Below are 54,823 nucleotides of genomic sequence, written 5' to 3'. Positions count from 1 at the left end.
TGGATGGCCAAGCGTCTCGCCGGCCGTGATCCCGGGGCGATCCGGAAATCGGTGGATCGCGCGGTGCAGAAGTTCGACCGTGCCGGCTATGAGGAACGGGCCGCGGCCAAACGCGCGTTACGGCATGTCTCGCTGGAACACGAGGACGAGACCATGTCGAAACTGTCGGGCTGGCTTCCCGCCGAGGTCGCCAGTTCGATCTACGCGTCGCTGAGCCGAGCGGCCACGGTGCGCCGTCAGAGCGACACATCCCGGACGCTGGATCAGCACCGGGCCGATATCTTCGCCGAGCGGCTCCTGGCCGAGGACGGTCACGGCACACCCCGCGCGCATGTCCACGTCTATGTCGATCTGTTGACCCTGACCGGGGCCCGGGAAGACCCCGCGACCCTCGCCGGTTACGGACCCATCCCGGGCTGGCTGACCCGGGAGATCGCCGCCGACCCCGGCTCGACCTGGTCCCGGCTGATCACCGACCCCACCACCGGGCAACTCCTCGAAGCCGGCCCCGGCACCTACCGGCCCCCGGCCTCCCTCGCCCGCCTCATCAAAGCTCGTGATCGGGAATGTACTCACCCCGGCTGCCACCGCCCCGCCGAATTCTCCGAAATCGACCACATCACCACCTGGGCCCGCCACGGCGACACCGACCACCACAACTGCCACGCCGCCTGCAAAACCCACAACATGCTCAAAGAAGAACCCGGCTGGACAGCGGAACCCACCGGCAACGGCGGCACCACCATCACCACCCCCACCGGACGCACCTACACCACCACCCCCGAACCACTCCACGACCCACGCCCCGAACCGGAACCGGAGGACGACACCCCACCCTTCTGAAAGGCACGGACCTGCCTGCGGCTACCCGGACGCGTGACGGGCGGTGGCACCCGCACGCCCTGGAGCGTGCGAGGCCCAGAAACCACGTGCGTGAAGCCCCCCTTCCCTCGCTGAGCCGAGGGGAGGAGTCCTTCACGCCGCGACAACGCTGTTCCGCTAAGACCCCGCGGCAGCAGCCCGAGCGGCATCGAAAGGAGCCCGGTCGAACACGATCCGCAACTCCACGATCTTCCCCTCCCGCACCGTCAGCAGCTCGGCCCCGGGCGCGCTCGCCACCGGAAGGGTGGCCGTGTCGTACATCAGCAACGCCGTCGTCTCGTCCCCGAACGCCGAAAGCAGGGTCGACCCGGTCAGAATCTCGGTGAACGGACCCATGAACCCTCGAAACTCCTCCGCGCCGGAAAGGCGTCCGGCGGGCGCGTGACACACGATGTCGTCGGCGACGTAGGTCATCGCTTTCTCGAAGTCCTTGCCCGTCCACGCGCGGTGATAGGAGAGCGCGACATCCAAGGCGGGACTGGTCATGATGGTTCCTTTCGTCGGTCTTCATCCAGTCAGACACCATCCCCGCCCCGAAAGGAACGGTCTGTGAGCACCAGGGCAACGGACGAGCAGACTTTTCGCGAGCTCGCCGAGGCGTACCGGCACGAGCTGCACCTGCACTGTTACCGGATCCTCGGCTCCCTCGCCGACGCCGAGGACGCGGTCCAGGAGACGCTCCTGGCCGCATGGCGGGGCCTCGACGGCTTCGAGGGGCGCTCATCGCTGCGCACCTGGCTGTATCGCATCGCCACCAACCGCTGCCTCAACGCCCTGAGGGACGCGGGCCGCCGTCGCCCGCCTGAACCGGTGCCGCCGTTCGACCCGCCCGAGCCGACTCGGCGCGGCGAGGTGACCTGGCTACAGCCGTACCCCGACGAACTCCTCGAGCGCGTCGCCGACAGTGAGCCCGGCCCCGAAGCGCGCTACAGCACGAGGGATGCGATCGAGCTAGCCTTCATCACGGGGCTCCAGCTCCTCCCGCCGAGGCAAGCCGCCGCGCTCGTCCTGCGCGACGTCCTGTGCTTCCCGGCCGGTGAGGTCGCGAGCATGCTCGGTACCACCGAGACGGCGGTCAAGGGCATCCTCCAGCGCGCCCGCGCCTCCCTCGACAAGCATCGCGCCAGCGCCGGGCATCGGCCATCACCTCAGGAACGCGAGCTGACCAGGCGATTCGCCGACGCCTTCACCGCGGGCGACCTCGATGGCGTCCTCGGCCTGCTCACCGACGACGCCTGGCTCGCCATGCCGCCGGCACCGCACGAGTACCACGGTCGCGAAGCGGTCGCGGGCTTCCTCCGCGTCACCATGGCCATTCCCGTGGAGGGTTTCACCATGACGACGGCGCGGGCGAACAACCAGCCCGCTTTCCGCTGCCGCCACGGCGAGACCCCGGCCGGACTGATGGTGCTCACCCTCGACGGTGACCGCGTTCGTGCCATCACCCGGTTCCTGGATCAGAAGTAGCCCGACAGGCGACGGCAGAGCGCGCCGACGTCCACGCTCGGCGCGCCCGCCCACGAAGGACCGTCCATCCAGCCGATCTCTTCGGGCGTTCCCCGATGCCGTACGAAAACGTGCTGGTGGAAGTGCGCGACACTTCGCCCGGCGATGGCGGAGAACACGTGCTCCGGAGCCAGTTCCGCGCGCAGGCCCCGGGCCGCGCACCAGGCCGCCCGCGAAACCGCCGAGACCTCGTCCGACGTCAGTTCGTCCAGCGCCGCCACATGCCGCCGCGTCTCCACGAACAGATACCCGGGGAACTCACCCGGGCGATGCGACACGACGACGGCGGCATCCGCCCAGACGACCGGCCCGGCCAATGACCCCTCGCCCCGGTGCTTGGCACAGATCGCACACTCCACCGGCTCACGACAAGGGCGGCCGCACCCTCCCGAGGTGATCGCCGGGCGCGCCGAAAAGCCGCGCCGCGCCGTGCGCCCGCTTGAAATAGCGATGCGCCGGATGCTCCCAGGTGATCGCGATCCCGCCGTGCAGCTGGATCATCTCGCCCGCCACCGCGGCCAGCGCCTCGGAGCAATGCACCTTCGCCACCGCGGCCAGCCTGCTCGATTCCGGAGCCGCGTAGGCCGCCGAACGCGCGGTCTCCACGAGGACGTGGAGGTCCGCCATCCGATGCTTCAGCGCCTGGAACCCGCCGATCGGCCTGCCGAACTGGTGCCGTTGCTTGCTGTACTCCACCGTCAGCTCGAACGCCCGCGCCGCGGCCCCGGCCTGTTCGGCGGCCAGGACGGCACACGCGACGTCCCGTAGCGCGCCGAGGTCGACCGGGCCGAGCAGCCGGGCGGGGACACCGTCGAAACGAACCCTGGCCAGACGCCGGGTTTCGTCCATCGCCGGAGTCCGCTCCCGCCGCGCATCGGCGACTTCGTACAGCGCGCCGTCTGCCACCGCCAGGAGGATCTCGGCCTCGTCCCCGTGAAGGACATAGTGCGCCTCACCCTCCACAGTGGAGCCGACGGCGCGGCAGGCGGGAACATCCCAGCGGCCGTCGGCGTCGGTCCAGGCCACCGCGCCGACGACACCTTCGGCGAGGCGGGGGAGCAGGCGTTCGCAAGCCTCGTCGTTGCCCGTGGCCAGGACCGCGTGCACGGCGAGCACGGCCGAGCCGAGGAACGGGACGTCGGCGAGGACCCTGCCCAGTTCTTCGGCGACCACCTGCAACTCCGCCGTTCCGGCGCCGAGCCCGCCGAACCGCTCGGGTACGGCGAGCGCCGCCACGCCGATCTGTTCGCACAGTTCCGGCCAGGGATCCGCTTCCCGGTCCAGCAGTTTCCGGACGCTGTCCCGCAGCGCGTCCTGCTCGTCGGTGAACGTCATGACAGCACCCGTTCCCGGTGGAACCGCGGCGTACCCCAGGCGCCGACCAGCGCGCGGACCCTGGTCAACCGCAGCCCGAGCGCGTGTTCCGCGGTGTAGCCGATCGCGCCGTGCACCTGCAGCCCCGTCCGGGCGGCGAGGTGCGCGGCGTCGCCGCACGCCACCTTGGCCGCGGAGACGTCGCGCCGGTCCAGGGTGACGGCCGCGCCGAACAGCAGCGGCTCGGCCAGGGTGAGCGCGGTCGCCACGTCGGCGAGCAGATGCTTGATCGCCTGGTATCCGCCGATCTCGCGGCCGTACTGCTTGCGTTGCGCGGCATAGGCGACCGACGTGTCGAGCAGCCAGCGTCCCGCGCCGAGGAGTTGCGCGGCGGTGGCGAGACAGCCCAGTTCGAACGCGCGGTCCGCGTCGAGCACCGTGCCGAGATCATCCCCGGTCACCGGAGTGAACAGCCGACGCGCACTGTCCACAGAGGACAAAAGTGAGCCGGGGGTGAAGGCGTGCAGCCTGCCGTCCTCGACGGCGAGACGAGCGTCCGCGACGTCGGAATCCAAGGCGTACGGCACATGTGGCGAGTAAGCGACCGACGCCAGCGTCTCGCCGGACGCGACCGACGTCAGCAGCTCGTCGTCCAGCAATGACGGCAGGACGGCCACGGTGTCGGTCCACGGCCCGGGAGCGCAGTGGTAGCCGAGCCGTTCGAAGCCGACGGCCAGATCGACCGGGCTGGCGCCGAGCCCGTCGTACTTCTCGGGGACCGCCAGCGCCGTCACGCCGAGTTCCGCCAGGCGCCGCCAGATCTTGAGACCGGGGCCCGGATCGCCCGCCGCCCAGGCGCGGTTGGCCGAGTCGGTGTCCACACCGGACAGAAGATCGTTCAGGCTGCGGGAGAACTGCTCCTGCTCACCGGAGAGTGCGAACCTCATCGTGCCCCCTTCGGCAGGCCGAGCAACCGTTCGGCGACGATGGACCGCTGGATCTGGTCGGTCCCGCCGTAGATCGGTCCCGCCAGTGAGAACAGCCAGCCGTCGCTCCAGCCGCCCCGCAGTTCGGCGTCCGGGCCGAGGATGTCGAGGGCGGTCTCGTGGAGGGCGACGTCGAGGTGTGACCAGAACAGCTTGTTGACACTCGATTCCGGGCCGAGCTCGGCACCGTCCGAGAGCCGGGTGACCGTGCCCAGGGTGTACAGCTGGTAGGCCCGCGCGCCGATCCACGCGTCGGCGACCCTGTCCGCGGTGTGTGCCGGCCGCCCGGCGTCCTCCCAGAGCGACACCAGCCGGTCGGCGGCGGCGAGGAACCGGCCGGGACTGCGCAAGGACAGGCCGCGTTCGTTGTTCGCCGTCGTCATCGCGACCCGCCAGCCCTCGCCCGGTGAGCCGATCACGTCCTCGTCGGGGACGAAGACGTCGTCGAAGAAGATCTCGGCGAACCCCGGTTCGCCGTCCAGCTGGGGGATCGGCCGGACGGTGACGCCTTCGGCCCGCAGATCCACCATCAGATAGGTGAGGCCCTTGTGCCGCACGGACTCCGGGTCGCTGCGGAAGAGGCCGAACGCCTTGTCGGCGAACGTCGCCCGCGAGCTCCACGTCTTCTGCCCGCTGACCCGCCAGCCGCCGTCGCAGCGGGACGCGGTGCTCCGGAGGGCGGCGATGTCGCTGCCCGCCTCGGGTTCCGACCAAGCCTGCGCCCAGACCTCCGCCGAGCGCGCCATCTTCGGCAGTACACGGCGCTGCTGCTCTTCCGTGCCATGGGAGAACAGCGTCGGCGCGAGCATGAAGATGCCGTTCTGATTCACCCGCAACGGCGCGCCCGCCGCGTAGTACTCCTCCTCGAACAGCACCCATTCCAAGAGGCTCGCGTCCCGTCCGCCGAACTCGCGCGGCCACGACACGACCGACCAGCGCGCGTCCGCCAGCCGGGATTCCCACTCGCGGTGCTGTGCGAATCCTTCGGCGGTGTCGAACGATTTCAGCGGCTCGGCGGGAACGTTCGCGGCGAGCCAGGCGCGGGCTTCGTCGCGGAAGGCGAGTGTCCGCTCGTCCAGGTCCAGGTTCATCACGAACTCGCGTCCCGCATCGAGCGCGCGTCCTGCCCGCCCAAGGAGTCGCCGCCGGAAACCTCGGCGTTGTGCGCGTGCGCGAAATGGTGCAGCCCGAACACGGAGTCCATTCCGGACCGGAGCCCCATCAGATCTTCGGCCTGGTTGACGGCCTTCTTGGCAAGCGCGAGCCCCATCCGCGGCATCACCGCGATCTTCTCCGCCAGCGCCATCGTCTCGGTTTCGAGGTCGGCGCGGGGGACGACGCGGTTCAGCATGCCCCACTCCTTGGCCTGCTGCGCCGTGAAGCGTTCACCGGTGAACAGCACCTCCTTGGCCGCGCGCGGACCGAGCACCCACGGGTGTGCGAAGTACTCGACACCGGGAATTCCCATCCGCACCACGGGATCGGCGAAGAACGCGTCGTCGGAGGCGACGATCATGTCGCATACCCACGCCAGCATCAGCGCCCCCGCGATGCACGCACCTTGCACGCTCGCGATCGTCGGCTTCGGGATCTCGCGCCACCGGCGGCACATGCCGAGGTAGACCTCCGACTCGCGGGCGAAGCGCTGATCACCGCCCTCGGCGCCGACGTGATCCCACCACAGCACCGCCTTGCGCTCGAACGAGACGTCCACGTCGCGTTCCGGCGTCCCGATGTCGTGCCCGGCGGAGAAATGCTTGCCCGCCCCGGCCAGCACGATCACCTTGACCTCGGGATCGTCGACGGCGCGGGTGAAAGCGGCGTCGAGCGCGTAGGTCATCGCCGAGTTCTGCGCGTTCCGGTACTCCGGCCGGTTCATCGTCACGACGGCCACCGGCCCGCGCCGCTCGTACTCGACGGTCATCCGTTCTCCTCCCGCAACACGCGTTTCAGTACCTTCCCCGACAGGTTTCGCGGAAGTTCCGCCACGAAATCGACAAATCGAGGAGTCTTGTAATTGGCCAACCGGCCTTCGCAGTACGTCAAAACGTCCTCTTTGGACAGTTCGGCTCCCGGTTCGAGCCGGACGAAGGCCTTGCCGACCTCGCCGAGCCGTCCGTCCGGCACGCCGACGACGGCGGCTTCCGCGACACCGTCCAGACGGCTCAGTACCTGCTCGACCTCGGCCGGGTAGACGTTGAACCCGCCGCAGACGTACATGTCCTTGATCCGGTCGACGATCTTCAGATAGCCGCGTTCGTTCAGCACGCCGACATCGCCGGTGTGCAACCAGCCGTCGGCGTCGACGGCCTTCGCGGTGGCGTCCGGATCGTCGAGGTAGCCGAGCATCACGTTCGGCCCGCGCAACAGGACTTCGTCGTGCTCGCCGAGTTTCACCTCGAAGCCCGCCGTCGCGCGGCCCGAGAAGTTCGCCACCAGTTCGGCGTCGTCCTCGGGGCGGGACATCGTGGCCACCACGGCTTCGGTGAGGCCGTACGCGGTGAGCACGGTGTCGATGCCCAGGTCCGTCCGCATACGCTCGACGAGTGTCACCGGCACGGTGGCGGCGCCGGTGACGGCGAGCCGGAGGCTGGACAGCTCGTGGTTCCCGCGTTCGGGCGCCTCCAGCAGGACCTGGTAGATCGTGGGCGCGCCGGGCAGCACGGTGATCCGCTCGGTTTCGATGAGCCGCAGGGTCTCCCGGACGTCGAAGGTGCGCTGGGGCAGCAGGGTCGCGCCGCGCAGCACAGCGGCGAGGATCCCCGCCTTGTAACCGAAGCTGTGGAAGAACGGGTTGATCACGAGGTAGCGGTCTTCCTCGGTCAGGCCGCCGCACTCGCCCCAGGCTTCGGCGACGCTCAGTGCCTGCCGGTGGCTGCTCATCGCGCCCTTGCTGCGGCCGGTGGTCCCGGAGGTGAACAGGATGTCGCTGACGTCGTCCGGTTTCGCGGGACTGGCGAAGTCGCTGTCGAGATCGGCCAGCGCGTCCCATTCCGTGACGCCGTCGACGGGTTCTTCGGCGCCTTCGACAGGGATGCGCAAGACGGTGCCGGGGCGGGAAGAACCGAGATCCGCCAGCCGGTCCGTGCCGAGGAACGTGCCGGTGATCGCCAGCGCGGAGACCTTCGCGCGCTCGAGGACGTCGATGGTTTCGCGGGCGGTGAAGCGGGTGTTGACCGGGATCAGCGTCGCGCCCGCGTACAGCGCGCCGAGGCCGGCGACGACCCAGTGCCAGGTATTGGGGGAACAGATCGCGACCCGTTCGTGGCCCTCGAAGAACCGCGCCGCCTGCCGCACCCGGCGCGCGAGTTCGGCATAGGTGAGCCGTACGTCGCCGTCGACCAGCGCTTCCCGTGCGGCGAAGCGCTCCGCGGCTCTGTCGAGCGCCGCCGGGATGGTTCCTTCAGTCATCGAAGTCTCCCTAGCAAGTGCTTGGTAGGGTAGCCTACGCAGCAGGCTCTGGTTTGGCTAGAGGAGGCAGGCGTGGCTCAGGACGGTTTCCGTGAGCGTGTGCGCACCTGGCTGGCGGACAACCTGCCGCCGGAACTGCGCGGTTTGGGCGGTCCGGGGCGGGAGCACGAGGCCTTCGACGAACGGGTGGAGTGGGAGCGGCGGCTCGCGGCGGCGGGCTGGACCTGCGTCGGCTGGCCGGTCGAGCACGGTGGCCAGGGCGCGACCCTCGAACAGCAGGTCGTCTTCCACGAGGAATACGCGCGAGCGAACGCGCCGGCGAGAGTGAGCCACCTGGCGCAGGAACTCCTCGGCCCGACCCTGATCGCGTTCGGCACGCCGGAACAACAGAAGCGGTTCCTGCCGCCGATCGTGGCCGTCGAAGAACTGTGGTGCCAGGGCTATTCCGAACCCGGCGCCGGATCCGACCTCGCCGCCGTGTCGACCACGGCGACCCTCGAAGGTGACGAGTGGGTGCTGCACGGCCAGAAGGTGTGGACGTCACTCGCGCATGTGGCCGACTGGTGTTTCGTGCTGGCCCGCACCGAGCCCGGCTCGAAACGCCACAAAGGACTGTCCTATTTGCTCGTCCCGATGCGGCAGCCCGGCGTCGAGGTCCGCCCGATCCGGCAGCTCACCGGGACGTCCGAGTTCAACGAAGTCTTCTTCGACGGCGCCCGCACGGCGAAAGACCTCGTGGTCGGCGAACCCGGCGACGGCTGGCGGGTGGCCATGGGCACCCTCGCGTTCGAGCGCGGCGTCGCGACGCTCGGGCAGCAGGTCGGCTTCCGCCGGGAACTCGAAGAACTCACCCGCATCGCGCCGGACGATCCGGTGATCGCCGAACGGATCGACCGCGCCTGGGTCGGCCTGGAGGTCATGCGGGCACAGGCGATCCGCACCCTCGGCGACTCGTCGCCGGGTGTGGCGGAAGTGTCCAAACTGGTCTGGGCGAACTGGCATCGGGACCTGGGGGAGCTGGCGATGCTCGTCCGCGGCGCGCGCGGCATGCTGGCCGAAGACGGCCTCGACCCCTGGCAACGGCTCTTCCTGTTCACCCGGGCCGACACGATCTACGGCGGCTCCAACGAAATCCAGCGCAACGTCATCGCCGAGCGAGTGCTCGGCCTGCCACGGGAGGTGCGACCGTGATTCCGGTACCGAAGTACCCCGAGGGGGCGAACCTCCTGCGGGACAAGGTGGTCGTGGTGACGGCGGCGGCCGGCACCGGGATCGGTTCCGCGGTGGCGCGGCGCGCGCTCGAGGAGGGCGCCCGGGTCGTGATCAGCGACTGGCACGAGCGGCGCCTCGGCGAGAAGGCGGCCGAGCTCGGGGACGTCCACGCGATTCCCTGTGACGTCACACAAGAAGAACAAGTCCAGGCGCTCATCGACGGAGCCGCCGAACACTACGGCCGGATCGACGTGCTCATCAACAATGCCGGGCTCGGTGGTACGAAGTCCATTGTGGACATGGCGGACGAAGAGTGGGCGCGGGTCATCGACGTGACCCTCAACGGCACGTTCCGTGCGACGAGGGCCGCGGTGAACCGGTTCATCGCCCAGGGCGACGGCGGGGTGATCGTCAACAACGCGTCCGTGATCGGCTGGCGCGCGCAAGCAGGACAAGCGCACTACGCGGCCGCGAAGGCGGGCGTCATGGCGCTCACCCGGTGTGCGGCCGTCGACGTCGCCGAACACGGCATCCGCGTCAACGCGGTCGCGCCCAGCCTGGCGATGCATCCGTTCCTGGCCAAGGTGACCAGCGAGGAACTGCTCACCGAGCTCACCGCGCGCGAGGTCTCGGGGAGGGCGGCGGAACCCTGGGAAGTGGCGAATGTGATGGTGTTCCTCGCCAGTGAGTACTCGTCGTACCTCACCGGCGAGGTCGTCTCTGTCAGCTCCCAGCACGCGTGAGGTATCGATGAAGTCCAGTCCAGGGTCCCGCCGCGCCGAACTGCTCGCCCTGGCGGCGAAGCTGTTCGCCGAGCGCGGTTACGTCTCCACCACCGTGCGGGACATCGCGGACGCGGCGGGCATCCTTTCGGGCAGCCTGTACCACCATTTCGACTCGAAGGAGTCGATGGCAGACGAGATCCTCACCGGATTCCTCGACGAACTCTTCGGCGCCTACGCCGAGATCGTCGCGGAAGGGAAAGGCCCGAGGGAAACGCTCGAAGCCGTCGTCGTGGCGTCGTTCGAATCCATTCACCGGCGGCCCGCCGAGGTGGCGATTTACCAGTCCGAGGCGAAGCATCTGATGCAGTTGCCGCGGTTCGGCTACCTCAACGACCGCAACACCGAATTCCGCAAGCTGTGGAACGGGATCCTCACCGACGGCATCGCGGCCGGCGTGTTCCGCGAGGACCTCGACGTCGAACTCACCTACCGGTTCATCCGCGACACCGTCTGGGTGGCGGTGCGCTGGTACAACCCCGGCGGCACGCTGAGCGCGGACGACGTCGCTCAGCAGTACCTCGGGATCCTGCTGGACGGTATCGCGACCAAGAGGAGGCGGCGTGGCTGAAGCTTATGTCCTGGACGCGGTCCGGACCCCCGTCGGCAAACGAGGGGGAGTGCTCAGCGGCGTCCACTCCGCCGACCTCGGCGCCCACGTGATCCAGGCGGTCGTCGAACGAGCCGGCGTCAAGGCCGATCTGGTCGACGACGTCATCCTCGGCTGTTGCGACACGCTCGGGCCGCAGTCCGGGAACATCGCGCGCACGGCGTGGCTCGCGGCGGGGTTCGGGCACCACGTGCCGGGTGTGACGATCGACCGGCAGTGCGGTTCGAGCCAGCAGGCCGTGCATTTCGCCGCGCAGGCGGTGCTGTCCGGGACGATGGATCTCGTCCTCGCCGGCGGCGTGCAGAACATGAGCGCCATCCCGATCAGCGCCGCGATGCTGGCCGGGCGCGAGTACGGCTTCGAAGACCCGTTTTCCGGTTCGAAGGGCTGGCAGGAGCGGTACGGGAGCGTCGAGGTTTCGCAGTTCCGCAGTGCCGACATGATCGCCGAGCACTGGGATCTGACCCGTGAGGCGATGGAGGAGTTCGCCTTCCGCAGCCATCAGCGGGCGATCGCGGCCATCGACGAAGGCCGGTTCGCCGCCGAGATCGCACCGTTCGCCGGTGCCGCCCTGGACGAGGGGCCCAGGCGCGACACCAGTCTGGAACGGATGGCCGGGCTGAAGCCGCTGAGCGAGGGTTCGCGGATCACCGCGGCCGTGGCCAGCCAGATCTCGGACGGTGCCAGCGCGACACTCATCGCGTCGGAGAAGTTCGTGGAGGAGCACGGTCTCACCCCGCGCGCCAGGATCCATCATCTTTCCGTGCGGGCGGCCGATCCCGTGTGGATGCTGACCGGGCCCATCCCGGCGACCGCGCACGCGTTGCGGAAGACCGGGCTGAGCATCGACGACATCGACCTGTTCGAGGTCAACGAGGCGTTCGCGAGTGTCGTCCTGGCGTGGATCGAGGAGACGGGCGCCGATCCGGAGCGCGTCAACGTCAACGGCGGCGGGATCGCGCTCGGCCATCCCATCGGGGCGACCGGCACGAAACTGTTCGCGACCCTGCTGCACGAACTCGAGCGGCGCGGCGGCCGCTACGGGCTGCAGACGATGTGCGAGGGCGGCGGGACGGCGAACGTCACGATCATCGAGCGGCTTTGATGCCCCACACCCCGAGCGCCGACGCGCTGAATGTCGCGCCCAGCAGGCAAACACCGGTCCAGCCCGCGACGGCGTAAACCGCGGTCGAGCCGATGGCGCCCAGGCCGCTGCCGACGGAGTAGAAGATCATGTACCCGCCGATCAACCTGCTTCCGGCGTCCGGCCGGAGCGGGTAGATCAGGGTCTGGCTCGTGACGTGGACGGCCTGGACGGCGAGGTCGAGCAGGATCGCGCCCGCCACCAGTGCCCACAGTGACGCGCGGGTGAAACCCAAGGGCAGCCAGGAAAGCAGCAGCAACCCGAGCGCGAACCCGGTCGTCCACCGCGCCCGGCCGCGATCGGCGAGCCGTCCCGCGGGTGCCGCCGCCAGCGCGCCCGCGGCGCCGGCCAGCCCGAACGCGCCGATGGCGGTATGCGACAGGCCGTCCTCGCTGAGCGGCAAGGCGACCGAGCTCCACAACGTGCCGAACGCGGCGAAAATCAGCAGCGCGAGTATCCCGCGCGTCCGGAAGACGGGCTCCTCGGTGAAGAGGGACAACGTGGACCGCAGCAACCGCCGGTAGCTCATGGCCTTTCCCGGAGCTGTCGCGGGAAGCACGCGATACAGCACGAGCGCGATCAGCACGGTCACGGCCGCGGACGCGACGTACACCGCGCGCCAGCCGGCGAGGTCGGCCAGCGTGCCGGACACCGTGCGCGCGAGCAGGATCCCGAGGACGACACCGGTCGTCACGAGACCGACCACGCGACCGCGTTCGGCGGTGGCGGCCAGCGACGCGGCGAACGCGACCAGGAGCTGGGTGACCACCGCGAGCACGCCGATCGCCGCCATCCCGGCGAGCAGCACCACGCCGTTCGTGGCGGTCGCGGCGACCAGTTCGGCGATCGCCAGCAGGACCAGCAGACCGGCGACGAGCCGCCGCCGTTCGAGCAGGTCGCCGAGCGGGACCAGGAGGAACAGGCCGAGGCCGTAGCCGAACTGGGTGAGCGTGACGATGCCGCCCACGGTCGAGGAGGCGATGCCGAGATCGGCGCCCATGGTGACGAGCAACGGCTGGGCGAAGTAGATCGTGGCGACGGCCGTCCCGGCGGCCACGGCGAACAACAGGACGACCCCGCGGTGCACGAACCCTCCAGATGGTTTCAAGTTGCTACCACTCGGACGGTAGAGCATCGTGGTTGTAAGATGCAACCATGGTGAAGCGGACGACGTTCGACGAAGCCTCCTGCCCGGTGGCGCGCTCGGTCGACACGATCGGCGACTGGTGGTCACTCTTGATCGTGCGCGACGCCTTCGACGGCGTTCGCCGCTTCGGGGAGTTCCAGCGCAGCCTGGGCGTCGCGAAGAACATCCTGTCCGCCCGGCTGCGGGCGCTCGTCGGGCACGGTGTGCTCGACGTGGTCCCGGCTTCGGATGGGAGCACGTACAGCGAGTACGTCTTGACGTCGAAGGGGCGAGACCTGTTCCCGGTGATCGTCGCGTTGCGGCAATGGGGAGAGGCGCATTTCTTCGCCGACGGGGAACCTCGGTCGGAACTGGTGGACCGCGACGGCGGGCTTCCGTTGCGGGAGCTGGAAGTCCGGGCTTCGGACGGGCGTGTGGTCGGGCCGGAGGACACCGTGGTGGTGAAGCCACCGTCCTCGTGAACCATGTCGCCTTCGGGCGGGATCGGCGATCTCGCGTGATCAGCGACGTATCTCGCGTGCTTGGAGACGTATCTCGCGTGATTAGAAGCCGCACACCCGAGTTACGTCTCCAAGCACGCGAGTCACGCCTTCGAGCACGCGAGTTACGCCTTCGAGCACGCGGAAGGGGGGCGGTGGTCATCGCATGGATCGGGGCCCTCCCAGGTGAGTCAAGCCTGGAAGGGCCCCGACCGGAGGTGGGGAGCCCGGAGGGCGGTATCCGACGGAGCCCGAATCACCGTCGGTCCGGTACCTCCCGGCGTCCCCAGGGGGTGGCGGTGGGTGCGGAGGCCCGGCAGCCCACCGCCACCTGAGGGGACCGCGGCCGCCGCGCGCGGCCCCGGTCCGATCGCGATCCCGGGTCACCCGGCGGGAACGCGAGCCCAGGGCATCCTTTCCGGTGCGGGGACGGCCTCGGTCGGCGTCTCGGACAGGAAGTCCCGCTCGAACGGCGCGAGGATGTCCTCGCCGATCGGCGCCGCCGCGAACGAGGGTTCGGCGGGGGCGGTGGGGAACACCGGTTCGGGCACCGGCAGCCGCCGGTCGAGTTCGGCGGTCCAGTGGATCATCGCCTTCGGCCGGTCCCAGCCCGCCGCGCCGATCAGCCTGCCGTCGCGGACGAAACCGGTGACCCCGTCGGAAAGTTCGATCGTGTCCTTGCCCAGCGAGGGCATCCCGACGGTCTGCAGCCGCGCGTCGTAGAGGGACGACCAGGCGCGGGGGAGCGGCGTGTACGGCCGCGCGTTGCCCCGGCCCAGCATCAGGCTTTCCGCCGCGGCGCGCCCGGATTCGACGCCGTTCATCCAATGCTCGACCCGCCGCGGGGTCTCGTCGATCCGCAGGTTCGGCCATTTCGCGACGTCGCCGGCGACCACGACGTCCTCCGCCCCGGTGGCGAACAGGGTCGCTTCGCACAGCACGCCGTCGTCGATGGTCAGCTCCGACCCGCGCAGCCAGTCCACGGCCGGCACGCTGCCGATCGAGAGCACCACGCAGCTGGCCACCAGGAACTGGTTGTTGGTCAGGTGCAGGCCGACCGTCTCCTTGGTGCTGATCCAGTTCCGCACCTCGGTGTTCATCGCCAGCTTGGCGCGATGATGCTGATGCTCCTTGGTGAGCGCCGACGCGATCCGCTCCCCGAAGCGGTGCAAAGGCGCCTTCGCGTGGCCGATGAGCGTGACGTCGCGGCCCATGTACCGCATCGACGCGGCGAACTCGTTCCCGATCAGGCCGCTGCCGATCACCACGACGGACTTGTTGCTGTTGCCCAAGGCCCGCCGGACGGCCAGTGAATCCTCCACGGTGCGCAGCACCCGGACCCGGGGGTCGTGGCGTGGCGAGCCGGGCAGATGCCGGGGGTAGACGCCGGTCGCGATGATCAATCCGTCGTACCAAAGGGATTCCCCGCCCGGCAGGTGCACCGTGCGTTCCTTGCTGTCGAGCCAGGTCGCGCGGGTGCCGAGCCGCCAGTGGACGTCCAGGTCGAGGTACGGCTCCAGGCTCGCGGCCACCGGTTTCACCCCGCCGGTGATGAGTTCCTTCGACACCATCGGCCGGTGGTACGGCTTCCTCGGCTCGTCGCCGACCAGCACGATCTCGCCGTCGAAACCGAGTTCCCGCAACCGTTCGGCGGAGCGGAGCCCGGCGACGCCCGCGCCGACGATGACGATCCGATCTCCGTCACTCATCGTCGTACGCTCCTTCTCCCTTGACTCTGATGGCTTGTTTCGGACAGAGCCGGGCGGCCGAGATGGCCTGGTCCAGCCCGTCCCGGTCGACCATCCGGCGGATGCGGAGCTTGCCGTCCGGCCCGATCTTGAAGGTGGACGGCGCCTCCATCTCGCAGAAGCCGAAGATCTCGCACCGCTCGTTGTCGACGCTGACGCGGGTGCCGCGCCGAATGCTTCCGAAGATCATTTTTCGTCTCTCCAAGTCTTCAGACCAGTTCTTCGACCAGGCCCAGCCGTTCCAGGTACCGGGTCGGCGTGAACCGCAGCGCGGTCAGCAGCACAACGGGGACCATCAGCGTGATCCCGCCGAACCACAGCAGGCCTAGATGCCCGTTCGCCATGGCGCCGAAGAACGAATGCAGCGCGGTGATCGCGACCGCCGGATAGGCGAGCCGGTGGATCCACAGAAAGCGCCGATAGGAACTGAACCGGCTGATACCGCCGGTCAGCGCGACGGCGATCATGACCTCGAGCCCGAGGACGCCGAGTTCGTGCCGCGCCAGTGTGCCGGGCAGGAGCGGGATCGAGATCTGCGCCAGGGTGAAGCCGTCGGGCAGGAACAGGAACGACATGGCGTGCACGACGCCGAACGACAGCGTCAGGACGCCGAGCACCATATGCGAGTTCCGCAGCGCCTTCCGCCCGGTCAGCGACTTGATCCAGCCGGTCGCGGTGAGCACGCCCCAGCACAGGGTGAGGCACATGAAGCCGTACGAGATCCGGGCGGAGGTCTGCGCCATGCCCTTGATGCCGGGGTCGGTGTCGGCTTTCTGGGTCAGCACGATCACCACCTCGGACCACTGGTCATACATTGATCTCTCCTGGGGCGCTGGGAACCGGATCCGGTTCGGCGGCGGCCGCGCGTTCGCGGGTCCGGGTGTTCTTGCCGCGCAGGGCGCGTACGGCGATGAACAGTCCGCCGCCGAGCCCCACCGCGAGCAGCAGGCCGAGCGCGAAGTCGCCGAAGCCGACGTCCATCGCCGCGTTGGCCGAATTCGACTGCGGCACCGGGGCTTCCGGCATCAGCGACTGGTCGACGAGACCGGTGCTCTCCAGCAGCGCCATATGCCGCAGCACCGCCTGGTTGGCCGTGGTGGCGTAGTCGCGGACGACGTCGTTGCGGGTACCGGCCCTGACCTGCGCGATGATGGGGAACAGCACGCCGTGCGCGTACCGGAGCCGGTTGGCGAAGATCCGGTCGAACTCGGTGTCGTCGCGGGCGGCCTTCATCTCGCCGAGCCACGCGGACTGCTGATCGGACGGCTCCGACGGGAGGGCGACGCCGAACCGGTCGGCGATGGCGTGCGTCGCGGTGTCGAGCCTGCCGTGGTCGATCATCAACGTCCGGCCGACTTCGCGGGTCCGCTTGCTCTTCCCGCGTTCCTGCGCCCACATCCCGGCCGGCATTTCCCACAGCCCGGCCAGTTTGACGTTGACGATCAGGTTCTTGTCCGCGGCCGAGAGTTCTTGGGCGTGCGCGTCGCCTACCGGGCCGAAAAGGCTCACCACGGCCGCCGTCAGCAGGACGAACAGCGGGCGAACGAGTCTGGGGATGTCAGATGCCGAGGTCATCGGCCTGCCAGGTGTCGGCGGTGAGCAGCACTTTCGTCCCGTCCGGCTTGGCGGGGAACCACGCGTCGTCGGCGCCTTGCCCGCCGGTGTTGCCGGGCATCGCGTCCTTGGCGTTGCGGTAGAGCGGCCAGCCCGCGAGCGTGATCTGCTCGGTGCCGTCGTCCCTGGTCACGGTGCCGACCAGAGCGCGATCGATCCCGGTCACCACGAGGTCGGCGCCCGCCTTGGCGGGAATCCAGGTCCGCGAACAGGTTTCGGTGCAATTCGACTTGGGCGGATTCACCGTGTCCTTGTCGTAGCGGTACAGCGTGAAGCCTCCTGTGTCGGTGACGATCGGCCCGAGGTCGAACAGGATCGCCGCCGTGACACCGGGGGCGGGCTCGGCCGCGGGGTCGGGCAGGCCGGGCATGCGCGCCGCGCCGGCGGTGGAAGCGGCTCCCGGAGAGCCGTTCGGTCCCGCGGTACCGGTGGTGCAGGCGGCGGTCAGCGCGACAGCGGCCAGGATGAGGGGCAGAGGTATGACCGAGCGTGACTTGGGGTTCACGGAAATCCTCCTGTCGGGGCCAGAGGAGAACGCCATCACCGCGGGGAGATGGTGTGCAGGCAGGTTCAATTCCACTGTGGACAGTCATGATCCACAGTGGAGCCGGCGGTGCGGGGGGACAGCGCCGGGTCGGGGTCTTCGGTAGGGGATACGGTCACGAGCGGGGAACGGTTCAAAAAACTTTCACTCGCTCGGAGAACCGGGCGGGAATGGTTTTGGTACTGGACTTATCGCCCCTGATCCCACAAGGATGTGCCGCGTGGGACGCCACTCTCGGATACTGCAGCCAATTGTCGATCATGAACCCGCGTCGAACGGGCATGACGACCTCATCAGGGCGTTGTACCAGGAGTTCGGATCGAGCCTGATGGCGTTCGTGCTGAAGCTGACCGGCCACGATCGTCAGTGGGCCGAGGACGTGGTCCAGGAGACGCTCATCAAGGCGTGGCGCAACGCCGGCAAACTCGACCGGCAGCCGGAAATGCTGCGCGCGTGGCTGTTCACCGTGGCCAGGCGCATCGTCATCGACGGCTGGCGGAGCCGGAGCGCCCGCCCTCAAGAGGTGGAGGAACTGGAGTCGGATTCGATCGGAGTACCGGACGAATCGGAGAAGACGCTCGCGGCCATGATCGTTTACGAGGCCCTGCGCAATCTTTCCCCGGAACAACGTGAAGCCGTCCAGCAGACCTACCTGCGTGACCGCACCGTGAACGAGGTCGCGGCGACGCTCGGGGTTCCGCCGGGTACGGTGAAATCGCGGATCCACCACGCTGTGCGCGCGCTGCGCAGGGCGCTGCAGGAGCGGGGGTGAGCGAGGTGTCCGGAGCCGTCCACACGGATATCGCCGCCTACGTGCTGGGCGTCCTCGGCGAGGAGGATCACGCCAGGTTCGAGGCGCATCTGCTGGAGTGTCCCGACTGTCAGGTCGAGCTGGTGGAGATGTACCACCTGCCCGACATCCTGGACATGGTCAAGAAGAGCTGGCCGGACCCGCCCGTGAAGGGCCCGGGCCCGCGGGTGCTGCGGATGCTGCTCGCGGACGCCGCCAAGGCGGGCCGACGGCGCAAGGTCATCCGGCTGGCGACGGCGGCCGCCGTGCTCGTGCTCGTCGTCGGCGGACCGCTCACCGTTCTTTCGCTCACCGATCGTGAGCCGGTCGTCACGCAGGCCGCGCCCTCCGTCGTGACGTCGGTGGCGCCGTCTCCGTTGTCGTCCCGGGAACGCGAGTCGGGCCCGGACGGCGGCGCGGCCCCGTTCGGCTGGTCCGAGGCGGGCAACGCCGTCGCGGCCGAGGTCACCGTGCAGGAAAAGGAGTGGGGCAGCGCCGTCGAGCTCGAACTGCGCGGCCTCACTGGTCCGATGACCTGCCAGCTTTTCGCCTACTCCCACGGCGGAGAGGCCTACGTCGTCAACAACTGGAGCGTGCCGTCCAAGGGGTATGGCGTCCCCGGCTCCCCGGACCCCCTCGTCGTCACCGGTTCGACGGCGTTGCAGAAGGCCGACATCGAACGTTTCGAGGTCCACAAGCAGGACGGCACCGTGCTGGCCGTCGTACGCCGCTAGTCTTATAACGGAAAGATAACGGCCGGATCGCGTTTTGAACCGCTGCCTCATGGGAGCCGTATCTCCTGTTAGCCGGATCTGAATCGGACGGCGAACAGAAGGGTTCGCCGCGAATTCGGTTATCCCCGTATTCGACAAATGCGTGGCTCATGCCCCGGGTGCGAGTGATCGGCGCGCCCGGAAACGAATGAGGTGAGCAGCCAATGGCACGAAATCAAGGGCGCCATCGTATCGCCCGCAGGACCAAGATCGCGACCGCGTTGCTGGGCCTGTCGATCGCGGTCGGCGGGTTGGTGGTGTCCACCACGACCGGCGACCCCGAGCGCGCCTCCGCGGACGAGGTGGACAAGTCGCAGTTCGTGGACATCACGAAGGTGCGGCCGAACGTCGACAAGCCGAGGCCGGGCCGGAACGCGTCCACCGGTTCGTTCACCGTCGACTGCGGCAAGAACGAGAACGGGCATTTCAATCCCGACAACTTCATCGCGCAGCCGGGTATCCGCAATGGCGCCCAGCATCTGCACGACTACGTCGGAAACCTTTCCACGAACGCGGATTCGGACAACGACAGCCTGCTGGGCGCCGGTACCACCTGTGCGAACGGCGACGAGTCGGCGTACTTCTGGCCGGTGGTGCGGATCGACACCGAAGACGAAGGCGGACAGCAGCAGAACCGTGACGGCGATCGGAATCGACGGCAGGACGGCGACCGGCAGGGCCGGGACCAGAACAACCAGGATCAGGACAACCAGAACGACCAGGCTCAGCTGGAAGAACCGAACGCGGACAACGAACTCGCCGGCAACGACGGTGAGATCCAGCGCCCCGCGTCCGTCGACATCACCTTCAAGGGCAACGCCCGCGAGAAGGTGAAGGAGATGCCGAAGTTCCTCCGGATCCTTTACGGTGACGCGAAAGTCACCACGAACGGCCCTGCCAACGCGCGGGAGAGCTGGACGTGCACCGGCTTCGAGGACAGGGTCATCAAGCAGTACCCGATCTGTCCCGAGGGCAGTGACGTCAAACGGGTGCACACGTTCCCGAGCTGTCTCGACGGGAACGACATCGACAGCGAAAACCACCGGGACCACATCAAGTACCCCGACGAGAACGGCGAGTGCGCGAACGGCCTGACCGCCGTTCCGGAGCTGACCATCTCCTTGACCTACCGGATCCCACGCCAGATCCAGGTCGACGGACAGTACAAAGTGGACTCGTTCCCCGAGGAAGACCACAACCCCTTCTCCGATCACGACGATTTCGCGAACGTGATGCCGGACCGGGTCATGGATCGCCTCGTCGGCTGCGTCAACGAAGGCCGCAAGTGCCGCGAATGACGCCCTGAAACGGAAGCAGGAACCTGCGAAGAGAAAGGAAGAAGCTCCGGCCCGGCGGGTCCCCCCTACACCTCACCCACCCGCCGGGCCGGCCCTACCCGGAAACCGATCGACACAACTGAAAACGGTCCGCAAGCATTCACCCAGCCCTGCCGGTGGGCTTCCCGAGGAAGCCCACCGGCAGGGTCTTTCGGTAGGTTGGCGACATGGGTGAGCAGAAGGACCGCATGCTGCGCGGCGAGTTGTACCGGGACAACGACCCCGAACTGGTCGCGGACCGCAGGCGCGCGCAGGCGCTCGTCGACCGGTTCAACGGCACGGGCGCCGAGGAGACCGGTGAGCGGGACACGATTTTGCGCGAGCTGCTGGGAAAGCTCGGCGAAGGTTCCTGGATCATGCCGCGGTTCCAGTGCGACTACGGCTACCTGATCGAGATCGGCGCCAACAGTTTCCTCAACTACGACGCCATCCTGCTCGACTGCGCGCCGATCAAGATCGGCTCGGACTGCTCGATCGGGCCGCGCTGCCAGCTGCTGACCGCGTTGCACCCCATGGAGGACCACGAGCTGCGGCGGCAGCGCTGGGAGTCGGCGGCGCCGATCACCATCGGCGACAACGTCTGGTTCGGCGGCGGGGTCATCGTGTGCGCCGGGGTCACCATCGGGGACGACACGGTCGTGGGCGCGGGCAGTGTCGTCACGCGTGACCTGCCGTCGAAGGTGTTCGCCGCGGGTAACCCGGCCCGCGTCATCCGGGAGCTCTAGCGGTCCACCGGCGTGATCTTGGTGCGCCTGCTGTGCTCGAAGACCATGGACGTGCGCACGTCGGCCACCTCGGGACGTTCGGTCAGCTTGTCGATCACGAAGGCGTAGAGGGCGTCGTTGTCGGGGACCGCGACATGCAGGATGAAGTCCTCGGTCCCGGTGGTCACGTAGAGCCCGACGAGGTCGGGCAGCGCGTTGACCCAGTTCCGGAAGCCTTCGATGTTCCGCCGCGAGGGCGGGCGCACCCGCACCGCGATGAGCGCCTGCACCCCACGGCCGATCGACGGCAGGTCCACGTCCAGTAGTGCGCCGCGGATCACGCCGCGTTCCCGCAGCGCGCGGGTGCGGTCCAGCGCGGTCGTCGGCGAAACGCCCACCGCGGCGGCCACTTCGCGGTTGGTCTTCCGTGCGTCCGACTGCAATTGCGCCAAGATCGCCTTATCAAGTTCGTCCAGTCGCGCCATCCAAGGCCTCCCGCCGTATTAAGTACGAACGAGGTGGACTGTACTCGTATGTCCTCTTAGCTTGGCCCTGTTCATCCGTTGAAGTGAGCAGGAGATCAGCTGAATGTCCGAGTACGGTACGGCCATCGGATTCGCCCCGGACGAAATCGACCTCACCACGTCCACCCGGTCCGCCCGGTTGAAATGGGTCATCGTGGTCAACAGCGAACTGCCGCCCGGCCGCGCGGTCAACGCGGCGGTCTGCACCGCCGTCGCCACCGCGCGGGGCGTCACCGGTCTCCTCGGTGACGAAGCGGTCGACGCCGGCGGCGAGCACTACACGGGTTTGCCCTGGATCGGCTGCTCGATCCTGTCTGCCGACGCCGACAAGCTGCGCGCCATCCGTGCCAAGGCGGCGGCTTCGCCGGGCTGCCACGTCGCCGACATGCCCGCCGTCGCCCAGCAGATCCGGGTGTACACCGATTTCCTCGCGACTATGAAGGAGATCCCGACCGAGGAGATGGACTACTGCGCGATCGGCATCGTCGGCCCGCGCAACCGGATCGACAAGCTGGTCGGGAAGCTGCCGCTGATGCCGTGACTCAGCCTTCGAGCAGGCCGCGCAGCGCTTCGGTGAACTGGGCGGGGTTCCGTTGCGGTGCCAGATGCGCGCCGGGTACCTCCGTGAACGGCAACCCCAGTTCCAGCGCGAGGACCTTCGCGGGCTGGTAGTGGTAGTGCCCGCGGCTGCCGACCCCCGCGACGGGGACGATCTCGGTCCTGCTCCGCCGCAGGGCCCGCAGATCGGGAAGGTAGTCGAGGATCTCGGCCAGCTCGCGGCCGAACAGCCGCTTCCAGTCCTCCTCGTTCGGCAGCCGGATCGCGCGCAGTTCGGGCAGCGCGGCGCCGGCGATCCCGTCGGTGAACCGCTTGAACGCCCCCATCAGGTCGCCCGCCTGCGCGAGCCGGACCTGCGCGTTGGCCTCGTCGAGCCAGCCGAGCGCGTCGGGCAGCAGCTGGATGGCGGGCGGCTCGTGCGCGATGAGCATCGTCGCCGCGTCGGGGTAGCGGGCGACGAGGTCGAGGCCGATCATGGCGCCCGCGCTGGTCCCGAACACACTCGCGGGCCCGCCGCCGACGTGCTGGAGCACCGCGTGGGCGTCGTCGGCCTGTTTCGGCACGCTGACCGGGCCGGTGCTGGAGTCCGTGCTGCGGAAGTGGCCGCGCCGGTCGTAGGTGACGACGGTGTAGTCGTCCGCGAGCAGCTTCGTCATCGCCCGGAAGGTGTCCGCCGAGCCCAGCCCGCCCGCGATCAGGAGCAGAAGCGGCCCTTCGCCGGTGCTGCGGACGTACAGCTCACCGTCCTCGACCGGACAACGACTCTCCGAGATCATGGCCGAAGTCAAGCACAGCGCGCCCGGCCCCTCACTCCGAGGCCAGCCGCCGCAGGATGCCGGTGGCGTCGGCGACGATCGTCTCGATCAGGTCGCCGACCGCGGGCAGATCGTCGAGCAGGCCGACGACCTGCCCGGACGCCAGCACGCCGGCGCTCCGGTCGCCCTCGACCAGGCCGGCGCGCAGCAACATCGGCGTGTTGGCGGCCATCAGGACCTGCGACCACGTCCGATCGCCGCCGCGTTTCATCCGCAGCCCTTCGGTGGCCAGCGAACGCCACGACAGCCCGGTCAGTTTCCGGAACTTCGCGGCGTTGCGGGCGGCCCGGGCGAGACCGCTCACCGGACCGGCGGACTCCAGCGCGTCGACCAGCTCCGTCCGGAGCACACGATGCGGCATGCCGTCCACCTTCCGGGTGACGACGGTGCCGTTGAGGTCACGGGCGAGGTACGCCTGCTTGATCTCGTCGGGGACGGTGCTTTCCCTCGTCAGGAGGAACCGGGTGCCCATGGCGACCCCGGCCGCCCCGTAGGCGAGCGCGGCGGCCAGCCCCCGGCCGTCGAAGAAGCCGCCCGCCGCGACCACCGGGATGTCGACCGCGTCGAGCACCGAGGGCAGCAGCAGCGTCGTCGCGACCCCGCCGGTGTGCCCGCCGCCCTCGCCGCCCTGCACGATGACGGCGTCCGCGCCCCAGCCAGCGACCTTCTCCGCGTGCCTGGCCGCGCCGACCGAAGGCACGACGAGGACGCCGTTGTCCTTGAGCCGCGCGATCATGTCCTTCTTCGGCGCGAGCGCGAAGGACGCGACGCGGACTTCCTCGGTGATGAGCAGTTCGACCCGGCGCGTGGCGTCTTCGGCGTCCGCGCGGAGGTTGACGCCGAACGGCTGAGACGTGCGGCTCTTGACCTCCTTGATGGCCGCCGCCAGTTCGTCGTAGGTCATCGTGGCGGACGCGAGGATGCCGAGGCCGCCTGCTTCGGCCGTCGCGGACACCAGGCGCGGCCCGGCGACCCAGCCCATCCCGGTCTGCACGATCGGGTGCCGGATCCCGGCCAGTTCGGTCAGCGCCGTCTTCACGACGGGACTTCCTTGTCCCGCAAGGACTTCGGGTCCAGGCTGGTGCGGATCAGGAGCAGTTCGGATTCGGTCGGCAGCCGGGATTCCGTGACCCCATCGGTGATCAGCGGGAACGACGTCGCCTCGACGACCTCGTCCACGGAAACCCCCGGATGCACGGAAAGCAGCCTCGGCGCGTGGTCTTCGCCGCCGAAGTCCAGGACACCGAGGTTCGTGACGACCCGATGGACGTCGTGATGCCGCAAGCCGGCTTCACGCGCCCTGGCGTAGCCGACGCCGGACACGACGTCGACCTGATCGACGAACACCCGCTTGCCGTGCCTGGGAACCCAGTAGCTCGTGCGGTGATTGGCCGTGTTGCCCGGCCCGCCTCGAACGCCCAGAAGTTGTTTCTTGGGCCGGGAATGCGCACCGATCGCCGAGATGTTCTGGTTCCCCTCGCCGTCGATCTGGTTGGCGCCCATCACCACATGTCGCTTCCCGCGCGGTACCACGGTGTCGAGGACCTTGCGGAACGGTTGCCAGCCTTCGACGACGGCGTCCGGGGTCATCAGGTACGCCTCGCCGTCGGACAGCAGGATGTCCGGCTCGAAGGTCAGCCTGGCGAGCCGGGCGCCCAGCGACGGGATGAAACCCATGGGGCTCACCACGATCTCACCGTCACCGCGGAACAATTCGGCGCAGGCCACGACGGCCACTTCGGCACGGCTGATGTCACTCACGCGGACTCCCCGAATTCGGCGACGGCCTTCTGGTACCGCGCTTCGTCCCCGGACAGGAACCTGTCGACGAACTTCGGCCACGCGTCGAGATCCTTGGCCGATTCGGCGTAGTGACGCTGGAAACGTTCGTCGCGGCCGTAGTCCGGGACGGCGGTGGTGAAATGCGCGCCGTTCGGGGTTTCGGCCACCCCGGTGACGAGCATTCGGCTCAGCAGCAGGCTCTGCACCGGGCCCGCTTCGGTGAGCTCGGCCGTGTCCACGATCTTTTCCGTGGACACGTAACACTTGCCGGCGGCGAGCGCGAACAGTTCGTCGAAGTACGGATCCGGTCCGAGATACTGCGCGTTGCCCCGCGCGTCGGCGCGGTTGAGGTGGACGAACGCGGCGTCGAGCTCGAGCGCGGGCACGGCCAGCAGCTCTTCGGCGTCGTCGTACGGCGAACGGACGGTGCGCAGCGACGGGTTCAGGTCCATCACGCCGGAGCCGAGACCCGCCCGCGTCGGAAGGAACGGAAGTCGTTGCGCGGCAGCGGAAAGCCCGGTCCCGAACACGCCTTCGTCGTATTCCGTGACGGTGATCGAACCGGATTCCCTCGCCCGGGAGAACCACGGGTCGTAGGGGATGGAATCCAGGGTGACGAAGCCGAAGACGAGATGCTTGATCTTGCCCGCCGAGGCCAGCAGCCCGACGTCCGGACCGCCGTAGGAGACCACGGTGAGATCCTTGACCGGCGACCGCAGGATCGCGCGCACCAGCGCCATCGGCTTGCGCCGCGAGCCCCAGCCGCCGATCCCGATCGTCATGCCGTCCTCGAGTTCGGCGGCGATCTCGTCCGGCGTCATCCGCTTGTCGGCCATCACTTCCCCTTACCGTCCAAGAACTCCTGGCGCGCGCCGTCCGAGACGCCCGCCAGGTTGAGTTCGAAGGTGAATCCCTGCTCGAAGCGGTAGCTGCGGTGCACGGGCTGGACGTCGATGCCGTTGATGGCCTGTTTCGCGGCGCGGATCACGCGGGTGTCCTTCGCCGCGATCTGTCGTGCGACACCGAGCGCGGTCTCGTCGAGTTCCTCCCGTGGCACCACGGCGTACACCGAACCGTGGTGGTGCAGCTGGGCCGCGGTGATCGTGGAGGCCGTGTAGTACAAGGCCCGCATCAGATGCTGGGGGACCAGGCGCGCGAGATGGGTCGCCGCGCCCAGCGCGCCGCGATCGACCTCGGGGAGCCCGAAGGTCGCGTCCTCACTGGCGATCACCACGTCCGCGTTGCCGACCAGGCCGACCCCGCCGCCGAGGCAGAAACCCTGTACCGCGGCGATCACCGGGACCGCGCAGTCGTACACCGCGGAGAACGCCGCCGCGCAGCCTTCGTTCGCGCCGATCAGCGCGCCGTACCCCGGATCGCGCTGGATCTCCTTGATGTCGACGCCGGCGTTGAACCCGCGGCCCTCCGCGCGCAGCACCACCACGTGGGTCTCGGGATCGCGTCCGGCGTCGGTGACGGCGGAGGCGAGGGCGAACCATCCCTTCACGCTCAGCGCGTTCACCGGGGGCGCGTCGACCGTGACCACGGCGATGCCGGGCTCCGGTGAGTGGGTGGAAATGGCCATCGTGCACCCTTCGCCGCTACCAAACCTAGCACTTGCTTGGTACGTTAGCAGGACGTCCGGCCCGGGTACAGCGACCGTGAAGGAGGCCCGGCATGGCACTCGAACTCCGGCTCGACGGCGCCGTGGTGCTGGTGACCGGTGGGGTCCGCGGCGTCGGCGCCGGTGTCACCAGGACTTTCCTGCGCGCCGGCGCCGAAGTCGTCACCTGCGCCCGCACCGAACCCGAGCGGCCGGTGTGCGCCGGGGACAAGGCGTCGACCTTCATCTCCTGCGACGTCCGCGACACGGGAGAAGTCGACGCGCTCGTCGATGAGATCGTCCGGCGCCACGGCAGGATCGACGTCGTGGTCAACAACGCGGGCGGCGCGCCGTACGCCGAGGCGGCGACCGCGTCACCGCGGTTCCACGAGAAGATCGTCGCGCTGAACCTGCTGGCGCCGCTGTCCGTCGCCCGTGCGGCGAACGCCGTCATGCAGGAGCAGGAAAGCGGCGGTGTCATCGTGAACATCAGCAGCGTCAGTGCGACGAGACCGTCGCCAGGTACGGCGTCCTACGGTGCGGCGAAAGCGGGCCTCGACAACCTGACCGCGTCGCTCGCCGTCGAATGGGCGCCGAAGGTGCGGGTCAACGGGCTCGACGTCGGCATGGTGCGGACGGAGCACTCGCATCTGCACTACGGCGACGAAGCGGGAATCGAGGCGGTGGGCGCGACAGTCCCGTTAGGACGGTTGGCCGAGCCCGACGAGATCGGTTCCTGCGCGGTGTTCCTGGCGTCCCCGCTGGCCTCCTATGTCAGCGGTGCCTGCCTGACCGTCCACGGCGGGGGAGAAGTGCCTGCCTTCCTCGCCGCTTCCAATTCCCTGGTGAAAGAACGAAAGGAGCCGGTGTGAGCGGGATCGCCGACGGCCGGATCGTGGTGGTGACCGGCGCCGGTCGCGGTATCGGACGGGCGCACGCGCTCGCGTTCGCCGCCGAGGGCGCGCTGGTGGTGGTGAACGACCTCGGCGCCGGGATCGACGGAAGCGGCGGGTCGGCCGGGCCCGCCCAGGACGTCGTCGACGAGATCGAGGCGCTCGGCGGCAAAGCGGTGGCGAACACCGACGACATCGCCTCCTGGGACGGTGCCGCGGCACTGGTACGGACGGCCGTGGAGACTTTCGGCGGGCTGGACGTCCTGGTCAACAACGCGGGTTTCCTGCGCGACCGGATGCTCGTCAACCTCGGCGAGGACGAATGGGACGCGGTCATCCGCGTTCACCTGAAGGGGCATTTCGCGCCGACGCGCCACGCCGCCGAATACTGGCGAGCCGAGGCGAAGGCGGGCCGCACGCGGGCCGCACGGGTGATCAACACCAGCTCCGGGGCCGGCCTGCTCGGCAGTGTCGGACAAGGGAACTACGCGGCCGCGAAGTCCGGCATCCTGGGTCTCACGCTGGTCGCGGCGACCGAATTCGCGCGCTACGGCGTCACCGTGAACGCGATCGCCCCGGCCGCCCGGACCCGGATGACCGAAGTGGCCTTCGCCGACGACATGGCCGCGCCGGAGGCCGGTTTCGACGCCATGGCACCGGAAAACGTGTCGCCGCTGGTGGTGTGGCTCGGCAGCGAGGAGTCGTCCGCGGTCACCGGCCGGGTGTTCGAGGTCGACGGCGGACGTGTCTCGATCGCACAGGGCTGGCGGCACGGCACGGTGCGGGACAAGGGATCCCGGTGGTCACCGGCCGAGCTCGGCCCTGTCGTGGCGGAGTTGCTGGCGGAAGCTCCCGTGCCCGAACCCGTATACGGCGCTTAGGTCTTCAGCTCAGGCGTCCCGGGTCAGGTCCTGGACCTCCGGAAGCCGCTGGAACCCGCCCGATTCGTAGGTCGTGACGGCGGCGATGTTGGAACTCGGCGTGTTCACGCCCGCGCTGGACGAGCCGAGCTCCTGGAGCGCGGCCGCCGCGGCGACGGTGATCGCGCGGCCATGACCGTGCCCCCGATGGTCCCGGTGCACGCCCATCGGCTCGAGTATCCCGGGCTTGCCGGGACCGGCCGACCACACGGCGACCGCCGCGACGGCGTCACCCCGCCCGTCATACCCGACCAGGTACCGGGAGTCGGCGTACGGCGCACCGGTCGCCATCGTGCGCCACTTCTCGGGGGTGAACGTCGAGCCGTCGAACACCTCTCGCATCACGTCGGCCCACACGTGGCAGTCGTCCGGTCCGATCGTCTCGATCCGCAGGTCCGGGGCCTTCACCGGTTCGGTGAGATCGCGGCGCAGCGGGGTCCACGGTTCGCCGGCGTGCCAGCCGTGCCCGGGCAGCAGTTCCTGGAGCAGAGCGTCCTTCGGCGCTTCGACGGACACCTCGCCCGGCGGGAGCACACCGCGTTCCGGCGCGATCACGTCTTCGGCCAGCCGGCGCGCCAGGTCCTCGTCCCGGCGGACGTCCGGCGCGGTCGTGAGCCGCAGGACGTCGTCTCCGTCGAGGAGCCCGACGGCGAGAATCCGCCCGTCCCGGCGCCAGATCCGGACCGCCGCGGCCGTCGCCTCCGCCCCCGAACGCCAGAACCAGCCGAGGTCACCGGGATGCAGTTGCCAAGCCACGCCTTCGGATTGCCACTCCCGCAGCGCCTCCACGGCCTCGTTCAGTCCGTCGAGTCCCGGCTTCTCCAAGCTGATCACCATGTCGTGATCACACACCACACAGAGAGAGCGCGCATCTGGTTTTCGGCGGGGCAAGATGGGGGAGTGAAGTCACTTCAGCGCCTTCTCTGGGAAGCGGTCGAACCGCTGCACGCCGTCGTCTACTTCGCCCCGGAGACGGCGGCCGCGGCCAAGGCGGCAGGCTTGCCGGGCTGGTGGATGGGCTACTTCGCCGGTCGGGTCGCGCCGCTCGGACCGTTGCCGGAGCCGCCCGCGACCGCGATGCTGTTCGGGTTCGCCCCGAGGATGGTCGCGCGTTCCCTGCCCGACGCGTGGAAGTACGCCGAACCGGCCGTCGTCCTCCAGAGCCGGATGGACGCCGTCGAGGAGGCCCTGAACCGGATCCTGCCCGCCGACGCGCCTCTCGGGGAACTCGCCGATCTGCTCGAACAGGCTGTCGCAGGCTGCGACTACGCGGCCAGGCCGCTCGCCGCCGCTTGGTCCTCGGTCGCCAGGCCCGCGACGCCGGCGGGCCGGGTCTGGCTCGCGGCGACGGTGTTGCGCGAGCATCGCGGGGACGGTCACGTGCTGGCCGCGGTCGCCGCCGGACTGCGCGGGCTCGACACCACGCTGACCCACATCGGCAGCGGGGCGGTGACCCGCGAGGTCATCCAAATCAACCGTGGCTGGTCCGACGACGAATGGGACGAGAGTGTCGCGCGGCTGTCCGGGCTGGGCGTCCTCGACGGCGATCTGAAGCTCACCGACGCGGGAATCGCGCTGCGCCAACGGATCGAGGACGAGACCGACCGCCTCGCCGCCGGCCCGCTCGACGCGTTGGGCGAGGACGGTGCCACCGAGGTGCTGCGGATCGCCGTCCCGCTGAGCCGCCGGATCTTCGACGCCGGCGCGATCCCGCTGCCGAACCCGATGGGGGCGCCGCGGCCCTGACCGCTCGAAACTGTCGGACCCCGGTGGGATGCTGTTCCGCATGGCGACGTGGCAGCAGTTCAGTGAAGACGCACCCGCGCTGGCGGCCAAGATCAAAGAGCGGTTCACCGCGGCGAAGTCGCATGTGCTGGCGACCGTCCGGCGGGACGGTTCGCCCCGGGTCAGTGGCAGTGAGGTCGATTTCCGTGAGCAGGACCTGCTGATCGGTTCGATGATCGGCGCGATGAAGGCGAAGGATCTGCGGCACGACGGCAGGTTCGCGATCCACGCCGCCTCGGCGATCGACGAGGGCGGCGCGGACGCGAAGGTGTCAGGAAGGGCCGTCGAGATCACCGATCCGGCGGAGGTCGCCCGCCTGCAGGGCGACGACGGGGAGGCGCACGTCTTCCGGCTCGACCTCACCGAGGCGGTGCTGACCTGGGTCGAGGGCAACACCATCTATTTCGACTTCTGGAAGGAGGGCCAGGGACTCAAGAGGCTCGCTAGGCCGGACAACGGCCCGGTGGTCGAGGTGGGCGTGGGCTAGACGCGCAAGGCAGACAAGGGCAGTGGTGCGTCGCGGTCGTCGACTGTGTGGATTTTGGGGCGTCAGATGACCAGAAATCCACACAGTCGTGGGTGACCGGTCCGGTCACGAGCACTGTGTGGAAATAGAGACAGTGAACGTCCCTATTCCCACACACCCCTCACCCCGAGTGAAGGAGTCGCCTGGGCTCGGCACCCGGTGTCGCGTGAACCTGCTTGCCTTACGCCGCCGCGGCCCGTGACCGCGTCAGAAAGCCCGAGTACTCCAGCAGGATCACGCGACGCTAGATCCGTTCGATGATCGTGCCGGTGGAAAGCGCGCCACCGGCGCACATCGTGACCAGCGCGGTGCTCGCGTCACGGCGTTCCAGTTCGTGCAACGCCGTGGTCAGCAGGCGAGCGCCGGTGCTGCCGACGGGATGCCCGAGCGCGATCGCGCCACCGTTCACGTTGACCTTGGCCTCGTCGGGCCGGTGCACCCGCTGCCACGACAACACGACCGAAGCGAACGCCTCGTTGACTTCGAAGAGGTCGAGGTCGCCGATCGTCATCCCCGCCTTGGCGAGGACGCGTTCGGTCGCCTGCACGGGGCCGTCGAGGTGGTAGTACGGCTCCGCGCCGACCAACGCCTGCGAGACGATGCGGGCTCGTGGCTTGAGGCCCAGCGCCTTGGCCCGGTCCGAGTCCATCAGGAGGAGCGCGGCCGCGCCGTCGGAGATCTGCGACGAGGTCCCGGCCGTGTGCACGCCGCCTTCGAGGACGGGCTTGAGCTTGGAGAGGCCTTCGACGGTCGTCTCGCGAAGTCCTTGGTCGCGCGACACCAGCCGGGTCTCGCCGGTCGGCGTGCCGTCCTCGCCGAGCACGGGTGCCTTCACCGCGGCGACCTCGCGGTCGAAGTGCCCGGCGGCCCACGCGGCGGCGGCCTTGGCCTGGGACTCCGTCCCGAACCGGTCGACGTCGTGGCGGGTGATCCCGCGGCGTTCCGCGATCCGCTCGGCCGCGCCGTACTGGTTCGGCATGTCGATCGACCACGACTGGGGCCTCGGCGTGCCGACGCCCTCGCCGCGGTTCGCGCCCAGCGGGACCCGGCTCATCGCCTCGACGCCGCACGAGACGCCGGCGTCGATCGCGCCTGCCGCGATGAGCCCGGCGATCAGATGGGTCGCCTGCTGCGCCGAGCCGCACTGGGCGTCGAGGGTGGTCGCGCCCGTCGTCTCCGGAAGCCCGGCGTGCAGCCATGCCGTGCGCGTGACGTTGCCCGCCTGCTCGCCCGCCTGGGTCACGGCACCGCCGATCGCCTGTTCGACGAGCGCGGCATCCAGCCCCGCGCGGTCGAGCAGGGCGCGCTGCGCCGCGCCGAGGATCTCGGCGGCGTGCAGCCCCGCCAGGTGGCCCCTGCGCTTGCCGATAGGGGTGCGGACCGCCTCGACGATCACCGGACTACCCACGTTCGCCTCCTGGAAAACACTGTTCACTACTCGAAAAGTAGAACACGTTCTTGATTTGAGCAAGCCGTCCCAGGGTTCGCCGGATTTTGATCACTGGTAGTCGTTCCCGCGTCTTGCAGGGCGAGCATGATCCACAACGGTCGAGTTAACGGGTTTCACTGAAACTCTTCACTTGGTAAACGCCGTATGCTTCAATCGGGTCTAGAACGTGTTTCATTGGCGAACCGCGTAGGAGGTAGCCCGTGGCCGCTCCCCTGATCCCCGCCGGTTTCGATTTCACCGATCCGGATCTGTACGCCACCAGACTGCCTCTGGAGGAGTTCGCCGAACTCCGCCGTACGGCACCGGTTTGGTGGAACCCTCAGCCGCACAACACCGCGGGCTTCCGCGATGACGGCTACTGGGTGGTCAGCCGGCTCGAAGACGTCAAGGCGGTGTCGAGGGACAGCGAGCTGTTCTCCTCGCGGGAGAAGACCGCGATCATCCGGTTCGACGAGAACATGACCGACGACAGCCTCGAAGCCAATCGTCTGGTCCTGCTCAACATGGACGCCCCGCAGCACACGAAGCTGCGCAGGATCGTCTCGAAGGGCTTCACGCCGAGGTCGATCGCGAAACTCGAAGACACCCTGCGCGACCGCGCGGAGAAGATCGTCAGCGAGGCCAAGAAAAAGGGCTCCGGCGATTTCGTCGTCGACGTCGCGTGCGAACTTCCCTTGCAGGCCATCGCCGAACTGATCGGCATCCCGCAGGAAGACCGGATGAAGGTCTTCGACTGGTCGAACCAGATGGTCTCCTACGACGATCCCGAGTACGAGGTCGAGCCGCTCGCCGCGTCCGCCGAGATCGTCGGCTACGCCTGGAACATGGCCGAAGAGCGGCGCAAGTGCCCGATGGACGACATCGTCACGAAGCTGGTGCAGGCCGACGTCGACGGTGAATCGCTGGCGTCGGACGAGTTCGGCTTCTTCGTCATCTTGCTCGCCGTCGCGGGCAACGAGACCACGCGCAACGCGATCACCCATGGGATGAAGGCGTTCCTCGATCATCCCGAGCAGTGGGAGCTGTACAAGAAGGAGCGCCCGAAGACCGCGCCGGACGAGATCGTCCGCTGGGCCACCCCGGTGGTCGCGTTCCAGCGCACCGCGACCCGCGACACCGAACTCGGTGGCCAGCACATCCGCAAGGGCGACCGGGTCGGGATGTTCTACAGTTCCGCGAACTTCGACCCGGACCACTTCGACGAGCCGGAGAAGTTCGACATCCTCCGCGAGGACAACCCGCATGTCGGTTTCGGCGGCACGGGTTCGCACTACTGCATCGGTGCCAACCTCGCGCGGCTGGAGATCGACCTGATCTTCAACGCCATCGCCGATGTCATGCCGGACATCACCGAACTCGCCCCGCCGGACAGGCTCCGCTCGAGCTGGCTCAACGGGATCAAGCACTACCAGGTCCGCTACGCCTGACCGGATGGCGTGGGGCACCATGGGGCCATGGGTCCCCACGTGCAGGTCGATGTCGAAATGTCCTTCCGGGTCACGAAACCCGGCCCCGCCGCGTTCGTGATCGCGCTCGCGGGCGGGGCCGGTCAGGAAGAGTTCGCCTATCCCGCGCCGCCGCGCCAGGTGGCGTTCGAACACGGGACCCGCGCCCAGGTCGTCGATCTGCCGCTCGGTGAACACGTCGTGCGGTACCGGGCCGGCCGCGCGCTCGACCCGGCCGATGCCGAGCTCGTCACCCTGGACGACGTCATCCGCTACACCAGGCCCAGCCGGTACTGCCCCTCCGACCGGATGGGCGGGCTGGCGCTGTCCCGGTTCGGCGGCCTGCCCGACCCGCGCGCCCAGGTGGAGGCGATCGTCCGGGAGGTGGGCGAGCATCTGTCCTATGTGGTCGGTTCCGGTTCGCCGACCGATGACGCCGTCGACACCTACCTCGCAGGGGAAGGGGTTTGCCGCGACTACGCGCACGTCTGCATTTCGCTGTGCCGCGTGCTGGACATCCCCGCCCGGTTCGCCGCCGTCTACGCGCCCGGACTGTCCCCAATGGACTTCCATGCCGTGTTCGAAGCCGCGATCGACGGCCGCTGGTACGTCTTCGACGCGACCGGCCTCGCGCCGAGGCAGAGCCTCTGCCGGATCGCCACCGGACGGGACGCCGCCGACACCGCGTTCCTCTCCACCCTCGGCTGTGAGCTGGACTTTCTCGGTAACACCGTGCTGGCGACCGCGGGCCCGTCGCTGCCGGAGGACGACGGCTCGCGGCTGATCGCGCTCGGTTGATCGCGTGTTGCCCACGAGCCGTGACCTGGCTGAGGTAGACATTGGCGTGTGAGGGAGAAGCGAGCATCGACGAAATGGCAGCGGCTGCGTGCCCGCCACCGCTGGCTGGACCACGTGGCGCGGGCGGTGAACCGCTACATCGAGTACGGCGGTTACCACTACGTCGCGTCGATCACCTATTTCAGCCTGTTCTCACTGGTGCCCATCCTCATGGTCGCGGTTTCGGTGGCCGGCTTCGTGCTGGCGAGCCAGCCGCAGCTGATCGAGTCGATGCTGAACGCGATCACCGGAACCCTGCCCGGCGGCCTCGGTGACAAGGCGGGCGAGCTGCTCACCGGGTTCGTCGAGCAGCGCACCAGTGTCGGGATCATCGGTCTGATCATCGGCTTGTACTCCGGCTGGAACTGGATGAACTCGCTGCGGGACGCGCTCACCGCGCTGTGGGGCCAGAACCGGTCGGATCTCCCGCTGTTGCGCACGATCGCCGCGGACCTGCTCGCGCTGCTCGGCCTCGCGAGCGCGCTGCTGGTCTCGTTCGCCATCACCATCTCCGGGTCCGCGCTCGGCCGGTACCTGCTGGGGCTGGCCGGAGTGGACGACACCGCCTGGGGCCACAACGTGCTGTCGGCGATCTCGATCCCCTTGGCGCTGCTGGCGAACTGGCTCGTGTTCCTCTGGGTGCTCACCCGCTTGCCGCGGAAACCGGTCGGCGTCCGCAGCGCGATGCGCGGCGCGGTCGCGCTGGCGCTGGGCTTCGAACTGCTGAAGCAGGCCGGTGGGATCTACCTGCGCCTGATCGGGAACTCGCCGACCGGGGTCGCGTTCGGCTCCATCATCGGTTTGATCTTCTTCATCTCGCTGGTGGCGCGGATGCTGGTGTTCGTCACGGCCTGGACGGCGACCGCGCGCGACGCCCCGCCGGATCCGGTCAAGCCGCCGCCTCCCGTGGTGGTCCGGCCGGTGGTCGCGGCGCCTGATCGGCACGGGCTCAAGCCGGTGCTGGTGGGCGCGGTGACCGGAGTGGTCGCGACGCTGGCCGCACAACGTCTCCGGCCGCGCCGCCGCCTCTGAATCGCACGTTCGCGACTGGTCAGCTCGGCTTGGCCGAAGGGAGAGAGAGTTCGATGTCCGGCGATCGGTCACCACTGGGCGGTCGGAAGCCGTCGTTCGCTCTGTCCGAACTCGTGGGTTCACGGGTGGATGAGGCGCGCTCCAGATGTGAGGCCGACGGCTTCGAAGTCGAGACGTCGAGCTGGAGCGACCGGGAGCCGTGACACTGGACTATCGGCCGGCCAGAATCCGCCTGCGTGTCAGGCACGGAAGGGTCGAAGAAGCCAAGCGCGGCTGAAGGGGTCTTTCCCCGCGTGAGATGCGACCAAAGCGTCCTTCATCGCGAGCTCGGCTTGGCCGACCCCACCACCCACATCGAGAAGAACTGCGAACCGCCGCCGTACGCGTGCCCGAGCGCGATCCGCGCGCCGTCGACCTGGTAGTCCCCGGCCCGCCCCATCACCTGCTTGGCCGCTTCGGAGAACCGGAGCATCCCGGAGGCCCCGATCGGGTTCGACGAGAGCACACCGCCCGAAGGGTTGATCGGCAGGCGTCCGTCGAGCGCGGTCTCACCCGCCTCGGTGAGTTTCCAGCCCTGGCCCTCGTCGGTGAACCCCAGGTTCTCCAGCCACATCGGCTCGAACCACGAGAACGGCACGTAGATCTCGGCGGCGTCCACTTCGGACAGTGGGTCGGTGATGCCGGCGTCCCGCCACAACGCGGCCGCGGCGTCCCGGCCGGCCTGCGGGTTGACCTGGTCGCGTCCGGCGAACGTGGTCGGCTCGGTGCGCATCGCGGTCGCGTGGATCCACGCCGCGCCACCGGGGACCGCGTCGCCCGACGCCTCGTCCCCGATCACCATCGCGCACGCGCCATCCGAGGACGGGCACGTCTCGTCGTAGCGGATCGGGTCCCACAGCATCTGCGACGCCTGTACCGATTCGACCGTGATGTCGGATTGCCTCAGGTGGGCGTACGGATTGAGGGCCCCGTTGCGCCGGTCCTTGGCCGCCACGATCGCGCCGACGTGGTCGGGCGCGCCGGATCGCCGGATGTAGGACCGCACGTGCGGCGCGAAATAGCCGCCCGCCCCGGCGCCCACCGGCATCTGGAACGGCGGCAGGATCGACAGGCCCCACATCGCGTTCGACTCGGATTGCTTCTCGAAGGCCACGGTCAGCACCCGTTTGTGCACGCCCGCCTGCACCAGCGACGCTGCCACGAGCGCGGTCGAACCGCCGACCGAACCCGCGGTGTGCACACGCAGCAACGGTTTCCCGGTCGCACCGAGCGCGTCGGCGAGGAACAGTTCGGGCATCATCACGCCTTCGAACAGATCCGGCGCCTTGCCGAGGACGACGGCGTCGATGTCGTCCCAGCCGGTCCCCGCGTCGAGCATCGCCCGGTCGATGGCTTCCCGGAGCAGGCCGGGCATGGACACGTCGGTGCGCTTGGCCTTGTGGTGGGTCTGGCCGGTTCCCAAAACGGCCGCGAGGTGCTTCACGAGAGGACCTCCAAGGTCGCGACCAGGTTCTGCTGGAGGACGGGGCCGCTCGTCGCGTGGGCGAGGACTTTGCGCGCGCTGCCGTCGAGGACGCGGTTCGCCGCCTCGCCGATCCGCGCCAGCCCCGCCGAGAACATCGGATTTCCGGTCAGGACGCCGCCCGAAGGGTTGATCCGCACCTGGTCGCCGAGGCCCAGCGCGTCGCGCAGGATCAATTCCTGGTGGGTGAACGGCGCGTGCAGTTCGGCGAGTTCGACGCCGTCGAGGTCGAGCGCCCGCCCGGCGGCCGCCGTCGACGGTGACCTGGTGAGGTCCCGGACGCCGAGCGCCGGAGAGTCGACCCGGTGCTCGATCCCGGTGATCACCGCGGGGCTGTCGACGAGGTCCGCCGCCCGCTCGGCCGACGCGAGCACGAGCACGGCGGCGCCGTCGGTGATGGGGGCGATGTCGTGGGCCCGCAAGGGATCCGCGAAGTACGGGGCGTCGAGAAGCTCCGCGACTTCGACCGTTCCGGAGAGCTGTGCGGCGGGGTTTCCGGCGGCGTCGGCGCGGCTGCGCGCGGCGACCTCGGCGAGGTCTTTTTCCGACCACAGCCCGGATTCGAGCCCCAGCCTCGCCTGGATCCCGGCCACGCTCACCGAATCCGGCCACAGCGGCGCGACGACGTAGGGATCCATCTGCAGGGCGAGCACCCGCCGCAATTGCCCGGCGGAGGACTTGCCGAAGCCGTAGACGAGCGCGGTGTCGACCTCACCCATCCGGATCTTCAGCCAAGCCTCGTACAACGCCCAAGCGGCGTCCATCTCGACATGCGACTCGTGGATCGGCGGGAAGGCGCCGATGGCATCGACCGCGGCGATGAACGAGAACGCGCGGCCTGCCAGGTAGTCCGAGGAACCCGAGCACCAGAACCCGATGTCCTCTTTGGACAGACCGGTGCGCTCGAAGACCTCGGCGAAGATCGGCACCAGCATTTCCACGCCGTTGGTGGTGCCCGGGGTGCTGCGGACGTTGGGGGCCTGCGCGAAGCCCACGACTGCTACATCTGGCACTGTGGTCCTCACAGATGGTGGGCGAAGGATTCGTACGGCGCGTCGGGCTCGCCGGTCGGTTCGAAATGGCCGATGTTCTCCAGCGACGTCCACCATTCGTCCCGCGGTTTCCACGCGGCCCGGACCCGCATGCCCATCCGGACGTCGGCGGCGTCGCAGCCGAGGACGAGGTGCAGGAACGCGATGTCCGCGCCGTCGAGCAGGATGTACGCGGCCACGTACGGCGGTTTGATCTTCTGGCCGAGGAACGGCACGTTCACGATGCAGAACGTCGTGACGATGCCGGTGTCGGGCAGTTCGACCTCGTCGGTGGTCGGGACGCCGTCGGTCGGGCAGGCGCCGCGTGGCGGGATGTAGACCTTCTCGCAGGACGGGCAGCGCTGGCCGATCAGCTTTCCCTCGGCGAGCCCGCGCAGGTACCGGCTTTCCTCCGGCGACGCGGAATGCTCGTAACGCAGGTGGATCGGCGTGATCACCACGCTGACCGGCGCGCCCTCTTCGCGTTTCGCCACCGGAGGAGGCGCTTCGGTGGCTTCGGTGTCGTCCCCGTCGGCGGGGACGAAGTAGGCGATGTCGCGGATGTGGCCGACGGTCTCGTCCGCCCAGCGGATCCGGACCCGCTGTCCGGTGTGGACATTCGACGGAGAACCGGCGTCGACCGCGTGCAGGATCGAGGTGTCGGCGCCGTCGAGCCGGATCAACGCCCACGCGAACGGCCGCGACAACGGCTGGCCGTCGACGGGTTCGGCGATCCAGGACCAGGAGACGATCTCGCCCTCGGAGGCCACGGGAACGAACTCGGACAAGGCTTCGGCGGTCACGGGGTCGTATTCCAGCGGGGGTACGTGGACGCGGCCGTCGCTGCCCCGGACGCCTTCGACGCGGCGCTCGCGCAGGGCGTTGACGAACCGGCCGAGTACCGGGCCGACCGAACGCGTGTAGTCGAAGCCCACGTTGAGCGGGGCCGACAGCGGGAGTTCAGGTGCGCTCACATCCTGAGTGAAACACGTTCTCGATTTATGGGCAAGATCGGCCATCTGGGCTTCGCCGACGGTTGCTCTTGAGTGGAACGCGTTCTAGATTTGCCCGTATGTCGACTGCCACCGGGACACTTGGGGTCTGGAACATCGCCGCGCGGGAGCCGGAGCGGGTCGCACTCGTCGATCCGGACGGCCGCTCGATCGGCTATGGGGACCTCGCCGCGAAAGCGAACGCGTACGCCCGCGGGCTGCAGGCCCTCGGGCTCGAGGCCGGGGACGTGGTCGTCGTCCTGCAGCCCAACGGCGACGAACTCGTGGCGGCCTACTTCGCCGCCATCCAGTCCGGTCTGTACATCGTGGTGGTCAACTGGCATCTGGTCGGGCCCGAGGTCGCCTACATCCTGTCCGACAGTGGCGCCAAGGCCTTCCTCGCGCACGAACGGTTCGCCGACGTCGCGATCGCCGCCGCAGACGAGGCCGGGATCCCGGAACGCGGACGGTTCGCCGTCGGCGACGTCGAGGGCTTCCGCCGGATCGAAGAGCTCGGCTCCGGCGAGGGCGACGGACGTCCGGAGCGGCGCACGGCGGGCTCGCCGATGCTCTACACGTCAGGCACCACGGGGCGGCCCAAGGGGGTCCGGCGGCCGCTCACCGGCGCCGACCCCGACTCCGTCCCCGGCGCGTCGACGTGGTTCTTCGGGATCTTCGGGCTGGCGCCGCACGACGACCATGTGCACCTGTGCGGGTCGCCGCTCTATCACACGGCGGTGCTCAACTTCGTCGCGATTTCCCTGCAGCTGGGCCATACCGCGGTGCTGATGGACCGCTGGGACGCCGAGGACATGCTGCGGCTGATCGAGCGGCACCGCGTCACGCACAGCCACATGGTCCCGACGCAGTTCCGCCGCCTGCTCGCCCTGCCGGACGACGTCCGCGCGGCCTACGACCTGAGTTCGCTGCGCGTGATGATCCACGGCGCCGCGCCGTGCCCGCTGGAGGTCAAACGCCGGATGCTCGACTGGTGGGGCCCGGTCGTCACCGAGTATTACGCGGCCACCGAAGGCGGTGGGACGGCGATCTCGGGGGAGGAGTGGCTGAAGAAACCGGGTTCGGTCGGGCTGCCGTGGCCGGGCTCGACGATCAAGATCCTCGACGACGAGGGCACGGAGCTGCCCGCCGGCGAGACCGGCACGGTGTACATGAAGATGGGCGACTCGAAGTTCGAGTACCACAAGGACCGGGCCAAGACGGACAAAGCGCGGGTCGGGGACCTGTTCACCCTCGGCGACGTCGGGCATCTCGACGAGGACGGTTACCTCTTCCTGCACGACCGCAAGGCGGATCTGATCATCTCGGGCGGGGTCAACATCTACCCGGCGGAGATCGAGGGCGAGCTCGTCATGCATCCGAAGATCGCCGACGTCGCGGTGTTCGGTGTCCCGCACGAGGACTGGGGTGAGGCGATCAAGGCCGTCGTCCAGCCCGCGGACGACGTCGAACCCTCCGAGGAGCTGACCGCGGAGATCCTCGAGTACGCGGCTTCGCGCCTCGCGAAGTTCAAGCTCCCGCGTTCCGTCGACTACTTGCCCGAACTCCCGCGCGACCCGAACGGGAAGCTCTACAAGCGCAAGCTCCGCGACCCGTACTGGGAAGGCCACCCCGTCCCCTGACGCGTTTCGTCCTCTGAATGCGGTAGTTCGCTGTCGAATCACCGCATTCAGAGGACGAAACGCGGGGAGTCAGCGGCCCCGGAAGACGGGCTTGCGCTTCTCGGCGAAGGCGCGCGGGCCTTCCTTCGCGTCTTCGCTCGCGAAGACCTCGATGCCGTACTGGGCGTCGAGTTTGAAGGCCTCCTCCTCGTGCATGCCCTCGGTGTCGCGCAGGGTTTTGAGGATCGCGCGGACCGCCAGCGGACCGTTCGCGGAAATGAGGCCCGCGAGTTCGAGCGCCTTGTCCAGGGCCTTCCCGTCGGGGACGACGTGGCCGATCAGGCCGATCTCCAGCGCCTCGGCCGCGGTGATGTGGCGTCCGGTCAGCAGCAGGTCCGCGGCGACGGTGTACGGGATCTGGCGGGGGAGCCGTACGGCCGAACCGCCCATCGGGAACAGGCTCCACCGCGCCTCCGACACCCCGAACCTCGCGCTCTCGCCCGCGACGCGGATGTCCGTACCCTGCAGGATCTCCGTGCCGCCGGCGATCGCGGCGCCTTCCACGGCCGCGATCAACGGCTTCGTCAGCCGACGGCCCTTGAGCAGGCCCTCGATCCTGCTCGGGTCGAACGTGCCCTTCTCGAACGAGTCGGACGGCGAGTTCTTCGACATCGACTTCAGGTCCGCGCCCGCGCAGAACGCGCCACCCGCTCCGGTGAGCACGCAGCACCGGACGTCGTCGTCCTCGTCGACCCGGTTCCACGCCTCGACCATGATCCCGAGCATCTCGCCGCTGAGCGCGTTCCGGGCCTCCGGCCGGTTCATCGTGACCACGAGGGTGTGTCCGATCTTTTCCACCAGCGCGTGCGGTTCGCCCACCAGAACCTCCGTCGGAGTAGCCACCATTGCCCAGAACGATAACATGTTCTACTTTGAGGGCGTGGCACTCAACATCGCGGATCTACTCGAGCACGCCGTCGACGCCGTGCCGGAGCGCATCGCGGTCGTCTGCGGCGATCGGCGGGTCACCTTCGCCGAACTGGAAGAGCGCGCCAACCGGCTGGCGCACCATCTCGCCGCACACGGCGTGGGACCCGGATCCCACATCGGTGTCTATTCCCGGAACTCGATCGAGGCCCTGGAATCGATGATCGCCGCGTACAAGCTGCGCGGGATCGCGGTCAACGTCAACTACCGGTACGTCCACGGCGAACTGCGGTACCTGTTCGACAACGCCGACCTCGTGGCGCTGGTCCACGAACGCGGCTATTCGGACAAGGTGGCCGCCGTCCTGCCGGAGACGCCGAAACTGAAACACGTTGTCGTCGTCGATGACGGAAGCGACGGCGACTACTCGTCCTACGGCGGCGTGGACTACGAAGCCGCGCTCGCCGAAGGCTCGCCCGAGCGGGACTTCGCCGAGCGCAGCGCCGACGACATCTACATCCTCTACACCGGCGGCACCACCGGCTATCCCAAGGGCGTCCTGTGGCGCCACGAGGACATCTGGCGGGCGCTCGGCGGCGGAATCAACTTCGTCACCGGCGAGTACGTCCCGGACGAGTGGACGCTCGCCGAACAGGGCAAGTCGGGCAGCCTGGTCCGGCTCCCGGCCGCGCCGCTGATCCACGGCGCCGCGCAGTGGGCCGCGTTCGGCGCGCTGTTCACCGGCAGCCCGGTCGTGTTCGTCCCGCGGTTCGACGCGCACGAGGTCTGGAAAGCCGTGCAGGACAACAAGGTCCAGGTGCTCACCATCGTCGGCGACGCGATGGCGCGGCCGCTGATCGACGCCTATCGCGAGGGAGACTACGACGCGTCGTCGATCGTGGCGGTGTCGAGTCACGCCGCCCTGTTCTCTCAGTCGGTGAAGCAGGAATTCCTGTCGCTGCTCCCGCATGTGGTGATCACCGACGCGATCGGCTCGTCCGAAAGCGGCTTCACCGGCATCGGCATGGTCAGCAAGGACAGCGATCATTCCGCCGGCCCCCGGGTCAACTTCGGCAAGGACGCGATCCTGGTGGACGACGACGGCGCGCTCGTCGAACCGAAACCGGGCGCGATCGGGCTGATCGCCCGGCGCGGGCACGTCCCGCTCGGGTACTACAAGGATCCCGCGAAGACCGAGAAGATCTTCGTCGAGATCGACGGCAAGCGGTACGTCGTCCCGGGTGACTACGCGCGCTACGAGGAAGACCTCACGGTGACCCTGCTCGGCCGGGGGTCGCAGTGCGTGAACACCGGCGGCGAGAAGGTGTACCCGGAAGAGGTCGAGGGCGCGCTCAAATCGCATCCGGACGTCTTCGACGCGCTCGTCATCGGCATCCCCGACGACCGGCTCGGCCAGCGGGTGGCCGCGGTGATCCAGCCGCGCTCCGGTAAGGAGCTCGATTTCGCCGCGCTCGAAGCGCACGTACGGACCGAGATCGCCGGGTACAAGGTGCCGCGCAGTCTCTGGCTCGCGGAGGAGATCGGGCGGTCGCCCAGCGGCAAGCCGGACTATCCCTGGGCGCAGCGCTACGCCTCCGAGCACGAGCCCATCAGCATCCAACCGGCGTAAGGAGCACCATGCGGACGTCTCTGTGCGACCGGCTCGGGATCGACCTGCCGATCGTCGGGTTCACCCCGTCCGAGCACGTGGCCGCGGCGATCAGCCGGGCGGGTGGTCTCGGCGTGCTGGGCTGTGTGCGGTTCAACGACGCGGCCGAGCTCGACGCCGTCCTGTCCTGGATGGACGAGAACACCGGCGGGAAGCCGTACGGCGTCGACATCGTGATGCCTGCCAAGATCCCGGCCGAAGGGACGTCGATCGATCTCGCGAAACACATCCCGCAGGGGCATCGCGACTTCGTGGAGCGGACGCTGCGCGATCTCGCGGTGCCGCCGCTGCCGGACGACACCGACGAACGCGCGGGTGTGCTGGGCTGGCTGCATTCGGTCGCCCGGTCCCATGTCGAGGTCGCGCTGAAACACCCCATCCGGTTGATCGCCAACGCCTTGGGGTCACCGCCGGTGGACGTCATCGAGCAGTGTCACGCGAAGGGCGTGCCGGTCGCGGCCTTGGCCGGCAAGGCCGAACACGCCGTCCGGCACGTCGACAACGGCGTCGACATCGTTGTGGCGCAAGGCTACGAGGCGGGCGGGCACACCGGCGAGATCGCGTCGATGGTCCTGCTGCCCGAGGTGGTGGACGCCGTCGGCGACCGCGTCCCGGTGCTCGCCGCCGGCGGGATCGGCTCGGGCAGGCAGGTCGCGGCCGCGCTCGCGCTGGGCGCGTCCGGGGTGTGGATGGGCTCCTTCTGGCTCGCCACCGAGGAATACCTCCAGACCATGGGGGAATCCGAGGCGATGCAGCGCGCGCTGGTCGCGGCGGGGTCGTCCGACACCGTCCGGACGCGGATCTACACCGGCAAACCGGCGCGGCTGCTCAAGACGCGGTGGACCGAGGCGTGGGCCGCGCCCGACGCGCCCGAACCGCTGCCGATGCCGTTGCAGAACCTGCTGGTCTCCCACGCGCACAACCGGATCCACCACGCGGCGGATCCGAGCGTGGTCTCGATGCCGGTGGGGCAGATCGTCGGGCGGATGGACCGGGTGCGCCCGGTCGCCGACGTGATCGCGGAACTCGTGTCGGGGTACGAAGTGACACTGTCGCGTTTGGACAAGACCCGCTGAGGTTTGCCGTGAAGGCCTCCTTCCCTACCTCCAGAGTAGGGAAGGAGGCCTTCACTACTGCGTCGGTGAGGTGAGGTGAGGCCCAGAAGGGCCCGTAAACGAGAAGGTCCCCTTCACCACGCCATTGTGGTGAAGGGGACCTTCAGGGCATGCCGTGCGAGAGGCTAGAGACCGGCGGCCGCGTTCTTGATCGCGGTCGCGAAGGTGCTCACCTCGGTGTAGACGCCGGGAGCGTGCGCCCGCGCGCAGCCTTCGCCCCAGCTGACGATGCCGACCTGGATCCAGGCGCCGGCGCTGTCGCGACGGAACATCGGGCCGCCCGAGTCACCCTGGCAGGTGTCGACGCCGCCGGAGTTGACGTTGCCCGCGCAGATCTCGGCGCTGTCGATCAGGTCGGCGTAGCTGCCGCCCTGCGCCTTGCAGGTCGAGTCGGAGACGAACGGGACGGAGGCCTTGAGCAGGTAACGCTGCTGCGCGCCGCCCTCGGTCGCGGCACCCCAGCCCGCGACGGTGAACGTGCCGCTGTTGTAGGCGGTCGTGGTGGCGATCGGCAGCGTCGGGATGCCGCTGACCGGGCTGGCGAGCTTGATCAGGGCCCAGTCACCACCGGTGGAGGTGGGGTAGGTCGGCGACCGGTACACGTAGGTCGACTTGACCTTCTTGGCCGCCGTGCTCTGCAGGTCCACCACGCCGAGGGTGGCGGTGATCCCCGTGTTGGCCCCGGTCCGCGACACGCAGTGCGCGGCCGTCAGCACGATCTGCGGGGTGTAGAGCGCACCGCCACACCCCATGGAAAGCCTTACCATCCAAGGGAATTCGCCCTGAGCGGCGCGAGTCCCACCGACCACGTCGGTCGACGGCGGCTGCGCGGCGGCGGCTTGCGGAGCCGTGGCGAGACCCGCCAGGGTTCCGGCCGCCGCGACGGCGATCAGGGTCTTTTTGAGCAGGCTGAACCGACGCTTGATGTTCAAGGGTTCATTCCTTCCGGCTGTCCACAGTGGAGGCAGGGAGACTGACTGCGGCCACCTGACTACAGCAGGTGCGCATACGCCGGGACAACCGACTTTCTTCGGATCTTTGCGTCGATGATGGTGATTAACGGACGTACCGGCCTGGCCGCCGACGAATGGCGTAGGCCGGAGCGCCCAACGCCGCTACTCCCGGACCGGCGAGCGCCGGAACCGCCGGAAGGCTGAACGCTTCGTCACACCTGCCCGATCCGCCGAACGAGGTGCCCTTTCGTCCACGAGTGTGAGCGTGGCATGAACACTTCGTTCGGGTCAGTACAGGCAGGGGGAAACGGGCCTAGGATCTGGATCGTGAAAGCGCGTTCGCCCAGACTTCATCCGCCCGCAGACGGCCCGGTTCGGGACGGAATTCCCGAGCACGGCCGCATTCCCCGCTATTACGCGGTCAAAGTCGATCTGCTCGACGTGATCTCCGAATTAGGGCAAGGATCGGTACTTCCCACGGAAAGGGAACTATCCGAACGTTTCGAGGTTTCCCGTGCGACAGTCCGCCAGGCCGTCGGTGAACTCGTGCTGGAGGGGCGGCTGAGCAGGCGGCAGGGGAGCGGCACGTACGTCGCGGGCCCCAAGCTCGTCCAGTCGCTCGCTCTGGTGAGTTACACGGAAGGACTCAGGAGGCAGGGCATTCAGCCGGGCCGGAATTTGATCTCTTTGGAACGCCGGGAGGCGGGTCCGTCGCTGGCTTCGGAACTGGAAATCGATCCGGAAGACGACGTCATCCACATCGAACGGGTCCTGCTCGCCGACGATGAGCGCGTCGGGCTGGAATCGACCTATCTCACCGCCGCGCGATTCCCGACGCTCATGGATGTGTTCGATCCCACACAATCGCTCTACGCCTGTTTGCGGGAACGGCTGGGCGTGGTCTTCGACGGCGCGGAGGAGCGGGTCGAGACCGTGCTCGCCACGCCGCGAGAGGCCCTGCTGATCGGGACGAATCCGGCGCTGCCGATGCTGCTGATGCACCGGACGTCGTGGGGGACCGACGGCGTCCCGTTCGAACGCGTCCGTTCGCTGTTCCGCGGCGACCGGCTCTCCTTCGAAACCCGACTGGGCCGCGTGGAGTAGCCACCTGCCGCAGTCAGTCCTCTGAACGCGATGTTTGCGGATTCAACGACCGCATCCAGAGGACGAAACGCGAAGTAATGTAACGCGAAGATAACAGGTCTGGTCCACATTTCGGAGGCACTTCACCTGGGGTTAGGGCCAGGGTCACGGAGCGTTGGTGCGCGCGGACGAGCGTCTGCGGTGTGCGAATCCTCATCATCGGCGGCGGAGTGCTCGGCACCCAGCACGCCTGGCAGGCCGTCGAACGCGGCCACGACGTCGTCCAGATCGAACGGGAACCCGAGGCCAGGGGCGCGTCCGTGCGCAACTTCGGTCTGGTCTGGGTCGGTGGCCGCGCCGGCGGGCCCGAACTGGAGACGGCCGCCCGGGCTCGCGTGCTGTGGGAGCGCATCGGGGAACGCGTCGAAGGGATCGGCTTCCGGCCGAACGGCTCACTCACCGTCGTCCGCACCGAGGCCGAACTCGCCGTCGCCGAGGCCGCGGCCGCGAGCGCGGAGGACCGCGGCTTCAAGCTGCTCGACGCCGCCGAGGCCCGCGAGCTGAACCCCGCTCTGCGCGGCGACTTCCTCGGCGCGCTCTGGTGCGACCGCGACGCCGCCGTCGAACCGCGAGTCGCCCAGCCCGCACTGCGCGCCGAACTGGCGAAATCCGGCCGCTACACCTGGGTGCCCGGCCGCGAGATCCGCGACCTGACCGCCCGCGGTGTCGTCGACGACACGGGTGAGACTCACGAGGGCGACGTCGTGGTGCTGTGCACCGGCGCCTGGACGGGCGGTCTGGTCAAGGAGCTCGCCGGGACGACGCCGGTCCGGCGCGTGCGGCTGCAGATGGCCCAGACCGAGCCGCTCGGGGAAACCCTCACCACCACGGTCGCCGACGCGGACAGCTTCCGGTATTACCCGGCGTATCGCGGCGAGGCGCTCGACGGCCTCAACGCGGACCAGCCGCAGGGTGAGATCGCCGCGGCCGGCAAGATGCAGTTGCTCATGGTCCAGCGCCTCGACGGCTCGCTGACCATCGGCGACACCCACGAGTACGACGAGCCGTTCTCCTTCGACACCACCGAAGCCCCGTACGACCACCTCGCCGAGGTCGCCGGAGCGCTGCTCGGACGTCCGCTCCCGCGTATCACCCGCCGCTGGGCCGGCGTCTACGCGCAGACCACCGACACCTCCCGGATCGTGCACCGCGCCCGCGTCGCGGACAACGCGTGGCTCGTCACCGGTCCGGGCGGCCGCGGCATGACCTGTTCCCCCGCCATCGCCGAAGACACCGCCGAGGAGCTTTCATGGTGAACACCGAACTGGTCGTCCTGGACATGGCCGGGACCACCGTCGCCGACGACGGACTGGTGATCCGCGCCTTCACCGCCGCGATCGCCGCCGCCGGAGTGTCCGAAGAGGACAGCCACTTTCCCGGCATGCTCGACTACGTCGTCGAAACCATGGGACAGTCCAAGATCGTCGTCTTCCGTGCGCTGCTGGACGGAGACGAAGAACTCGCCCAGCGCGCGAACACCGCCTTCCAGGACGCCTACGAGAAGCTCGTCGCCGACGGCCACTGCGAACCGATCCCCGGCGCCGAGGAAACGATCCAGGAACTGCGCGCCCACGGCGTGAAGGTCGCGCTCACCACCGGCTTCGCGCCGGAGACGCAGAACGCGATCCTGGACGCGCTGGGCTGGCACGGCCTCGCCGACGCCGTGCTGGCGCCGGGCGAGGGGGTGCGCGGACGGCCGTTCCCCGATCTCGTCCTCGCCGCCGCGCTGCGGCTCGAAATCACCGACGTCCGCCGGATCGCCGTCGCCGGTGACACCCCTTCGGACGTCCAGACCGGGCTGCGGTCCGGCGCCTCGCTCGTCGCCGGCGTGCTCACCGGATCGGCGAAGAAGCCGGAACTCGAAGCCGCCGGCGCCACCCACGTCCTCGAATCCGTCCGCGACCTCCCCGCCCTGCTGTCCCCAAAGGAGCTTTGACGCCATGAAGAAACTCGCGGCCACCGCCCTCGCCGGGCTGCTCGCCCTCACCCTGGGCGCCTGCGGCGGAACCGCCGGCGGCGCGTCCGGCGACCAGACCGTCACGCTGTACACAGTGGACGGTCTCGAAGACTGGTACGCCCAGCGGATCGAGGAGTTCAAGGCCAAGACCGGGATCACCGTCCAGGCGGTCACCGCCGGCTCGGGCGAGGTCGCCTCGCGGGTGGAGAAGGAGAAAGCCAACACCCAGGCCGACATCCTGGTCACGCTCCCGCCGTTCATCCAGCGGGCGGCGTCGCAGGGGCTGCTCGCCACCACGGCGCCCGCCGGGATCGACCAGGTACCCGCCGGGCAGAAGGACGGCCAGGGCCGCTACTTCGCCATCATGAACAACTACCTCAGCTTCATCCGCAACCCGCAGACCTCGCCCAAGACCTGGGACGACCTGCTCTCACCGTCGCTCAAGGGAAAGCTCCAGTATTCGACCCCCGGCGAGGCGGGCGACGGCACCGCGGTCCTGCTGCAGCTCCAGCACGTCCTCGGCGACCAGGGCGCGCTCGATTACCTCGCGAAGCTCGAAGCCAACAACGTCGGCCCGTCGTCCTCGACCGGCAAGCTGCAGCCGAAGGTGGCCAAGGCCGAGATCCTGGTGGCCAACGGCGACGTCCAGATGAACCTCGCCGAGATCGAGAAGAGCGGCGGTTTCGAGGTCTTCTTCCCGGCCGACGCGCAGGGCAAGCGCTCCACCTTCGCCCTCCCGTACTACGCGGGCCTGGTGAACAACGCGCCGCACGCCGAAAACGCCAAGAAGTTCCTGGACTTCCTGCTCTCGCCCGAGGTGCAGGGCAAGGCGGTCGACGCCTTCGGTGCCCCGTCGCGGACCGACGTCACACCGTCCGGCCCGCGCGCGGACAAGGTGAAGGCCGCCCTCGCCGGAGTCGAGATCTGGCAGCCGGACTGGGACGCCGTCCTCGCGAAGCTCGACGCCGACCTCGCCGCGTACAAGAAGGCCGTGGGCCGATGACCCCGGCGGTCGAGTTCCGCGGGGTGTCCGTCCGCTTCGGCCGGACGACCGCCCTCTCGCCACTGGACCTCACGGTGGCGAGAGGGGAGACGCTGGCGATGCTCGGGCCGTCCGGCTCCGGCAAGTCGACGGCCCTGAAGGCGCTCGCGGGTTTCGTCGTACCGAGCACCGGCCGGGTGCTGCTCGACGGCGAGGACGTCACCGACCTGCCGCCACACCGGCGCGGCCTCGGTGTGGTCGTGCAGAGTTACGCGCTGTTCCCGCACATGCGGGTCGAGGCCAACGTCGCTTTCGGCCTCAAGGCACGGAAAACGCCGCGCGGTGAGACGGCGAGCCGGGTGGCCGAGGCACTGGAGCTCGTCGGGATGGGCCAGTACGCCCGTCGCTTCCCGCGTGAGCTCTCGGGCGGGCAGCAGCAGCGGGTCGCGCTCGCGCGGGCGCTGGCGGTCCGGCCACGGGTGCTGCTGCTCGACGAACCACTGTCCGCTTTGGACGCCGCTCTGCGCGAGGACATGGTCGCGGAACTGCTGCGGCTGCGGGCCGAACTGCCCGACACCACGCTGATCTACGTCACCCACGATCAGGGCGAGGCGTTGGCGCTGGCCGACCGGATCGCCGTCATGCGCGACTCGAAACTGGTCGAACTCGGGCCCAGCCGCGAGCTGTACCAGCGTCCTTCGACGGAGTTCACCGCGAGCTTCCTCGGCGCGTCCAACCTCATCCCGGTCGAGCTGATCCACCCCGGCGGCACCAGGGTCCGCCTCGGCGGCCGCGAGCTGGCGGCCGACCCCTCCGGGACGTTCCGCGCGGGTCAGCCCGTCGCGCTCGGCGTCCGGCCGCACCGGGTCGGGATCACCGCGGTGGACACACCCGGCGCGCTGCCCGCGGTCCTGCGGGGCGTCCAGTGGCGCGGCACGGGCTTCCGCCTCGACCTCGAACTCGCGCACGACGGGAACGAGGTCCGGGCCGAAGTGCCGGACATCGCTGGACTTCCGAGTGTCGGGGAGCGGGTCGGAGTGTCCATTCCGGACGGTTGCCCGCTGGTGGGTGTCGGATGACCGGCCTGGCACTGGCCGCGACGGCGGCACCGGCGCGGCGGCGGGAGAAACAGCCCGGACGCGGCTGGCTCCTGCTGCCGCCGGTACTCGTCCTGCTCGGCTTCTTCGGCTACCCGCTGGTGCTGGTCGTTCTCCAGTCCCTGGAGTCGAAGACCGGCGAAGTCGGGCTGTCGGTGTGGCTCGACGTCCTGGGCTCGGCGGAATTCCGGGACGCCGCCTGGAAGACCGTCGCGCTCGCGCTCGGCGCCACCGCGGGGTGCGTGGTGCTGGGGACGTTCCTCGCGCTGGTGATCGCGTTCGTCCCGTTTCCCGGCGCGCGGACGCTTTCGCGGCTGGTGGACACCGTGCTCGCGTTCCCGTCGTTCCTGATCGCGCTCGCGTTCACCTTCATCTACGGCAGCGCCGGAATCCTGGGCGCGGGCGGGTTCCTGTACTCGCCGTTCGGGATCCTGCTCGCGGAGATCACCTTCTACACGCCGTTCGTGATGCGGCCGGCGCTCGCCGCGTTCGGCCAGGTCTCCTCGGCGCAGATGGAGGTCGCGGCCAGCCTCGGCGCGAAACCCGGCCGCGTCCTGCGCCAGGTGATCCTGCCGGAAGCCTTGCCGTCACTGGCTTCCGGCGCCTGCCTGACCATGCTGCTGGCGATGAACGAGTTCGGCATCGTGCTGTTCCTCGGCGCCAAGGACGTCACCACGCTGCCGATGCTGGTCTACGGCAAGGGGATCGTCACGTTCGACTTCCCGCAGGCGTGCGTCATCGCGGTGGTCAACGTCGTGTTCTCCCTTGCCCTGTACGGAATCTACCGGCGACTGACGAAGGGAGGCCGCCGTGCTGCTGTGGACCAGGCGTAGCCGCGTCCTGCTGTGGGTGGTGTTCGCGGTGCTGTTCACCGCGATCGTGCTGGCGCCGCTGCTGATGATCGTGCTGGCTTCGGTCGCCGGGAGCTGGACGGGGGTGCTGCCGGGCGCGCTCACCGGCTCGCATTTCGCGCAGGCGTTGTCCGGGGAGACGTTCGCGAGTCTCTCGGTGAGCATCCAGACCGGTGTCATCGCGTCGCTGGTGTCGGTCCTGCTGGGGACCTGGGCCGCGCTGGCGTCGCAGTCCGCGCCTTCGAAGCTGCGGAAGGCCGTCGACACCCTGTTCCACCTGCCGATCGCGGTGCCGTCGGTGGTGCTGGGCCTGGCGTTGCTGGTCGCGTTCAGCCGTCCGCCGCTCGCCTTCAACGGCACGCGCTGGATCGTGCTGCTGGGGCACGTGATGATTCTGCTTCCGTTCTCCTACAGCACGGTTTCCGCCGCGATCGCGCGGATGGACCCGTTGCTGGCACAGGCGGCCGCGAGCCTCGGCGCCTCGCCGGTCCGCGTGCTGCTGCGGGTGCGGTTGCCGGTCCTGCTGCCGTCGATCTCGGCGTCGGCGAGCCTCGCGCTGGCGATGTCGATGGGCGAACTGGGCGCGACGATGATGCTGTACCCACCGGATTGGCGCACGCTGCCCGCGAGCATCTTCGCGCTCACCGACCGGGGTCAGGTGTTCCTGGCGTCGGCGAGCACCGTGCTGCTGCTGGCCGTCACGCTCGCCGGAGTGGTGCTCCTCGGGCTGGCCCGCGGCCGCGCCGCCCAGCGGTGATGCAACCGTCCGCGAGGTTCATTCCGTCCTGAAGCCATGATGAACGCAGCGAAGACGCTGGGCGCGGGGCTCGTGCTCGCCGCGACGGCGGCCTGCGGCGCGGGCGGCCCCGGAGCACCGGCGAACACGAGCACCCCTCCGGTCGTCACCACACCTTCGGATCTGCCCACCTCGCTCCCGGCGAGCCCGCCGGTGGCGAAACCGCCGATCTCACGGCCGACCGTCGGCCCGCCGCCCTCGGACAAGATGCTGCCGCCGTCGCAGGTCGACGCCAAGGTGCCCGCGCAGGTCAGCGCCGAGAACGGCGGCCTGAACGTGTACCTCGAGCTGAGCGGCTGCGACGAGGCGAAGGCGGATCTCGCCGAGCAGAACGCGCAGCGGGTCGTGGTCAAGATGAAGATCGACCACGGGAAGCCGGGGCAGATGTGCCCGCAGGTGATCCGTTACGCCGTCCTGCCGGTGAAACTCGCCGAGCCGCTCGGGCCGCGGACCGTCGTCCTGGAAGCGGGTTGAGATCATGTGCAACCCCACGGCGGCTTCGTTCCGTCCCAGTCGCATGAGGTACTTAACGAATGTCATCGGCCTTGGCCTGATCGTCGTTGCGGTATCCGCTTGCGGGGCGCAGAACCAGGCAGCGGAGCCCGCGGCCGGACCCGGGAGCGGCACCCTGAGTACCGTGCCGCCGTCGCCGACCGGACCGTCGAGCGCGCCGTCTTCGTCGCCGACACCCGCGCCGGGGAGCCAGCCGGGTGTGCCGGGCGCGCCGCGCCAGGAGGTTCCGGAAGGCAGCACCAAGCTGCCGGACAAGCAGCTCGACGCGTCGGCACTGCCCGCGGACTACCCGCGTGAGGTGTACACCAGCAACGGCGGGACGATCCTGAACATCCGCGGCCAGGAAGGCGGCTGCGGGCACGCGACGGCGGAGGCCGCGCAGCAGGACGGGACCAGGGTCACCGTCAACCTGACCGAACTCAAGGGCCAGACCGGCCAGATGTGCACGATGGACATCCGGCACCCGGTGATCTCGGTGGCGCTTTCGGCGCCGCTGGGGGAGCGGACCGTGGTCCTGAAGCAGATGCGCTGACGCCAGGACGTGCCGTGAAGGCCTCCTTCCCTACCCTGAAGGTAGTGAAGGAGGCCTTCACGGACATCAGCGGAAGCTGATCTGCAGCACCGGTTCCGAGGTGGCCTCGAAGAAGTCGTTGCCCTTGTCGTCGATGACGATGAACGCGGGGAAGTCCTCGACCTCGATCTTCCAGACCGCTTCCATCCCCAGCTCGGCGTACTCGAGGACGTCGACCTTCTTGATGCAGTCCTGCGCGAGCCGCGCGGCCGGGCCGCCGATCGAGCCGAGGTAGAAGCCGCCGTGCTCGTTGCACGCCGCGGTCACCTTCTTGGACCGGTTGCCCTTCGCCAGCATCACCAGCGAGCCGCCCGCGGCCTGGAACTGCTCGACGTAGGAGTCCATGCGGCCCGCGGTGGTCGGCCCGAAGGAACCCGACGCGTAGCCCTCGGGCGTCTTCGCCGGGCCCGCGTAGTACACGGGGTGGTCGCGAAGGTACTGAGGCATCTCTTCGCCCGCGTCGAGCCGCTCGGCGATCTTCGCGTGCGCGATGTCGCGGGCGACGACGAGCGGGCCGGTCAGCGACAGGCGGGTCTTCACCGGCAGCTGCGAGAGCTGGGCGCGGATCTCGGCCATCGGCCGGTTGAGGTCGACGGTCACCACTTCGTCGGACAGGTCGTCCTCGGTGACGTCCGGCAGGAACTGCGCCGGATCGCGCTCCAGCTGCTCCAGGAACACGCCGTCCGCGGTGATCTTCGCCTTCGCCTGGCGGTCGGCCGAGCACGACACGGCGACACCGACCGGGCACGACGCGCCGTGGCGCGGCAGGCGGATCACGCGGACGTCGTGGCAGAAGTACTTGCCGCCGAACTGTGCGCCGATGCCGAACTGGCGCGTCATCTCCAGCACCTGCTGTTCGAGGTCGACGTCGCGGAAACCATGGCCCAGCTCGGAACCCTCGGTGGGCAGGTCGTCGAGATAGCGCGCGGAGGCCAGCTTCGCGACCTTCAGGTTGAACTCCGCCGACGTGCCGCCGACGACGATCGCGAGGTGATACGGCGGGCAGGCCGCGGTGCCGAGGCTGCGCAGCTTCTCGTCGAGGAACTTCGCGAGCCGCTTCGGGTTCAGGACGGCTTTCGTTTCCTGATAAAGGAACGTCTTGTTCGCGCTGCCGCCGCCCTTGGCCATGAACAGGAATTCATAGCTCGGGTCGCCCGCACCGTCTTTGTGATAGAGCTCGATCTGCGCGGGCAAGTTGGTGCCCGTATTGCGCTCGTCCCAGAAATTCACCGGCGCCATCTGCGAATAGCGCAGATTCAACTCCTGATAGGCGTCGAAAATACCGCGGGACAGCGCGCGCTCGTCTTCGGCGCCGGTGAGCACGCCTTCGCCGCGTTTGCCGATCACGATCGCGGTGCCGGTGTCCTGGCACATCGGGAGGACGCCGCCGGCGGAGATCGCCGCGTTGCGCAGCAGGTCCATCGCGACGAACCGGTCGTTGCCGCTGGCCTCCGGGTCGTCGACGATCGCGCGCAGCTGCGCCAGGTGTGACGAGCGCAACAGGTGCTGGATGTCGGTGATCGCGGTCTTGGCGAGCTTGGTCAGCGCCTCGGGCTCGACCTTGAGGAACTTCCGGCCCGCGGCTTCGACGACCTCGACACCTTCGGTGCCGATCAGCCGGTACTCGGTGTGGGTGTCCTTCGCGAGCGGAAGGACTTCGGTGTACTGGAACGTGGTGGGCGCCACTGCGCGGGCTCCTTTGCCGGCATCGGGAACCCGCTCACGGTACCCAAGCCCGAGGCCCGCTCATGAGAGGCCACGGCGGAAGTAACCGGGGCCACTGCCGGTGGGCGCCGGCGCCGGTGGGTCGTGAGTGGCGATTCGGGTTAGAACCCCATGTCTGAGTTCAGGACATGTCGGACAGTTGATGTTTCAGGACCTCACGGACACTGACCGGCCTGTCGGCGTGGTGACCAGGGCTTGTGTGGTGAT

General features: G+C 69.0%; 58 protein-coding genes (1 of these 58 cut by a window edge). 31 read left to right on the top strand and 27 right to left on the bottom strand.

Annotation, left to right across the window (positions count from 1 at the left end; translation table 11 throughout):
* Nucleotides 1–843, top strand: partial view of a DUF222 domain-containing protein gene (locus ACIRGA_RS07845; protein WP_400938204.1) — the 3' portion only. The gene continues 201 nt to the left of window position 1, outside the view; 843 of the gene's 1,044 nt are visible here — the last part of the coding sequence; its start codon lies off the left edge, out of view; the stop codon is at nucleotides 841–843.
* A 156-nt stretch (nucleotides 844–999) separates the two neighbouring features.
* Here the strand turns inward: ACIRGA_RS07845 and ACIRGA_RS07840 are convergent, their stop codons facing one another.
* Nucleotides 1,000–1,368 carry a nuclear transport factor 2 family protein gene (locus ACIRGA_RS07840; protein WP_400937880.1) on the bottom strand — a complete coding sequence of 123 codons (369 nt, stop codon included), beginning with the start codon at nucleotides 1,366–1,368 and terminating at the stop codon, nucleotides 1,000–1,002.
* A 63-nt stretch (nucleotides 1,369–1,431) separates the two neighbouring features.
* Here ACIRGA_RS07840 and ACIRGA_RS07835 point away from each other — a divergent pair, with 63 nt between their 5' ends.
* Entirely contained in the window at nucleotides 1,432–2,349 is a 918-nt protein-coding gene (locus tag ACIRGA_RS07835; protein WP_400937878.1) for an RNA polymerase subunit sigma-70, read from the top strand.
* Here ACIRGA_RS07835 and ACIRGA_RS07830 read toward each other — a convergent pair.
* Genes ACIRGA_RS07830 through ACIRGA_RS07805 form a run of 6 tightly spaced genes read right to left on the bottom strand, consistent with a single transcriptional unit; the run spans nucleotide 2,340 to nucleotide 8,099 of the window.
* The gene (locus tag ACIRGA_RS07830; protein WP_400937876.1) at nucleotides 2,340–2,705 is read right to left on the bottom strand and encodes an HIT family protein; all 366 of its coding nucleotides are present in this window, start codon (nucleotides 2,703–2,705) and stop codon (nucleotides 2,340–2,342) included. The two genes, ACIRGA_RS07835 and ACIRGA_RS07830, sit on opposite strands and share 10 nt — an antisense overlap.
* Nucleotides 2,706–2,751: 46 nt before the next feature.
* On the bottom strand, nucleotides 2,752–3,723 hold the full coding sequence (locus ACIRGA_RS07825; protein WP_400937875.1) for an acyl-CoA dehydrogenase family protein: 972 nt from the start codon (nucleotides 3,721–3,723) through the stop codon (nucleotides 2,752–2,754).
* Nucleotides 3,720–4,649: an acyl-CoA dehydrogenase family protein gene (locus ACIRGA_RS07820; RefSeq protein ID WP_400937873.1), complete on the bottom strand. Its 930-nt coding sequence runs from the start codon at nucleotides 4,647–4,649 to the stop codon at nucleotides 3,720–3,722. Before ACIRGA_RS07820 ends, ACIRGA_RS07825 begins: the two co-directional genes overlap by 4 nt.
* A complete protein-coding gene (locus tag ACIRGA_RS07815) occupies nucleotides 4,646–5,779 on the bottom strand; it encodes an acyl-CoA dehydrogenase family protein (protein WP_400937871.1) in 1,134 nt (377 codons plus the stop codon). Before ACIRGA_RS07815 ends, ACIRGA_RS07820 begins: the two co-directional genes overlap by 4 nt.
* On the bottom strand, nucleotides 5,779–6,612 hold the full coding sequence (locus tag ACIRGA_RS07810; RefSeq protein WP_034317229.1) for an enoyl-CoA hydratase: 834 nt from the start codon (nucleotides 6,610–6,612) through the stop codon (nucleotides 5,779–5,781). The genes ACIRGA_RS07815 and ACIRGA_RS07810 overlap by 1 nt, the downstream gene beginning before the upstream one ends.
* Entirely contained in the window at nucleotides 6,609–8,099 is a 1,491-nt protein-coding gene (locus ACIRGA_RS07805; protein WP_400937868.1) for a FadD3 family acyl-CoA ligase, read from the bottom strand. Before ACIRGA_RS07805 ends, ACIRGA_RS07810 begins: the two co-directional genes overlap by 4 nt.
* A gap of 72 nt (nucleotides 8,100–8,171) precedes the next feature.
* Here ACIRGA_RS07805 and ACIRGA_RS07800 point away from each other — a divergent pair, with 72 nt between their 5' ends.
* Genes ACIRGA_RS07800 through ACIRGA_RS07785 form a run of 4 tightly spaced genes read left to right on the top strand, consistent with a single transcriptional unit; the run spans nucleotide 8,172 to nucleotide 11,808 of the window.
* Nucleotides 8,172–9,290: an acyl-CoA dehydrogenase family protein gene (locus tag ACIRGA_RS07800; protein ID WP_400937866.1), complete on the top strand. Its 1,119-nt coding sequence runs from the start codon at nucleotides 8,172–8,174 to the stop codon at nucleotides 9,288–9,290.
* Entirely contained in the window at nucleotides 9,287–10,054 is a 768-nt protein-coding gene (locus tag ACIRGA_RS07795; protein WP_400937864.1) for an SDR family oxidoreductase, read from the top strand. Before ACIRGA_RS07800 ends, ACIRGA_RS07795 begins: the two co-directional genes overlap by 4 nt.
* Nucleotides 10,055–10,061: 7 nt before the next feature.
* Nucleotides 10,062–10,664: a TetR/AcrR family transcriptional regulator gene (locus ACIRGA_RS07790; protein ID WP_400937861.1), complete on the top strand. Its 603-nt coding sequence runs from the start codon at nucleotides 10,062–10,064 to the stop codon at nucleotides 10,662–10,664.
* Nucleotides 10,657–11,808: an acetyl-CoA C-acetyltransferase gene (locus ACIRGA_RS07785; RefSeq protein WP_400937859.1), complete on the top strand. Its 1,152-nt coding sequence runs from the start codon at nucleotides 10,657–10,659 to the stop codon at nucleotides 11,806–11,808. The genes ACIRGA_RS07790 and ACIRGA_RS07785 overlap by 8 nt, the downstream gene beginning before the upstream one ends.
* Here the strand turns inward: ACIRGA_RS07785 and ACIRGA_RS07780 are convergent.
* Nucleotides 11,792–12,934: an MFS transporter gene (locus tag ACIRGA_RS07780; protein ID WP_400937857.1), complete on the bottom strand. Its 1,143-nt coding sequence runs from the start codon at nucleotides 12,932–12,934 to the stop codon at nucleotides 11,792–11,794. The genes ACIRGA_RS07785 and ACIRGA_RS07780 overlap by 17 nt on opposite strands.
* Nucleotides 12,935–13,002: 68 nt before the next feature.
* Here ACIRGA_RS07780 and ACIRGA_RS07775 point away from each other — a divergent pair, with 68 nt between their 5' ends.
* Nucleotides 13,003–13,455 carry a winged helix-turn-helix transcriptional regulator gene (locus ACIRGA_RS07775; protein ID WP_400937855.1) on the top strand — a complete coding sequence of 151 codons (453 nt, stop codon included), beginning with the start codon at nucleotides 13,003–13,005 and terminating at the stop codon, nucleotides 13,453–13,455.
* Between the two features lie 401 nt (nucleotides 13,456–13,856).
* Here the strand turns inward: ACIRGA_RS07775 and ACIRGA_RS07770 are convergent, their stop codons facing one another.
* From ACIRGA_RS07770 to ACIRGA_RS07750, 5 genes are read right to left on the bottom strand one after another with little or no spacing between them, the layout of a single operon-like run.
* Nucleotides 13,857–15,182 (bottom strand): NAD(P)/FAD-dependent oxidoreductase, encoded by a 1,326-nt coding sequence (locus tag ACIRGA_RS07770; RefSeq protein WP_400937853.1) that lies wholly within the window; start codon nucleotides 15,180–15,182, stop codon nucleotides 13,857–13,859.
* Nucleotides 15,175–15,411, bottom strand: coding sequence for a ferredoxin (locus tag ACIRGA_RS07765; protein ID WP_007033644.1), 237 nt, complete (start codon nucleotides 15,409–15,411; stop codon nucleotides 15,175–15,177). The genes ACIRGA_RS07770 and ACIRGA_RS07765 overlap by 8 nt, the downstream gene beginning before the upstream one ends.
* A 19-nt stretch (nucleotides 15,412–15,430) precedes the next feature.
* Nucleotides 15,431–16,036, bottom strand: a complete 606-nt coding sequence (locus ACIRGA_RS07760) for a ferric reductase-like transmembrane domain-containing protein (RefSeq protein ID WP_400937850.1) — start codon at nucleotides 16,034–16,036, stop codon at nucleotides 15,431–15,433.
* Nucleotides 16,029–16,796, bottom strand: a complete 768-nt coding sequence (locus tag ACIRGA_RS07755; protein ID WP_400937847.1) for a DUF4142 domain-containing protein — start codon at nucleotides 16,794–16,796, stop codon at nucleotides 16,029–16,031. The genes ACIRGA_RS07760 and ACIRGA_RS07755 overlap by 8 nt, the downstream gene beginning before the upstream one ends.
* Nucleotides 16,780–17,340: a hypothetical protein gene (locus ACIRGA_RS07750; protein ID WP_400937845.1), complete on the bottom strand. Its 561-nt coding sequence runs from the start codon at nucleotides 17,338–17,340 to the stop codon at nucleotides 16,780–16,782. The genes ACIRGA_RS07755 and ACIRGA_RS07750 overlap by 17 nt, the downstream gene beginning before the upstream one ends.
* Before the next feature lie 259 nt (nucleotides 17,341–17,599).
* Between ACIRGA_RS07750 and ACIRGA_RS07745 the strand changes: the two genes are divergently transcribed.
* From ACIRGA_RS07745 to ACIRGA_RS07730, 4 genes are all read left to right on the top strand, one after another.
* A complete protein-coding gene (locus ACIRGA_RS07745; protein ID WP_034317190.1) occupies nucleotides 17,600–18,151 on the top strand; it encodes a sigma-70 family RNA polymerase sigma factor in 552 nt (183 codons plus the stop codon).
* Nucleotides 18,148–18,903, top strand: a complete 756-nt coding sequence (locus ACIRGA_RS07740) for an anti-sigma factor family protein (protein ID WP_400937842.1) — start codon at nucleotides 18,148–18,150, stop codon at nucleotides 18,901–18,903. Before ACIRGA_RS07745 ends, ACIRGA_RS07740 begins: the two co-directional genes overlap by 4 nt.
* Nucleotides 18,904–19,106: 203 nt before the next feature.
* Entirely contained in the window at nucleotides 19,107–20,240 is a 1,134-nt protein-coding gene (locus ACIRGA_RS07735; RefSeq protein ID WP_400937840.1) for a DUF1996 domain-containing protein, read from the top strand.
* Nucleotides 20,241–20,446: 206 nt separating this feature from the next.
* Nucleotides 20,447–21,004: a sugar O-acetyltransferase gene (locus ACIRGA_RS07730; protein ID WP_005164351.1), complete on the top strand. Its 558-nt coding sequence runs from the start codon at nucleotides 20,447–20,449 to the stop codon at nucleotides 21,002–21,004.
* On the opposite strand, the gene ACIRGA_RS07725 is transcribed toward ACIRGA_RS07730, so the two are convergent.
* Nucleotides 21,001–21,468: an Lrp/AsnC family transcriptional regulator gene (locus tag ACIRGA_RS07725; protein ID WP_016332885.1), complete on the bottom strand. Its 468-nt coding sequence runs from the start codon at nucleotides 21,466–21,468 to the stop codon at nucleotides 21,001–21,003. The genes ACIRGA_RS07730 and ACIRGA_RS07725 overlap by 4 nt on opposite strands.
* A 103-nt stretch (nucleotides 21,469–21,571) precedes the next feature.
* On the opposite strand from ACIRGA_RS07725, the gene ACIRGA_RS07720 reads away from it, so the two are divergent.
* A complete protein-coding gene (locus tag ACIRGA_RS07720; RefSeq protein WP_400937837.1) occupies nucleotides 21,572–22,048 on the top strand; it encodes a DUF2000 domain-containing protein in 477 nt (158 codons plus the stop codon).
* Nucleotide 22,049: 1 nt separating this feature from the next.
* On the opposite strand, the gene ACIRGA_RS07715 is transcribed toward ACIRGA_RS07720, so the two are convergent.
* From ACIRGA_RS07715 to ACIRGA_RS07695, 5 genes are read right to left on the bottom strand one after another with little or no spacing between them, the layout of a single operon-like run.
* Nucleotides 22,050–22,841, bottom strand: a complete 792-nt coding sequence (locus ACIRGA_RS07715; RefSeq protein ID WP_400937835.1) for an alpha/beta fold hydrolase — start codon at nucleotides 22,839–22,841, stop codon at nucleotides 22,050–22,052.
* A 31-nt stretch (nucleotides 22,842–22,872) separates the two neighbouring features.
* The gene (locus ACIRGA_RS07710) at nucleotides 22,873–23,919 is read right to left on the bottom strand and encodes an NAD(P)H-dependent flavin oxidoreductase (protein ID WP_400937832.1); all 1,047 of its coding nucleotides are present in this window, start codon (nucleotides 23,917–23,919) and stop codon (nucleotides 22,873–22,875) included.
* Complete coding sequence (locus tag ACIRGA_RS07705; protein ID WP_400937830.1) at nucleotides 23,916–24,641, bottom strand: CoA-transferase subunit beta; 726 nt, start codon at nucleotides 24,639–24,641, stop codon at nucleotides 23,916–23,918. Before ACIRGA_RS07705 ends, ACIRGA_RS07710 begins: the two co-directional genes overlap by 4 nt.
* Nucleotides 24,638–25,498: a CoA transferase subunit A gene (locus ACIRGA_RS07700; RefSeq protein ID WP_400937829.1), complete on the bottom strand. Its 861-nt coding sequence runs from the start codon at nucleotides 25,496–25,498 to the stop codon at nucleotides 24,638–24,640. The genes ACIRGA_RS07705 and ACIRGA_RS07700 overlap by 4 nt, the downstream gene beginning before the upstream one ends.
* The gene (locus ACIRGA_RS07695) at nucleotides 25,498–26,247 is read right to left on the bottom strand and encodes an enoyl-CoA hydratase family protein (RefSeq protein WP_400937827.1); all 750 of its coding nucleotides are present in this window, start codon (nucleotides 26,245–26,247) and stop codon (nucleotides 25,498–25,500) included. Before ACIRGA_RS07695 ends, ACIRGA_RS07700 begins: the two co-directional genes overlap by 1 nt.
* Nucleotides 26,248–26,339: 92 nt before the next feature.
* On the opposite strand from ACIRGA_RS07695, the gene ACIRGA_RS07690 reads away from it, so the two are divergent.
* Entirely contained in the window at nucleotides 26,340–27,137 is a 798-nt protein-coding gene (locus ACIRGA_RS07690; protein ID WP_400937825.1) for an SDR family oxidoreductase, read from the top strand.
* Nucleotides 27,134–28,039 (top strand): SDR family oxidoreductase, encoded by a 906-nt coding sequence (locus ACIRGA_RS07685; RefSeq protein WP_400937822.1) that lies wholly within the window; start codon nucleotides 27,134–27,136, stop codon nucleotides 28,037–28,039. The genes ACIRGA_RS07690 and ACIRGA_RS07685 overlap by 4 nt, the downstream gene beginning before the upstream one ends.
* A 9-nt stretch (nucleotides 28,040–28,048) precedes the next feature.
* Here the strand turns inward: ACIRGA_RS07685 and ACIRGA_RS07680 are convergent, their stop codons facing one another.
* Entirely contained in the window at nucleotides 28,049–28,915 is an 867-nt protein-coding gene (locus tag ACIRGA_RS07680) for a GNAT family N-acetyltransferase (RefSeq protein ID WP_400937820.1), read from the bottom strand.
* A 63-nt stretch (nucleotides 28,916–28,978) separates the two neighbouring features.
* On the opposite strand from ACIRGA_RS07680, the gene ACIRGA_RS07675 reads away from it, so the two are divergent.
* On the top strand, nucleotides 28,979–29,824 hold the full coding sequence (locus tag ACIRGA_RS07675; RefSeq protein WP_400937817.1) for a hypothetical protein: 846 nt from the start codon (nucleotides 28,979–28,981) through the stop codon (nucleotides 29,822–29,824).
* A 40-nt stretch (nucleotides 29,825–29,864) separates the two neighbouring features.
* Nucleotides 29,865–30,350 (top strand): pyridoxamine 5'-phosphate oxidase family protein, encoded by a 486-nt coding sequence (locus ACIRGA_RS07670; protein WP_400937816.1) that lies wholly within the window; start codon nucleotides 29,865–29,867, stop codon nucleotides 30,348–30,350.
* A 283-nt stretch (nucleotides 30,351–30,633) separates the two neighbouring features.
* Here the strand turns inward: ACIRGA_RS07670 and ACIRGA_RS07665 are convergent, their stop codons facing one another.
* On the bottom strand, nucleotides 30,634–31,797 hold the full coding sequence (locus ACIRGA_RS07665) for a steroid 3-ketoacyl-CoA thiolase (RefSeq protein WP_400937813.1): 1,164 nt from the start codon (nucleotides 31,795–31,797) through the stop codon (nucleotides 30,634–30,636).
* A gap of 242 nt (nucleotides 31,798–32,039) precedes the next feature.
* Between ACIRGA_RS07665 and ACIRGA_RS07660 the strand changes: the two genes are divergently transcribed.
* Genes ACIRGA_RS07660 through ACIRGA_RS07650 form a run of 3 tightly spaced genes read left to right on the top strand, consistent with a single transcriptional unit; the run spans nucleotide 32,040 to nucleotide 35,153 of the window.
* Nucleotides 32,040–33,266 (top strand): cytochrome P450, encoded by a 1,227-nt coding sequence (locus tag ACIRGA_RS07660; protein ID WP_400937810.1) that lies wholly within the window; start codon nucleotides 32,040–32,042, stop codon nucleotides 33,264–33,266.
* A 27-nt stretch (nucleotides 33,267–33,293) separates the two neighbouring features.
* Nucleotides 33,294–34,082 carry a transglutaminase family protein gene (locus ACIRGA_RS07655; RefSeq protein WP_400937808.1) on the top strand — a complete coding sequence of 263 codons (789 nt, stop codon included), beginning with the start codon at nucleotides 33,294–33,296 and terminating at the stop codon, nucleotides 34,080–34,082.
* A 48-nt stretch (nucleotides 34,083–34,130) separates the two neighbouring features.
* On the top strand, nucleotides 34,131–35,153 hold the full coding sequence (locus ACIRGA_RS07650; RefSeq protein ID WP_400937805.1) for a YhjD/YihY/BrkB family envelope integrity protein: 1,023 nt from the start codon (nucleotides 34,131–34,133) through the stop codon (nucleotides 35,151–35,153).
* A 316-nt stretch (nucleotides 35,154–35,469) separates the two neighbouring features.
* Here ACIRGA_RS07650 and ACIRGA_RS07645 read toward each other — a convergent pair whose 3' ends face one another.
* From ACIRGA_RS07645 to ACIRGA_RS07635, 3 genes are read right to left on the bottom strand one after another with little or no spacing between them, the layout of a single operon-like run.
* Entirely contained in the window at nucleotides 35,470–36,636 is a 1,167-nt protein-coding gene (locus tag ACIRGA_RS07645; RefSeq protein ID WP_400937803.1) for a thiolase domain-containing protein, read from the bottom strand.
* Nucleotides 36,633–37,688 (bottom strand): thiolase domain-containing protein, encoded by a 1,056-nt coding sequence (locus ACIRGA_RS07640; protein WP_400937801.1) that lies wholly within the window; start codon nucleotides 37,686–37,688, stop codon nucleotides 36,633–36,635. Before ACIRGA_RS07640 ends, ACIRGA_RS07645 begins: the two co-directional genes overlap by 4 nt.
* Before the next feature lie 8 nt (nucleotides 37,689–37,696).
* On the bottom strand, nucleotides 37,697–38,725 hold the full coding sequence (locus ACIRGA_RS07635; RefSeq protein ID WP_400937799.1) for a Zn-ribbon domain-containing OB-fold protein: 1,029 nt from the start codon (nucleotides 38,723–38,725) through the stop codon (nucleotides 37,697–37,699).
* Between the two features lie 53 nt (nucleotides 38,726–38,778).
* On the opposite strand from ACIRGA_RS07635, the gene ACIRGA_RS07630 reads away from it, so the two are divergent.
* A complete protein-coding gene (locus ACIRGA_RS07630) occupies nucleotides 38,779–40,338 on the top strand; it encodes an acyl-CoA synthetase (protein ID WP_400937796.1) in 1,560 nt (519 codons plus the stop codon).
* Nucleotides 40,339–40,407: 69 nt separating this feature from the next.
* Here ACIRGA_RS07630 and ACIRGA_RS07625 read toward each other — a convergent pair whose 3' ends face one another.
* A complete protein-coding gene (locus tag ACIRGA_RS07625; protein ID WP_400937795.1) occupies nucleotides 40,408–41,196 on the bottom strand; it encodes a crotonase/enoyl-CoA hydratase family protein in 789 nt (262 codons plus the stop codon).
* Nucleotides 41,197–41,257: 61 nt separating this feature from the next.
* On the opposite strand from ACIRGA_RS07625, the gene ACIRGA_RS07620 reads away from it, so the two are divergent.
* Together ACIRGA_RS07620 and ACIRGA_RS07615 are read left to right on the top strand one after the other, a co-directional pair.
* Nucleotides 41,258–42,874: an acyl-CoA synthetase gene (locus ACIRGA_RS07620; RefSeq protein WP_400937793.1), complete on the top strand. Its 1,617-nt coding sequence runs from the start codon at nucleotides 41,258–41,260 to the stop codon at nucleotides 42,872–42,874.
* 8 nt (nucleotides 42,875–42,882) lie between these two features.
* The gene (locus tag ACIRGA_RS07615; protein WP_400937790.1) at nucleotides 42,883–43,989 is read left to right on the top strand and encodes an NAD(P)H-dependent flavin oxidoreductase; all 1,107 of its coding nucleotides are present in this window, start codon (nucleotides 42,883–42,885) and stop codon (nucleotides 43,987–43,989) included.
* A gap of 164 nt (nucleotides 43,990–44,153) precedes the next feature.
* Here the strand turns inward: ACIRGA_RS07615 and ACIRGA_RS07610 are convergent, their stop codons facing one another.
* Nucleotides 44,154–44,960 (bottom strand): S1 family peptidase, encoded by an 807-nt coding sequence (locus ACIRGA_RS07610; protein ID WP_400937788.1) that lies wholly within the window; start codon nucleotides 44,958–44,960, stop codon nucleotides 44,154–44,156.
* 348 nt (nucleotides 44,961–45,308) lie between these two features.
* On the opposite strand from ACIRGA_RS07610, the gene ACIRGA_RS07605 reads away from it, so the two are divergent.
* From ACIRGA_RS07605 to ACIRGA_RS07565, 9 genes are all read left to right on the top strand, one after another.
* On the top strand, nucleotides 45,309–46,085 hold the full coding sequence (locus ACIRGA_RS07605; protein ID WP_400937786.1) for a GntR family transcriptional regulator: 777 nt from the start codon (nucleotides 45,309–45,311) through the stop codon (nucleotides 46,083–46,085).
* A gap of 182 nt (nucleotides 46,086–46,267) precedes the next feature.
* Nucleotides 46,268–47,380: a TIGR03364 family FAD-dependent oxidoreductase gene (locus ACIRGA_RS07600; protein ID WP_400937784.1), complete on the top strand. Its 1,113-nt coding sequence runs from the start codon at nucleotides 46,268–46,270 to the stop codon at nucleotides 47,378–47,380.
* Nucleotides 47,374–48,060 (top strand): phosphonatase-like hydrolase, encoded by a 687-nt coding sequence (locus tag ACIRGA_RS07595; RefSeq protein ID WP_400937782.1) that lies wholly within the window; start codon nucleotides 47,374–47,376, stop codon nucleotides 48,058–48,060. Before ACIRGA_RS07600 ends, ACIRGA_RS07595 begins: the two co-directional genes overlap by 7 nt.
* A gap of 4 nt (nucleotides 48,061–48,064) precedes the next feature.
* The gene (locus tag ACIRGA_RS07590; RefSeq protein WP_400937781.1) at nucleotides 48,065–49,084 is read left to right on the top strand and encodes a 2-aminoethylphosphonate ABC transporter substrate-binding protein; all 1,020 of its coding nucleotides are present in this window, start codon (nucleotides 48,065–48,067) and stop codon (nucleotides 49,082–49,084) included.
* Nucleotides 49,081–50,142 carry an ABC transporter ATP-binding protein gene (locus ACIRGA_RS07585; protein WP_400937778.1) on the top strand — a complete coding sequence of 354 codons (1,062 nt, stop codon included), beginning with the start codon at nucleotides 49,081–49,083 and terminating at the stop codon, nucleotides 50,140–50,142. Before ACIRGA_RS07590 ends, ACIRGA_RS07585 begins: the two co-directional genes overlap by 4 nt.
* Nucleotides 50,139–50,993, top strand: a complete 855-nt coding sequence (locus tag ACIRGA_RS07580) for a 2-aminoethylphosphonate ABC transporter permease subunit (protein WP_400937776.1) — start codon at nucleotides 50,139–50,141, stop codon at nucleotides 50,991–50,993. The genes ACIRGA_RS07585 and ACIRGA_RS07580 overlap by 4 nt, the downstream gene beginning before the upstream one ends.
* The gene (locus ACIRGA_RS07575) at nucleotides 50,971–51,768 is read left to right on the top strand and encodes an ABC transporter permease (protein ID WP_400937774.1); all 798 of its coding nucleotides are present in this window, start codon (nucleotides 50,971–50,973) and stop codon (nucleotides 51,766–51,768) included. Before ACIRGA_RS07580 ends, ACIRGA_RS07575 begins: the two co-directional genes overlap by 23 nt.
* A 36-nt stretch (nucleotides 51,769–51,804) precedes the next feature.
* Entirely contained in the window at nucleotides 51,805–52,281 is a 477-nt protein-coding gene (locus ACIRGA_RS07570) for a hypothetical protein (RefSeq protein ID WP_400937771.1), read from the top strand.
* Between the two features lie 163 nt (nucleotides 52,282–52,444).
* On the top strand, nucleotides 52,445–52,852 hold the full coding sequence (locus tag ACIRGA_RS07565; protein WP_400937768.1) for a hypothetical protein: 408 nt from the start codon (nucleotides 52,445–52,447) through the stop codon (nucleotides 52,850–52,852).
* A gap of 66 nt (nucleotides 52,853–52,918) precedes the next feature.
* Here ACIRGA_RS07565 and ACIRGA_RS07560 read toward each other — a convergent pair whose 3' ends face one another.
* Nucleotides 52,919–54,577: a fumarate hydratase gene (locus ACIRGA_RS07560; protein WP_400937766.1), complete on the bottom strand. Its 1,659-nt coding sequence runs from the start codon at nucleotides 54,575–54,577 to the stop codon at nucleotides 52,919–52,921.
* Nucleotides 54,578–54,823: the final 246 nt, after the last annotated feature.

The organism is Amycolatopsis sp. NPDC102389 (assembly GCF_044765885.1).
Classification (GTDB): Bacteria; Actinomycetota; Actinomycetes; order Mycobacteriales; family Pseudonocardiaceae; genus Amycolatopsis.
This window is presented reverse-complemented; position numbering and strand designations above follow the sequence as displayed.

What these genes read in the sequence shown, in the direction of transcription:
- ACIRGA_RS07790 (WP_400937861.1), top strand. Translation starts at nt 10,062, where the DNA reads ATGAAGTCCAGTCCAGGGTCCCGCCGCGCCGAACTGCTCGCCCTGGCG.
- ACIRGA_RS07765 (WP_007033644.1), bottom strand. Translation starts at nt 15,411, where the DNA reads ATGATCTTCGGAAGCATTCGGCGCGGCACCCGCGTCAGCGTCGACAAC.
- ACIRGA_RS07810 (WP_034317229.1), bottom strand. Translation starts at nt 6,612, where the DNA reads ATGACCGTCGAGTACGAGCGGCGCGGGCCGGTGGCCGTCGTGACGATG.
- ACIRGA_RS07695 (WP_400937827.1), bottom strand. Translation starts at nt 26,247, where the DNA reads ATGGCCATTTCCACCCACTCACCGGAGCCCGGCATCGCCGTGGTCACG.
- ACIRGA_RS07570 (WP_400937771.1), top strand. Translation starts at nt 51,805, where the DNA reads ATGATGAACGCAGCGAAGACGCTGGGCGCGGGGCTCGTGCTCGCCGCG.
- ACIRGA_RS07630 (WP_400937796.1), top strand. Translation starts at nt 38,779, where the DNA reads ATGTCGACTGCCACCGGGACACTTGGGGTCTGGAACATCGCCGCGCGG.
- ACIRGA_RS07590 (WP_400937781.1), top strand. Translation starts at nt 48,065, where the DNA reads ATGAAGAAACTCGCGGCCACCGCCCTCGCCGGGCTGCTCGCCCTCACC.
- ACIRGA_RS07700 (WP_400937829.1), bottom strand. Translation starts at nt 25,498, where the DNA reads ATGGCCGACAAGCGGATGACGCCGGACGAGATCGCCGCCGAACTCGAG.
- ACIRGA_RS07580 (WP_400937776.1), top strand. Translation starts at nt 50,139, where the DNA reads ATGACCGGCCTGGCACTGGCCGCGACGGCGGCACCGGCGCGGCGGCGG.
- ACIRGA_RS07615 (WP_400937790.1), top strand. Translation starts at nt 42,883, where the DNA reads ATGCGGACGTCTCTGTGCGACCGGCTCGGGATCGACCTGCCGATCGTC.
- ACIRGA_RS07585 (WP_400937778.1), top strand. Translation starts at nt 49,081, where the DNA reads ATGACCCCGGCGGTCGAGTTCCGCGGGGTGTCCGTCCGCTTCGGCCGG.
- ACIRGA_RS07755 (WP_400937847.1), bottom strand. Translation starts at nt 16,796, where the DNA reads ATGACCTCGGCATCTGACATCCCCAGACTCGTTCGCCCGCTGTTCGTC.
- ACIRGA_RS07680 (WP_400937820.1), bottom strand. Translation starts at nt 28,915, where the DNA reads ATGGTGATCAGCTTGGAGAAGCCGGGACTCGACGGACTGAACGAGGCC.
- ACIRGA_RS07820 (WP_400937873.1), bottom strand. Translation starts at nt 4,649, where the DNA reads ATGAGGTTCGCACTCTCCGGTGAGCAGGAGCAGTTCTCCCGCAGCCTG.
- ACIRGA_RS07825 (WP_400937875.1), bottom strand. Translation starts at nt 3,723, where the DNA reads ATGACGTTCACCGACGAGCAGGACGCGCTGCGGGACAGCGTCCGGAAA.
- ACIRGA_RS07720 (WP_400937837.1), top strand. Translation starts at nt 21,572, where the DNA reads ATGTCCGAGTACGGTACGGCCATCGGATTCGCCCCGGACGAAATCGAC.
- ACIRGA_RS07735 (WP_400937840.1), top strand. Translation starts at nt 19,107, where the DNA reads ATGGCACGAAATCAAGGGCGCCATCGTATCGCCCGCAGGACCAAGATC.
- ACIRGA_RS07730 (WP_005164351.1), top strand. Translation starts at nt 20,447, where the DNA reads ATGGGTGAGCAGAAGGACCGCATGCTGCGCGGCGAGTTGTACCGGGAC.
- ACIRGA_RS07690 (WP_400937825.1), top strand. Translation starts at nt 26,340, where the DNA reads ATGGCACTCGAACTCCGGCTCGACGGCGCCGTGGTGCTGGTGACCGGT.
- ACIRGA_RS07760 (WP_400937850.1), bottom strand. Translation starts at nt 16,036, where the DNA reads ATGTATGACCAGTGGTCCGAGGTGGTGATCGTGCTGACCCAGAAAGCC.
- ACIRGA_RS07815 (WP_400937871.1), bottom strand. Translation starts at nt 5,779, where the DNA reads ATGAACCTGGACCTGGACGAGCGGACACTCGCCTTCCGCGACGAAGCC.
- ACIRGA_RS07725 (WP_016332885.1), bottom strand. Translation starts at nt 21,468, where the DNA reads ATGGCGCGACTGGACGAACTTGATAAGGCGATCTTGGCGCAATTGCAG.
- ACIRGA_RS07805 (WP_400937868.1), bottom strand. Translation starts at nt 8,099, where the DNA reads ATGACTGAAGGAACCATCCCGGCGGCGCTCGACAGAGCCGCGGAGCGC.
- ACIRGA_RS07775 (WP_400937855.1), top strand. Translation starts at nt 13,003, where the DNA reads ATGGTGAAGCGGACGACGTTCGACGAAGCCTCCTGCCCGGTGGCGCGC.
- ACIRGA_RS07670 (WP_400937816.1), top strand. Translation starts at nt 29,865, where the DNA reads ATGGCGACGTGGCAGCAGTTCAGTGAAGACGCACCCGCGCTGGCGGCC.
- ACIRGA_RS07635 (WP_400937799.1), bottom strand. Translation starts at nt 38,725, where the DNA reads ATGGCCGATCTTGCCCATAAATCGAGAACGTGTTTCACTCAGGATGTG.
- ACIRGA_RS07595 (WP_400937782.1), top strand. Translation starts at nt 47,374, where the DNA reads ATGGTGAACACCGAACTGGTCGTCCTGGACATGGCCGGGACCACCGTC.
- ACIRGA_RS07655 (WP_400937808.1), top strand. Translation starts at nt 33,294, where the DNA reads ATGGGTCCCCACGTGCAGGTCGATGTCGAAATGTCCTTCCGGGTCACG.
- ACIRGA_RS07840 (WP_400937880.1), bottom strand. Translation starts at nt 1,368, where the DNA reads ATGACCAGTCCCGCCTTGGATGTCGCGCTCTCCTATCACCGCGCGTGG.
- ACIRGA_RS07715 (WP_400937835.1), bottom strand. Translation starts at nt 22,841, where the DNA reads ATGATCTCGGAGAGTCGTTGTCCGGTCGAGGACGGTGAGCTGTACGTC.
- ACIRGA_RS07770 (WP_400937853.1), bottom strand. Translation starts at nt 15,182, where the DNA reads ATGAGTGACGGAGATCGGATCGTCATCGTCGGCGCGGGCGTCGCCGGG.